The sequence below is a fragment of the Streptomyces sp. NPDC045968 genome (assembly GCF_056430475.1).
Genome location: NZ_JBWKLF010000011.1, coordinates 1 through 44,788, shown reverse-complemented (window position 1 = coordinate 44,788; position 44,788 = coordinate 1). Strand labels below are relative to the sequence as shown.

34 protein-coding genes and 1 pseudogene are annotated in these 44,788 nt (G+C 70.7%); 22 read left to right on the top strand and 13 right to left on the bottom strand.

Annotated features, from left to right (window positions below; translation table 11 throughout):
- A pseudogene (locus AC07FA_RS28525) lies at window positions 1-210 on the bottom strand (DUF2403 domain-containing lipoprotein); the annotation flags it as partial.
- Window positions 211-386: 176 nt separating this feature from the next.
- Here AC07FA_RS28525 and rimP point away from each other — a divergent pair.
- From rimP to AC07FA_RS28480, 9 genes are all read left to right on the top strand, one after another.
- Complete coding sequence (rimP, locus tag AC07FA_RS28520) at window positions 387-884, top strand: ribosome maturation factor RimP (protein ID WP_479079183.1); 498 nt, start codon at window positions 387-389, stop codon at window positions 882-884.
- A 2-nt stretch (window positions 885-886) separates the two neighbouring features.
- Window positions 887-1,927, top strand: a complete 1,041-nt coding sequence (gene nusA, locus AC07FA_RS28515) for a transcription termination factor NusA (protein WP_479079182.1) — start codon at window positions 887-889, stop codon at window positions 1,925-1,927.
- A 146-nt stretch (window positions 1,928-2,073) separates the two neighbouring features.
- A complete protein-coding gene (locus tag AC07FA_RS28510; protein ID WP_479079181.1) occupies window positions 2,074-2,361 on the top strand; it encodes a YlxR family protein in 288 nt (95 codons plus the stop codon).
- 140 nt (window positions 2,362-2,501) lie between these two features.
- The gene (gene infB / locus AC07FA_RS28505; RefSeq protein WP_479079180.1) at window positions 2,502-5,630 is read left to right on the top strand and encodes a translation initiation factor IF-2; all 3,129 of its coding nucleotides are present in this window, start codon (window positions 2,502-2,504) and stop codon (window positions 5,628-5,630) included.
- Between the two features lie 136 nt (window positions 5,631-5,766).
- Window positions 5,767-6,060: a DUF503 domain-containing protein gene (locus AC07FA_RS28500; RefSeq protein WP_328906159.1), complete on the top strand. Its 294-nt coding sequence runs from the start codon at window positions 5,767-5,769 to the stop codon at window positions 6,058-6,060.
- 38 nt (window positions 6,061-6,098) lie between these two features.
- On the top strand, window positions 6,099-6,572 hold the full coding sequence (gene rbfA, locus AC07FA_RS28495; protein ID WP_479079179.1) for a 30S ribosome-binding factor RbfA: 474 nt from the start codon (window positions 6,099-6,101) through the stop codon (window positions 6,570-6,572).
- Entirely contained in the window at window positions 6,569-7,471 is a 903-nt protein-coding gene (truB, locus tag AC07FA_RS28490) for a tRNA pseudouridine(55) synthase TruB (protein WP_479079178.1), read from the top strand. The genes rbfA and truB overlap by 4 nt, the downstream gene beginning before the upstream one ends.
- Window positions 7,472-7,678: 207 nt before the next feature.
- Window positions 7,679-11,620: a trypsin-like peptidase domain-containing protein gene (locus AC07FA_RS28485; RefSeq protein ID WP_479079177.1), complete on the top strand. Its 3,942-nt coding sequence runs from the start codon at window positions 7,679-7,681 to the stop codon at window positions 11,618-11,620.
- Window positions 11,621-11,661: 41 nt separating this feature from the next.
- Complete coding sequence (locus AC07FA_RS28480) at window positions 11,662-12,618, top strand: bifunctional riboflavin kinase/FAD synthetase (RefSeq protein WP_479079176.1); 957 nt, start codon at window positions 11,662-11,664, stop codon at window positions 12,616-12,618.
- Window positions 12,619-12,726: 108 nt separating this feature from the next.
- On the opposite strand, the gene AC07FA_RS28475 is transcribed toward AC07FA_RS28480, so the two are convergent.
- The 8 genes from AC07FA_RS28475 to eccE form a co-directional block, all read right to left on the bottom strand.
- A complete protein-coding gene (locus AC07FA_RS28475; protein ID WP_479079175.1) occupies window positions 12,727-13,704 on the bottom strand; it encodes an oligopeptide/dipeptide ABC transporter ATP-binding protein in 978 nt (325 codons plus the stop codon).
- Window positions 13,701-14,738 (bottom strand): ABC transporter ATP-binding protein, encoded by a 1,038-nt coding sequence (locus tag AC07FA_RS28470; RefSeq protein WP_479079174.1) that lies wholly within the window; start codon window positions 14,736-14,738, stop codon window positions 13,701-13,703. Before AC07FA_RS28470 ends, AC07FA_RS28475 begins: the two co-directional genes overlap by 4 nt.
- Window positions 14,735-15,655: an ABC transporter permease gene (locus tag AC07FA_RS28465; RefSeq protein WP_479079173.1), complete on the bottom strand. Its 921-nt coding sequence runs from the start codon at window positions 15,653-15,655 to the stop codon at window positions 14,735-14,737. Before AC07FA_RS28465 ends, AC07FA_RS28470 begins: the two co-directional genes overlap by 4 nt.
- Complete coding sequence (locus AC07FA_RS28460; RefSeq protein ID WP_479079172.1) at window positions 15,652-16,743, bottom strand: ABC transporter permease; 1,092 nt, start codon at window positions 16,741-16,743, stop codon at window positions 15,652-15,654. Before AC07FA_RS28460 ends, AC07FA_RS28465 begins: the two co-directional genes overlap by 4 nt.
- Window positions 16,744-16,746: 3 nt before the next feature.
- On the bottom strand, window positions 16,747-18,621 hold the full coding sequence (locus AC07FA_RS28455; RefSeq protein ID WP_479079171.1) for an ABC transporter substrate-binding protein: 1,875 nt from the start codon (window positions 18,619-18,621) through the stop codon (window positions 16,747-16,749).
- A 198-nt stretch (window positions 18,622-18,819) separates the two neighbouring features.
- Complete coding sequence (locus AC07FA_RS28450; RefSeq protein WP_479079170.1) at window positions 18,820-21,627, bottom strand: SCO5717 family growth-regulating ATPase; 2,808 nt, start codon at window positions 21,625-21,627, stop codon at window positions 18,820-18,822.
- Between the two features lie 317 nt (window positions 21,628-21,944).
- Window positions 21,945-22,667: a hypothetical protein gene (locus AC07FA_RS28445; protein ID WP_479079169.1), complete on the bottom strand. Its 723-nt coding sequence runs from the start codon at window positions 22,665-22,667 to the stop codon at window positions 21,945-21,947.
- Complete coding sequence (gene eccE / locus AC07FA_RS28440) at window positions 22,667-24,016, bottom strand: type VII secretion protein EccE (protein ID WP_479079359.1); 1,350 nt, start codon at window positions 24,014-24,016, stop codon at window positions 22,667-22,669. The genes AC07FA_RS28445 and eccE overlap by 1 nt, the downstream gene beginning before the upstream one ends.
- 226 nt (window positions 24,017-24,242) lie before the next feature.
- On the opposite strand from eccE, the gene eccB reads away from it, so the two are divergent.
- From eccB to AC07FA_RS28420, 4 genes are all read left to right on the top strand, one after another.
- Complete coding sequence (gene eccB / locus AC07FA_RS28435; RefSeq protein ID WP_479079168.1) at window positions 24,243-25,790, top strand: type VII secretion protein EccB; 1,548 nt, start codon at window positions 24,243-24,245, stop codon at window positions 25,788-25,790.
- A 45-nt stretch (window positions 25,791-25,835) separates the two neighbouring features.
- Window positions 25,836-27,077 (top strand): type VII secretion-associated serine protease mycosin, encoded by a 1,242-nt coding sequence (gene mycP, locus AC07FA_RS28430; protein ID WP_479079167.1) that lies wholly within the window; start codon window positions 25,836-25,838, stop codon window positions 27,075-27,077.
- A 244-nt stretch (window positions 27,078-27,321) separates the two neighbouring features.
- Complete coding sequence (locus tag AC07FA_RS28425) at window positions 27,322-27,672, top strand: hypothetical protein (RefSeq protein WP_328906173.1); 351 nt, start codon at window positions 27,322-27,324, stop codon at window positions 27,670-27,672.
- Between the two features lie 53 nt (window positions 27,673-27,725).
- A complete protein-coding gene (locus tag AC07FA_RS28420) occupies window positions 27,726-28,031 on the top strand; it encodes a WXG100 family type VII secretion target (protein ID WP_382739984.1) in 306 nt (101 codons plus the stop codon).
- A 79-nt stretch (window positions 28,032-28,110) separates the two neighbouring features.
- On the opposite strand, the gene AC07FA_RS28415 is transcribed toward AC07FA_RS28420, so the two are convergent.
- Window positions 28,111-28,344, bottom strand: coding sequence for a DUF397 domain-containing protein (locus AC07FA_RS28415; protein ID WP_383782638.1), 234 nt, complete (start codon window positions 28,342-28,344; stop codon window positions 28,111-28,113).
- A 116-nt stretch (window positions 28,345-28,460) separates the two neighbouring features.
- Window positions 28,461-32,423 carry a type VII secretion protein EccCa gene (eccCa, locus tag AC07FA_RS28410; protein ID WP_479079166.1) on the bottom strand — a complete coding sequence of 1,321 codons (3,963 nt, stop codon included), beginning with the start codon at window positions 32,421-32,423 and terminating at the stop codon, window positions 28,461-28,463.
- 184 nt (window positions 32,424-32,607) lie between these two features.
- Between eccCa and eccD the strand changes: the two genes are divergently transcribed.
- From eccD to AC07FA_RS28380, 6 genes are all read left to right on the top strand, one after another.
- Complete coding sequence (gene eccD / locus AC07FA_RS28405) at window positions 32,608-34,089, top strand: type VII secretion integral membrane protein EccD (RefSeq protein WP_479079165.1); 1,482 nt, start codon at window positions 32,608-32,610, stop codon at window positions 34,087-34,089.
- A 225-nt stretch (window positions 34,090-34,314) separates the two neighbouring features.
- On the top strand, window positions 34,315-34,605 hold the full coding sequence (rpsO, locus tag AC07FA_RS28400) for a 30S ribosomal protein S15 (protein WP_185298166.1): 291 nt from the start codon (window positions 34,315-34,317) through the stop codon (window positions 34,603-34,605).
- A 271-nt stretch (window positions 34,606-34,876) separates the two neighbouring features.
- A complete protein-coding gene (locus AC07FA_RS28395; protein WP_479079164.1) occupies window positions 34,877-37,090 on the top strand; it encodes a polyribonucleotide nucleotidyltransferase in 2,214 nt (737 codons plus the stop codon).
- Window positions 37,087-38,466 carry a M16 family metallopeptidase gene (locus AC07FA_RS28390; protein ID WP_479079163.1) on the top strand — a complete coding sequence of 460 codons (1,380 nt, stop codon included), beginning with the start codon at window positions 37,087-37,089 and terminating at the stop codon, window positions 38,464-38,466. Before AC07FA_RS28395 ends, AC07FA_RS28390 begins: the two co-directional genes overlap by 4 nt.
- Before the next feature lie 25 nt (window positions 38,467-38,491).
- The gene (gene dapB, locus AC07FA_RS28385) at window positions 38,492-39,244 is read left to right on the top strand and encodes a 4-hydroxy-tetrahydrodipicolinate reductase (protein WP_479079162.1); all 753 of its coding nucleotides are present in this window, start codon (window positions 38,492-38,494) and stop codon (window positions 39,242-39,244) included.
- Window positions 39,245-39,258: 14 nt separating this feature from the next.
- Window positions 39,259-39,723 (top strand): hypothetical protein, encoded by a 465-nt coding sequence (locus AC07FA_RS28380; RefSeq protein ID WP_479079161.1) that lies wholly within the window; start codon window positions 39,259-39,261, stop codon window positions 39,721-39,723.
- Window positions 39,724-39,771: 48 nt separating this feature from the next.
- Here the strand turns inward: AC07FA_RS28380 and AC07FA_RS28375 are convergent, their stop codons facing one another.
- Window positions 39,772-40,323: a hypothetical protein gene (locus tag AC07FA_RS28375; RefSeq protein ID WP_479079160.1), complete on the bottom strand. Its 552-nt coding sequence runs from the start codon at window positions 40,321-40,323 to the stop codon at window positions 39,772-39,774.
- A gap of 94 nt (window positions 40,324-40,417) precedes the next feature.
- A complete protein-coding gene (locus tag AC07FA_RS28370; RefSeq protein WP_479079159.1) occupies window positions 40,418-40,657 on the bottom strand; it encodes a hypothetical protein in 240 nt (79 codons plus the stop codon).
- Between the two features lie 175 nt (window positions 40,658-40,832).
- Here AC07FA_RS28370 and thyX point away from each other — a divergent pair, with 175 nt between their 5' ends.
- The 3 genes from thyX (at window position 40,833) to AC07FA_RS28355 (ending at window position 44,438) form a co-directional block, all read left to right on the top strand.
- Window positions 40,833-41,570 (top strand): FAD-dependent thymidylate synthase, encoded by a 738-nt coding sequence (gene thyX / locus AC07FA_RS28365; RefSeq protein ID WP_479079158.1) that lies wholly within the window; start codon window positions 40,833-40,835, stop codon window positions 41,568-41,570.
- Between the two features lie 152 nt (window positions 41,571-41,722).
- The gene (dapA, locus tag AC07FA_RS28360) at window positions 41,723-42,622 is read left to right on the top strand and encodes a 4-hydroxy-tetrahydrodipicolinate synthase (RefSeq protein WP_479079157.1); all 900 of its coding nucleotides are present in this window, start codon (window positions 41,723-41,725) and stop codon (window positions 42,620-42,622) included.
- Between the two features lie 130 nt (window positions 42,623-42,752).
- Window positions 42,753-44,438 carry a ribonuclease J gene (locus AC07FA_RS28355; RefSeq protein WP_479079156.1) on the top strand — a complete coding sequence of 562 codons (1,686 nt, stop codon included), beginning with the start codon at window positions 42,753-42,755 and terminating at the stop codon, window positions 44,436-44,438.
- The last annotated feature ends 350 nt before the right edge of the window (window positions 44,439-44,788 follow it).

Below are 44,788 nucleotides of genomic sequence, written 5' to 3'. Positions count from 1 at the left end.
ACCCACCCCCCCCCCCCCCCGCCCCCCCCCCCCCCCCCCCCCCCCCCCCCCCCTCCCCCCCCCCCCCCTCCCCCCCCCCACGCCCCGTGAACCGGCGGCGGTGTCCCCGGGCGCCTTCGGCCCGTCACCGCAGCCCGCCAGCACCGCACCCATCGAAAGTGCTCCAGTGGCCGCGAGCGCGGCCCTGCGCGTCGTCCCCGTCCGCCGCACGTGTCTCCTCCGGGTTCCGTTCGGTACTGACAGCTTCTGTCCTGAAGTGATCACCGCTGGCGAGCGTACCCGCGCCCCGGGGCAGGCGGACGGCAACACCCCTCCGGACCGGATACCCTTTGACCTGACACACGACGATCCCCACAACAGCACACGCGGCCGAGGAGTCACCCGGGATGAGCACCACCCAGAGCGAGAGGCTGCGCGAACTGCTGGAACCGCTCGTCAGCGCCGAGGAACTGGATCTCGAAGAGATCGAGGTGGCCCGAGCCGGCCGCCGTCAGGTGCTTCGCGTCATCGTGGATTCCGAACAGGGCGTCGAACTGGACGCCTGCGCCGAGCTGAGCCGCGCGATTTCCGAGAAGCTCGACGAGAGCGACGTGATGGGCGAGGGCGAGTACGTCCTCGAAGTGAGCTCTCCGGGCGCCGACCGCCCGTTGACCGAGCACCGCCACTACGTACGCGCCACCGGCCGCCTCGCGCGGCTCCAGCTGACCGACGGCGACGAGCTGGTGGCCCGCATCCTCGCGGTCGACGACGAAGGACTGGACCTCGAGGTGCCGGGCGTCAAGGGCCGCAAGCCCACGTCCCGCCGGGTCTCCTTCGACGAGATCGCCAAGGCGCGCGTGGAGATCGAATTCAACCGCAAGGACAAGAAGGAAGAGGAGGCGTAGCCGTGGACATCGATGTGAAGCTGCTGAAGGGCTTGGCGCAGGACAAGGAGATCCCCTTCGACGTGCTCGTCGGGGCGATCGAGTCGGCCCTCCTCATCGCGTACCACCGCACCGACGGCAGCCACCGCCGGGCGCGGGTCGAGCTGAACGAGCGCGGCCACGTGACGGTGTGGGCCAAGGAGGACCCGGCCGACCTCGAAGAGGGCCAGGAGCCCAAGGAGTTCGACGACACCCCGTCCGGCTTCGGCCGGATCGCGGCGACCACCGCCAAGCAGGTCATCCTGCAGCGGCTGCGCGACGCCGAGGACGACAGGACGTTCGGCGAGTACGCCGGCCACGAGGGCGATGTCGTCACCGGTCTGGTCCAGCAGGGCAAGGACCCGAAGAACGTCCTGGTCGACATCGGCAAGATGGAAGCCATCCTGCCCGTCCAGGAGCAGGTGCCGGGCGAGGAGTACACGCACGGCCTCCGGCTGCGTTCGTACGTCGTACGGGTCGCCAAGGGCGTCCGTGGACCGTCCGTGACGCTGTCGCGCACCCACCCCAACCTCGTGAAGAAGCTCTTCGCGCTGGAGGTCCCGGAGATCGCGGACGGCTCGGTCGTCATCGAGGCGATCGCCCGCGAGGCCGGTCACCGCAGCAAGATCGCGGTGCGCTCCACCCGCGCCGGCCTGAACCCCAAGGGTGCCTGCATCGGCCCGATGGGCAGCCGTGTGCGCAATGTCATGGCCGAGCTGCACGGCGAGAAGATCGACATCGTGGACTGGTCGGACGACCCGGCCGAGATGGTCGCCAACGCGCTCTCGCCCGCACGGGTGAGCAAGGTCGAGGTCGTGGACCTCGGTGCCCGGTCCGCCCGGGTCACCGTCCCCGACTACCAGCTGTCGCTGGCGATCGGCAAGGAGGGGCAGAACGCCCGTCTGGCCGCCCGCCTCACCGGCTGGCGCATCGACATCCGGCCGGACACGGAGACGGACGAGGAGCGGGACATCGCGGACCGTCAGCGCGCCGAGCGTGCCAGGGACCGGTCGGAGCGGGGCTGATTCCCAGCCCGTCCGGTAGCGGGGCGGGCCGTTCCGAGGCCCGCCCGAAGGAATAGATCTGGGCGCCACGACGCTGAGATCACGACAACATCCGTTCGATTTTTGCCCCAAAGGGGTGAGGTCGGTGCGGGGAGGTAGACTTAAACGTGTCTGGCCGGACGCTAGCCCGCGCTTGCCCCGAACGAACCTGTGTCGGATGCCGGGAGCGGGCGGCCAAGACCGAGTTGCTGCGCATCGTGGCGGACGAGGGTGAATGCGTACCCGATCCGCGCGGTACGCTGCCCGGCCGGGGTGCGTATCTGCACCCCGCCTCTGCCTGTCTCGACCTGGCGGTCCGCCGCCGGGCATTCCCCCGGGCCTTCAAGGCCAAGGGGCCGTTCGGTTCCGCGGCACTCCAGCGGTTCGTCGAGCGGGTGGCAACGCAAGAAAAGTGAACGGCACGGGACCCCGTGCGGTCAGGTACCTCGCGAGTTGGAAGTAGGTCGAGATTGCGATGAGCACTCGATGAGTACGCGATGAGTACGCCCATGAAGTAGCGACGGTCCGGCGGTAACCCGGACCTAAAAGGAGCGAAGTGGCTAAGGTCCGGGTATACGAACTCGCCAAGGAGTTCGGGGTTGAGAGCAAGGTCGTCATGGCCAAGCTCCAAGAACTCGGTGAATTCGTACGTTCGGCGTCCTCGACGATCGAGGCGCCGGTTGTACGCAAGTTGACTGACGCACTGCAGGGGCCCGGCGGCAACGCCGGCAAGTCCGCTGCGAAGCCCGGCGCGCCCCGCAAGGCCGCGCCCTCGAAGCCCGCAGCGCCCTCCCCGGCCGCTGCGGCACGTCCCGCTGCTCCGAAGCCCGGCGCCCCGGCCCCCAAGCCGGCCGCAGCCGAGGCCCCGGAGAGCAGCGCCCCCGCCGCACCTTCCGCGCCGTCCGCGGGCCCGCGTCCGGGCCCCAAGCCCGCGCCGAAGCCCGCACCGGTCACTCCGGTGCCCGCGGCTGAATTCTCCGCTCCGGCCCCGGCTCAGCCGGCCCAGCCGCAGCAGCAGCAGGCCCCGCGTCCCGCGGGTGCCACCCCCGGCCCCCGCCCCGCCACCCGTCCGGCTCCGGCCGGCGGTCAGCGCGACGGTGGTCAGCGTGACGGTGGCCGTGGTGGCGAGCGTGGCGGCGAACGCCCCGCGCGTCCCGCAGGCCAGGGAGCGCCGCGACCTGCCGGTGCTCGTCCGGCGGGTCCCCGTCCGGGCAACAACCCCTTCACCTCCGGTGGCTCCACCGGCATGGCGCGCCCCCAGGCCCCCCGGCCCGGCGGCGCCCCGCGTCCCGGTGGCGGTCAGGACCGTCCGGAGCGCCCCGGCGCCCCGCGTCCGCAGGGCGGCCCCGGCGGCGCCCCGCGCCCGCAGGGTCAGGGCGGTGCCCGTCCGAGTCCGGGCGGCATGCCCCGTCCGCAGGCTCCCCGTCCGGGCGGTGCCCCGGCCGGTAACAGGCCGAACCCGGGCATGATGCCGCAGCGTCCCGCTGCGGGTCCGCGTCCCGGTGGTGGCCCCGGTGGCGGTGGCCGTGGTCCCGGTGGCGGCGGCGGTCGTCCCGGCGGCGGTGGCGGCGCAGGCCGTCCCGGTGGCGGCGGCTTCGCAGGCCGTCCGGCCGGTCCCGGTGGCGGTGGCGGCGGTTTCGCCGGTCGTCCCGGTGGTCCGGGTGGCGGCGGCGGTGCTGGTCGTCCGGGCGGCGGCGGCGGCTTCGGCGGTCGTCCCGGCTTCGGTGGACGTCCCGGCGGCCCGGGTGCCCGTGGTGGCACACAGGGTGCGTTCGGCCGTCCCGGTGGTCCCGCGCGTCGTGGTCGCAAGTCGAAGCGTCAGAGGCGCCAGGAGTACGAGGCCATGCAGGCCCCGTCGGTGGGCGGCGTCATGCTGCCTCGCGGCAACGGGCAGGCTGTCCGGCTGTCGCGCGGTGCGTCCCTCACGGACTTCGCGGAGAAGATCAACGCGAACCCGGCGTCGCTCGTCGGCGTGATGATGAACCTCGGCGAGATGGTCACTGCCACGCAGTCCGTCTCCGACGAGACGCTGAAGATGCTCGCGGACGAGATGAACTTCGTCCTCGAGATCGTCAGCCCCGAGGAGGAGGACCGCGAGCTGCTCGAGTCCTTCGACATCGAGTTCGGCGAGGACGAGGGCGGCGAAGAGGCCCTGGTCTCCCGTCCGCCGGTCGTGACCGTCATGGGTCACGTCGACCACGGTAAGACCCGACTGCTGGACGCGATCCGCAAGACGAACGTCGTTGCGGGCGAGGCCGGCGGTATCACGCAGCACATCGGTGCGTACCAGGTCTCCTCCGAGGTCAACGGCGAGGACCGCCGGATCACCTTCATCGACACCCCGGGTCACGAGGCGTTCACCGCCATGCGTGCACGTGGTGCGAAGTCCACCGACATCGCGATCCTCGTGGTGGCGGCGAACGACGGTGTGATGCCCCAGACGATCGAGGCGCTGAACCACGCCAAGGCGGCCGACGTGCCGATCGTGGTCGCGGTCAACAAGATCGACGTCGAGGGTGCCGACCCGACCAAGGTGCGCGGTCAGCTCACCGAGTTCGGTCTGGTGGCCGAGGAGTACGGCGGCGACACGATGTTCGTCGACATCTCCGCCAAGCAGGGCCTCAACATCGAGGCTCTTCTAGAGGCCGTCGTCCTCACCGCCGACGCCTCGCTCGACCTGCGGGCCAACCCGGAGCAGGACGCGCAGGGTATTGCGATCGAGTCCCACCTCGACCGCGGCCGCGGTGCCGTCTCGACCGTCCTCGTCCAGCGCGGCACGCTGCGCATCGGCGACACGATGGTCGTCGGCGACGCGTACGGCCGAGTCCGGGCGATGCTCGACGACAACGGCAACAACGTCCAGGAAGCGGGTCCCTCGACCCCCGTCCTGGTCCTGGGTCTCACCAACGTCCCGGGTGCCGGCGACAACTTCCTGGTCGTCGACGAGGACCGTACGGCCCGTCAGATCGCCGAGAAGCGTGCCGCCCGTGAGCGCAACGCCAACTTCGCCCGCAAGGGTGTCCGGTTCTCCCTGGAGAACCTGGACGAGGCGCTCAAGGCCGGTCTGGTCCAGGAACTCAACCTCATCATCAAGGGCGACGCGTCCGGTTCGGTGGAGGCTCTCGAGTCCTCGCTGCTCCAGCTCGACGTCGGCGAAGAGGTCGACATCCGGGTCCTGCACCGCGGTGTGGGTGCGGTCACCGAGTCGGACATCAACCTGGCGACCGGCTCCGACGCCATCGTGATCGGCTTCAACGTGCGCGCCGCAGGGCGTGCCGAGCAGATGGCCGAGCGCGAAGGCGTGGACGTCCGGTACTACTCGGTCATCTACCAGGCGATCGAAGAGATCGAAGCGGCCCTCAAGGGCATGCTCAAGCCGGAGTACGAAGAGGTCGAGCTCGGTACGGCGGAGATCCGCGAGGTCTTCCGCTCGTCCAAGCTGGGCAACATCGCCGGTGTGCTGGTCCGGTCCGGCGAGGTCAAGCGCAACACCAAGGCGCGCCTGCTTCGCGACGGCAAGGTCATCGCGGAGAGCCTCAACATCTCCGGTCTGCGCCGCTTCAAGGACGACGTCACCGAGATCCGCGAAGGCTTCGAGGGCGGTATCAACCTCGGAAACTTCAACGACATCAAGATCGACGACGTCATCGCGACGTACGAGATGCGCGAGAAGCCCCGCGGCTGATCCGTACCTCAACAGTCGGGGCCGATCGACGGGTCTTATTCCGTCGATCGGCCCCGGCCGTTCCGTGTACGGTTCTTGTGTCCCTGCCAAGCGCTGGCAGGGCACGAACCCGAACCGGCGGGACATCCGGACACACATGTATGTGGGGACACTGTCCTTCGATCTGCTCCTCGGCGACGTACGGTCGTTGAAGGAGAAACGCTCCATCGTCCGGCCGATCGTCGCCGAACTTCAGCGCAAGTACGCGGTGAGCGTGGCGGAGACGGGTGAACAGGATCTCCATCGCAGGGCCGAGATCGGTCTCGCGGTGGTCTCCGGGGACACCGGGCACCTCACAGACGTACTGGACCGGTGCGAGCGGCTGGTGGCCGCCCGCCCCGAGGTGGAGCTGTTGTCGGTTCGACGGCGGCTGCACAGCGACGAAGACTGAACAAGCACAGCAAACCCAGAAGGAAGAGTGACGGACCGGTGACCGACAACGCGCGGGCCCGCAAACTGGCCGATCGCATCCAGGTCGTGGTCGCGGAGACCCTGGACCGGCGAATCAAGGACCCGAGGCTCGGGTTCGTGACGATCACGGACGCCCGTGTCACCGGCGACCTGCGGGAGGCCACGGTCTTCTACACGGTCTACGGGGACGACGAGGAGCGCGCGGCTTCGGCCGCCGCGCTGGAGAGCGCCAAGGGCGTCCTCCGCTCCGAGGTCGGCAAGCAGATCGGGGTCCGGTTCACGCCGACCCTGGCCTTCGTGCCGGACGCCCTCCCGGACAACGCCCGCACCATCGAGGACCTCCTCGACAAGGCGCGTGCCAAGGACGCGGCGGTGCGCGAGGTGTCGACCGGCGCGACCTATGCGGCCGGGGCCGACCCGTACCGCAAGCCGGAGGACGAGGACGACGAGGCCGACGGGTCCGACGAGAACGAGGGCCCGACCTCCGCATGACACAGCAGAACCAGAAGACGCCGGACGGCCTTGTCATCGTCGACAAGCCGTCCGGCTTCACTTCGCATGACGTCGTCGCCAAGATGCGCGGCATCGCCCGCACCCGACGCGTCGGTCACGCCGGCACTCTGGACCCGATGGCCACGGGCGTGCTCGTGCTCGGCGTGGAGAAGGCCACCAAGCTGCTCGGCCACCTCGCGCTGACCGAGAAGGAGTACCTCGGCACGATCCGGCTCGGCCAGGACACCGTGACGGACGACGCGGAGGGCGAGATCATCTCGTCCACCGACGCGTCGGCCGTGACGCGCGAGGGCATCGACGCGGGCGTCGCGGCCCTGACCGGCGCGATCATGCAGGTGCCGTCCAAGGTCAGCGCCATCAAGATCGACGGCAAGCGGTCCTACGCGCGGGTGCGCGGCGGCGAGGAGTTCGAGATCCCGGCCCGGCCGGTGACCATCTCGTCCTTCACCGTCTACGACGTGCGCGAGGCCGTGGCGGAGGACGGGACCCCGGTCGTCGACCTGGTCGTCTCCGTCGTCTGCTCCTCCGGTACGTACATCCGTGCCATCGCCCGCGACCTCGGTGCGGGGCTCGGCGTCGGCGGACATCTGACGGCGCTGCGCCGCACGCGGGTGGGTCCGTACGGACTGGACGCGGCCAAGACGCTCGACCAGCACCAGCAGGAGCTGACCGTGATGCACGTCGCGGAGGCCGCCTCCTCGGCGTTCCCCCGCTGGGACGTCGACGAGAAGCGGGCCAGGCTGCTGCTCAACGGGGTCCGTCTGGACATGCCCTCCTATCCGCAGGGGCCCGTGGCGGTCTTCGGCCCCGACGGGCAGTTCCTGGTCCTCGTCGAGGAGCAGCACGGCAAGGCCAAGAGCCTCGCCGTCTTCGCCTGATCCGCATCACCTCTCCGGCGGCGCCGTGGAGCGGGCAGTGCCCCCTGTGCCCGCTCCACGTTCCCCCTCCCCCTGGAGAGCTCTGTCCACTGAGCGCAGTGAATTCACCCCAATGGACGGGCGCTCGGAGTGAATAAGGGGTGCACAAGGGGGCGCTTTTATGCGGTCCGCTACTCGTGCTGATCCACGCCGACCTACGGTCGGACCATGGGCAGCGGGGACCGGCCGGAGCTGGTAAGAATCTGCGATCACGCCGGCCGGCCGCGGGGGACGGGATTCGTCGCGGACGACCGCGGCACGGTCGTCACCAGCCATGAGGCCGTCGCCGCTTCCGTACCCCTGACGCTCCACGGACGCGAGGGCCGCCAGTGCGCCGTCCGGCCGCAGGACATCACGCGGCTGCCGGAGCTGGGTCTCGCCCTGGTGCGCACCGCCGGCCCCGACGCACTGGGCGCGCGGCCGCTGCCGGTGGCCGTCAGGGAGCGGATCGGGACCGGCACGTACGTCTGCATCGCCGCCCACGGGTGGCGTGAGGCGCGCGTCCTCGGGGAGGCCCCGGCGACGTACACCGTGGGGGGACTGAGCCACCGGATCGACGAGGCGATGGTCCTGGCCCTCGGTACGGACGGGCGGGACGCGCTGCGGTCGGGCGGGACGGCCGTGGGCGGGCCCGTGCTGGACCCGGAGACCGGTGCGGTCCTCGGGGTGCTGTCGACGGCTGTGAGCGCCGGACACGAGTCGGCGGGGCTCGCGGTGCCGCTCACCGGGCGGACGTCGGCACCGGGCCGCGAGCTCCTCCGGGAACTGGTCCTGCGGAACGCGGCGACGGTGCCGGGCTACGGGCGCGACCTCAACCTCGCGGGCGCCCACCAGCTGACCGCCACGTCGGTCGGCTCGCTGGGCGGTCCGGGCAACCGCACCGAGCCGGTCCACCGGCCGGACACCGCCGCGGTGCTCGCCGCCTTCGAAGCGGGTACGGGGCAGGTGCTGGGCCTCGTCGGTGCGCCCGGCACCGGCCGCACCACCGAGCTCGCCGCCCTGGCCGCCCGCCGCGCGCAGGGCTCCGTGCCCGCCCTGACGCTGTGGCTGCGCGGCGCCGACCTGCTGGCCGACGACACGTCGGTCGCCGACGCGATGGCCCGGACCCTTCAGAGGTCGGGGCGGATCATCGCCGCCGCCGGCGCCGGGGGAGACATGGCGGCGGCCACCCCCGAGCGGGTGGCCGCGCTCGCCGTCACGGCCGCGAGCCCCCTGCTCGTCGTGCTCGACGGCCCCGAGGAGATGCCGCCGCTGCTGGCCCACCGGCTCGCGGAGTGGACCACGGGGACGGCCCGCTGGCTGAGCGCCCACGGGGTACGGATGGTCGTCGCCTGCCGCCCCGAGCACTGGGAGACCGCCGGGGCGCTCTACCCGGCCGGCGCCCTGCACCGCCCCGAGCGCCCCGCGAGGCGGCTGCCGCCCGCCGTCCGCCTCGGGGACCTCACCGCGAGCCAGGCCGAACAGGCCCGCGAGCGTTACGGCATCCCCGCCGGTGCCATCACCCCGGGCCACGACCGGCATCCGCTCACGCTGCGCCTGCTCGCCGAGGTACGCGAAGCACTGCCCCCGGACGTGCCCGGCCGACCCGGCACGGAGGACGTCTTCGGCGCCCACCTGGACCTCATGTGCGTGCGCATCGCCGTCCGGATCGCGGCCGGGGACGAGCCACGGCTCCGGGGCACGGCGGTACGCCGCCTGGCGGCGAAGGTGGCGGGCCAGGTCCACGAGGCGGCCCGGCGCTGTCTCGGCCCGGGCCAGGGCGAGCTGGACCGGGCCGCGTTCGAGGAGCTCTTCCCGTGGCGCACGGGCTGGGCGTCGGCAGTCCTCACCGAGGGCCTCCTGACCCCGGCGGGCGCGGGCTACCGGTTCGCCCACGAGGAACTGGGCGACTGGGTCCAGGGCGCCCACCTGGACCTGGACGCGGCACTGCGCGCCCTGGTCCACCGCTGGCACGAGCCGCCCGCACCGGCCGGCCGGGGCGCCGGTGGGGCGCGGTGGCCCGGGCCGGCCGCCCCGCCACCGCGGGAGGAACCCCGCACGCTGCCCGTGCCACGCCATCGGATCGGCCCGGTGATCCAGGCGATGCTGTTGCTGGGACGGCGCCAGGGGACGTCCGCGCTCGCCCACCGCATGGCGGACCTGATCGAGGCGATCGACCGGTTGTCGGTGCGGCCCACGGGGGACGGCGCCGGTGACCTGACGGGCGCCGCCGTCAAGGGGCCCGCGCCCGGCGGGGCGGCGTCGCGCGTCGGGCGGGACGGGGCCGGGGCCACGGGACCCGGCACTGGCGAGGTCCATGCGGCCGTGGCGGAGGGGGAAGCGGTTCTGCCCGGCCGCGCGAGCGTCGCCACGGCGTCCGGGGCGTGCTCGGGCGGGTGCGACGTGGTTCGGGCCCCGGGCCCCGTGAACGGCGCGACGGCCGGCCCGTGCTCGGGCGGGTGCGACGTGGCCGTGAGGTCCACGGCCCCAGGGCACGGTGTTCCCGTCCCCGGCACATCTGACCGGACGGCCGGGGAGGCGGCTCCCGCCCTCGCGTCCCCTGCTGGGACGAGCGATGCCGTCTGGTGGGCTGCTCACCTGCTGGGGGAGAGTCTGCTCCGGGTGCCCGACGCGCGGCCGTATCTGGGTGTCCTCCGCGTGCTCGCCGGGCGCATCACCCGGCGGTCCGTCGCCGGCGGCGGACCCTCGCGGCTGGGGGCGTACGCGGAGTTCGGGCCGTGGTTCTGGCAGCGGCTGCGGCTGCCCGAGGAGGAGCGGATCGATCTGCTGCGGCGGCTCCTGCCCGCCGACGGGGCCCCGCGCACCGACGGAGACGCGCGGTTCCTCGACGCCGTGGCCCGGCGGCTCACCGCCGCCCCGCGCACCGTGCAGGCGCTGCTCTGCCAGTGGTTCACCGACGAGCGCGCCCTCCACTCGGACGCGGGTCTGCCGATGCGCCCCACCGTGGCCGCCGCCGCGCAGGCCCTGCTCTACGCCCGCCGCGACCTGGACGTCGACGCGCTGACCGACGCGCTCGTCGGGGCCCCGCACCCACGCGCCGGGGAACTGCTGGGCATCCTCGTCGAGGACGAGCCCTCCGCGCTCTGCCGGGCCGTCGAGCGCTGGGCACGCGACGAGGACAGGCCCGTACGGCGGGCCGCCGCCGCGGCGTACGCCCCGGTCCTCCTCGCCCACGCCGCCTCGGACGCCGACCGCGCCCTGCTGCGCGGTGCAGCCCTCCACCTGCTCGCGCGCCCCGCCGACTCCGCACTGCACGGAGCGGCGCTCACCGTCCTCGTACACGATCCGGGGACCAGGGACCGCTACCTGCCGCAGGCCCTGCGGGTGTTCGCCGCCGGTGACCCGCAGCCTCCGGTGGCGCTGCTCGCCGAGGTGTTCCCGGCCCACCCCGGGCCCGTCCTCGCCGCACTGCGGGCGCGGCTGGCGCGTCCGGACGACGGCTCGGGGGACGTACTCCTGGCCCTGGCCGCGCTGGACGCCCCCGCCCTTGCGCTGCACGCCGCCGATCTCGTACGCACGTACATCCACGCCCATCCCGGGGACGGAGCGCGCGTCTCCGCGTACGTCGACGTCCGGCTGGAACACGGCCCCGCAGCCCGCGCCCTGCTGCTGCCCCTGGTCACCGGGCTGCTCCGGGACCGGCCCGCGCCGCCGCCCGTCCGCGGAGCCCTCGCGCGGGTGCTGGCCGCGCCCGGGAGCAGTGCCTCGCGCCCGTTGCGGGCCGAGCTGCTGGAGGCGCTGCTGGAGTTCGAGCAGGACACCGGCAGGGACCCCGAGGTGCTCGACGCGCTCCTGCAGGCCGCCGCCACCGGCTCGGGGGCGCGCTCACCGGTGCGGACGAGGGCGCTGGTGCACCGCACCGGCATGCTCCTGGTACGGACCCCGGAAGGCGCCGCGCGCTTCGACCGCCGGCTGGTCGAACTCGCCCGCGACGTACCCGGCTTCGCGGGCCTGGTCACCGGCTGGCTGGCCGACGCCCCGCAGGAGTGGGCCGCCGTCGTCGGGCCCAGTGCCCGGCGGACGCTGGAGGCCCTGGAGACGTCACAGCCTGCGATGACGGTGCCGATGCAGGCCGTGGGACGTGAGCATGGCAGTCTTAGACCTGCGTAATGGACAGAGACGTACACGGGTTCGGGCGAGGAGCGGTCACAGTGCAGCGCTGGCGTGGCTTGGAGGACATCCCCCAGGACTGGGGACGCAGCGTCGTCACCATCGGCTCCTACGACGGTGTGCACCGCGGACACCAGCTGATCATCGGCCGGGCCGTGGACCGGGCCCGCGAACTGGGCATTCCCTCCGTGGTCGTCACCTTCGATCCGCACCCCAGCGAGGTCGTCCGCCCCGGCAGCCACCCGCCGCTGCTCGCCCCGCACCACCGGCGCGCGGAGCTGATGGCGGAGCTGGGCGTGGACGCGGTGCTGATCCTGCCGTTCACGACCGAGTTCTCGAAGCTGTCGCCGACCGACTTCATCGTGAAGGTGCTGGTCGACAAGTTGCACGCGCAGGCCGTCATCGAGGGCCCGAACTTCCGGTTCGGACACCGGGCGGCGGGGAACGTACAGCTGCTCACCGAGCTCGGCGGGACGTACGACTACACGGTCGAGGTCATCGACCTCTTCGTGAGCGGTGAGGCGGGCGGCGGTGAGCCGTTCTCCTCGACCCTCACCCGCCGACTGATCGCCGAGGGCGATGTGACGGGCGCGGCGGAGATCCTGGGCCGGCCGCACCGCGTCGAGGGCATCGTCGTCCGTGGCGCGCAGCGCGGCCGCGAGCTGGGCTTCCCGACGGCGAACGTCGAGACCCTGCCGCACACCGCGATCCCCGCCGACGGGGTGTACGCGGGATGGCTGCACGTGAACGGCGAGGCCATGCCCGCCGCGATCTCCGTCGGCACGAACCCGCAGTTCAACGGCACCGAGCGCACCGTGGAGGCGTACGCGATCGACCGCGTGGGCCTCGACCTCTACGGGCTGCACGTGGCGGTGGACTTCCTCGCCTACGTACGCGGCATGATGAAGTTCGACTCGATCGACGAGCTGCTCGTGGCGATGGCCGCCGATGTGAAGCGCTCCAGCGAGCTGATCGCCGCCCACGACAACCGCGCCTGAGCGACAGACAGACTTACCTGGCCACACGCCACACGCCACACGCCACACGCCACACGGCCTCGGACCGAACCGGTCCGAGGCCGTGTGCGTAGCTGCGCGGCCGGCGTACTACACCGTCCCCGCCCAGTGGCACGCGACCTGCGTCGTCCCGCCGCCCGCGAGCACCGGCAGATCCTTCGTACGGCACGCGTCGGCCACTCCCGCCCGCTCGGCCTCGCCCGAGGCCAGGATCTGGCAGCGCGCGTGGAACCGGCAGCCGGACGGCACCTTCGAGGGGTCCGGCGGCTCCCCGGACAGGATCACCGGTTCACCCTGCGCCTCCGGCAGCACGGACAACAGGGCCTGGGTGTACGGGTGCTGGGGAGCCGTCAGGATCTGCTCCACGTCACCCGTCTCCACGATCCGGCCGAGATACATCACCGCCACCCGGTCCGCGATGTTCCACGCCAGACCCAGGTCGTGCGTGACGACCAGCGCGGACAGGCCCAGCTCGTCGCGCAGCCGCAGCAGCAACGCCAGGATCTCGCCGCGCACCGACGCGTCCAGCGAGGCCACCGGCTCGTCGGCCACGATCAGTTCCGGCTCCAGGACGAGCGCACCGGCGATCACGACCCGCTGACGCTGTCCGCCGGACAGCTCGTGCGGATAGCGCAGGAAGAACCGCTCCGGGGGCCGCAGACCCGCCCGCGACAGCGCCTGGGCCACGGCCGCCCGCTCGTCACCCGGGTATCCGTGGATGCGCAGGCCCTCCGCCACCGCGTCGTACACCGTGTGCCGGGGATTGAGCGAGCCGCTGGGGTCCTGGAGCACCAGCTGGACCCGCTTGCGGTACGCCTTGAGCGCGCGGCCGGAGTAGTCCAGCGGCTCGCCGCCGAAGGTGACCCGGCCGGCGGACGGCGGGACCAGGCCCAGCAGCGAGCGGGCCAGGGTCGTCTTGCCGCAACCCGACTCGCCGACCAGGGCGACGATCTCGCCGGGCCGGATGTCGAGGTCGACCCCGTCGACGGCGCGGGCCGGGTCGGCGCCGCGCCGGCCGGGGAAGGTGACCTTCAGGGCCTCCGCGCTGAGCAGGGGAGTGATGGTCATGGCGTGCTCCTTGCTTCCTCGGCGGCCGGTTCGACGGCCGGCCCGGGGCCGGGCCCGACGAGCACACAGGCCGCCCGGCGTCCGTCCCCGGCGTTCCGCAGCTGCTGGTCCTCGGTGGCGCACGTGCCCAGCGCGGCCGGACAGCGGGGATGGAACGTACAGCCGGACGGCAGCGCCGAGGGGTCGGGCGGGTCGCCCGGCAGACCGCGCGGGGCGTGCCGGGAGGAGAGGTCGCCGATCCTCGGGAAGGCGGCGGAGAGCGCGTTGCCGTAGGGGTGCGCGGCGTTCTCGTACACCTGCTTGGCCGGGCCCTCCTCGACGACCCGGCCCGCGTACATCACGGCGAGCCGGTCGCAGGTGTCCGAGAGCACCGCCAGGTCGTGGCTGATCATGATGAGGCCGAGGTCCTGGTCGGCGACGAGCTGTTCGATCAGCCGCAGGATCTGCGCCTGGATCATCACGTCGAGCGCCGTGGTCGGCTCGTCGGCGATGACGAGCCGGGGATCGCAGGCCAGCGCCATCGCGATCATCACACGCTGGCGCTGACCGCCGGAGAGCTCATGCGGATACGCGTCGGCACGCGCCGCCGGAAGTCCGACCTGCTCCAGCAGTTCCCCCGCCCGCTTCCTCGCGGCGGCCGGGGTCGCCTTCTTGTGGAGCAGGATCGGTTCGGCGATCTGGTCCCCGATGCGGTGCACGGCGTTGAGCGAGTGCATCGCGCCCTGGAAGACGATCGACGCCCCGGCCCAGCGGACCGCCCGCAGCCGGCCCCACTTCATGGCGAGGATGTCCTCGCCGTCGAGCAGGATCTCGCCCGACAGCGTCGCGGAAGCAGGAAGCAGCCGCAGCAGCGCGAGCGCCAGCGTCGACTTCCCGCAGCCGGACTCCCCGGCGATGCCGAGCTTCTGGCCCGCGTCGACCCGCAGATCGATGCCGCGTACGGCGGGGACGGCGGAGGCCCCCGAACCGTAGGTGACGTGGAGGTTTCTGACGTCGAGCAATGGCTGCCCGGTCGTCGGCTCAGGTGTGGTCAACGGGTCACCCCCAGCTTGGGGTTGAGCACGGACTCGATCGTGCGGCCGCACAGCGTGAACGCGAGCGCGACGACGGCGATGGCGAGTCCGGGCGGAGCGAGGTACCACCAGTTCCCGGAGCTGACCGCACCCGCCTCGCGGGCGTCCTGGAGCAGTCCGCCCCAGGAGACGATCGTGGGATCGCCGAGCCCGAGGAAGGCCAGGGTCGCCTCGGTGAGAATGGCGGTGGAGATCACCAGCGTGGTCTGCGAGAGCACCAGTGGCATCACGTTGGGCAGGACGTGGCGGGACATGATGTGGCCGTGACCGCCGCCGAGCGCCTTGGACCGCTCGATGTACGGGCGTGACTCGACGGACAGGGTCTGTGCCCGGACCAGCCGCGCGGTCGTCGGCCAGGTCGTCACACCGATCGCGAGGATCGTCGTCCAGACGGACCGGGAGAGCACGGTGGCCAGCGCGATGGCGAGCACCAGGGTCGGCATCACGAGGAACCAGTCGGTGATCCGCATGATCACGGTCCCGTACCAGCCCTTGAAGTGCCCCGCGGTGATGCCGACCAGCGTGCCGATCGCCACCGAGAGGAACGCCGCGAGCAGGCCGACGGTCAGCGAGACCCTCGTACCCCACAGCAGCAGGGCCAGCAGACTGCGGCCGAACTGGTCCGTTCCGAGGGGGAAAGCGGCGCTGGGCGACTCCAGGGGCCCGCCCGTGGCCTCGGTGACGCTCTGGGACTCCTCGCCCGCCAGCACGGGAGCGGCCACCGCGAGCAGGGCGATCACGCCGAGTACGGCGAGCCCGGCGAGACCCGCCCGGTGGGTGCGGTACTGGCGCCAGAAGCGGGCCACGGCCTGGCGGCGGCGGGCCCAGGTGAGGGCGCGCGGGCTGCTGTTCTGCACGGCGTCGGTCGGGACAGTCATCGGCCCACCCGGGGATCGAGCAGCGGATAGATCACATCGGCGAGCGTGTTCATCAGGATCACCGCGGCGGCGAAGACGAAGAACAGCGCCTGCACCAGCGGCAGGTCGGGCACGCTCAGCGCCTGGTAGAAGAGCCCGCCCAGGCCGGGCCAGGAGAACACCGTCTCCACGAGGATGGCGCCCGCCACCGTGTTGCCCAGGTTCACGAAGAGCAGCGTCACGGTCGGCAGCATCGCGTTCGGCACGGCGTGGCGGCGGCGTACGAGGTCGTCGCGCAGCCCCTTCGCACGGGCCGTCGTCAGATAGTCGCTGCCCATCTCGTCGAGCAGTGAGGAGCGCATCACCAGGAGGGTGCGGGCGTACTCGACGGCGACGAGGGTGACGACCGGCAGCACCAGGTGGTGGGCGACGTCGAGGACGTAACCGAAGCCGCTCTCGTTGCCGGACTCCATGCCGCCGGTCGGGAACATCCCGGGGATCGGGCCGATACCCACCGACAGCGTGATGATCAGCAGCAGCCCGAGCCAGAAGGACGGCACCGAGTACAGCGTCAGCGCGAAGGCGGTGTTGAAGCGGTCCCCGAAGGAACCGTTGCGCCAGGCGGACCTGGCACCCAGCCAGATACCGATCACCGTGTAGATCACGAACGCGGTGCCGGTGAGCAGCAGCGTCGCGGGCAGCGCCTCGGAGATCTTGTCCATGACCGGGGCGCGGAACTGGTACGACGTACCGAAGTCCCCGGTGAGCGCCTTGCCGCAGTACTCGGTGAACTGCTGCCACAGCGGCAGGTCCAGGCCGAACTCGCGGCGCATCGCGGCGATCTGTTCCGTGGACACCTGCCGGCCACCGGTCATCTGCTTCACCGGGTCGCCGGGGATCAGCCGGAAGAGGAAGAAGCTGGTGACGAGTACGGCGAACAGGGAGATGGCCGCACCGGCCAGTTTGCCCGCCACATAGCGGAGATAGGCGGTCGTGCTGCGGGATCGCGGACCGCGGGCCGACGGCCCGGCCGGAGCCGGGCCGTCGGTCTGCGCACTGTCCACGCCCGTCGCGCTCTTCAGCAGCGCGGGTGTGCTGTCTGTGCTCATGGACTATTCACGGTCTTCCGCGGTGGAACGACGACGCATGGCGAACAGCAGCCCGCCACCGGCGAGGACGACGACGGCGACACCGATCCCGATGAGGACGCCGGTGGAGCTGCCACCGTCGTCGGAGGAGCTGCCCGACGCCCCGGCGGCCGGAACCGCCGACCACCAGCTCCAGTACCCGTCCTGACCGAAGATGTTGCCCGCGGCGGACGGCATCGTCGTGATCGACTTGATCTGGTCGGTACGGTACGCCTCGACGGCGTTCGGATAGGCCATGACATTCATGTACCCGGTGTCGTACAGCCGCGATTCCATCTGCTTCACCAGATCGGCGCGTTTGGCGGGGTCGTACTCCGCCAGCTGCTTCTTGTACAGCTCGTCGTACTGCTTGTCGCAGATGAAGTTGTCCGTCGCGGCGGACTCCTTCGGCTTGGCCGGCAGGGCGGCGCAGGTGTGGATCGACATCACGAAGTCGGGGTCCGGGTTGACGGACCAGCCGTCGAAGGCGAGGTCGTACTCACCGGCGTACCAGGGGTCGGAGACGTTGTCGATGCAGTCGACCTTCAGCCCGATGCCGAGGTCGCCCCACCACTCCTGGAGGTACTTGCCGATCGCCTTGTCGTTCGGGTCCGTGGCGTGGCACAGGATGCGGAAGTCGAGCGGTTTGCCGTCCTTGCCGACGCGCTTGCCCTCGCCGTTCTTCTTGTAGCCGGCCTCGTCGAGCATGGCGGCGGCCTTCGCCGGGTCGTAGCTGAGCTTCTGGTCGGCGGACGGCTGCCAGAAGTACTCAGGGAAGCGCGGCGGGATGTAGCCCTCGCCCTCGACGGCGTGGCCCTGGAAGACCTTGTCGATGACGGTCTTGCGGTCGACGGCCATGAAGAGCGCCTGACGGACCTTCTGGTCGAGCAGCGCCGGATGTCCGTCGCCGAACTTGGTGCCGTCCTTGGTGCGGGCGCCCGGGTTGATCGCCAGTGCGTAGAAGCGCCGGCCGGGGGCGTCATTGACCTTGATGTTCTTCGCGGTCTTCAGCGAGGCGGCCTGAGCGGGCGTCAGGCTGGGACTGCCCGCGACGAAGGAGACCTCGCCCTTGCGCAGGGCGGCGACGGCCGCGTCCTGGTCCTTGTAGTAGCGGAAGACGATCTCGTCGAACTTGGGCGAGCCGCGCCAGAAGTCCTTGTTCGCCTTGAGCTTCACATAGCTGTCGACCTTGTAGTCCGTCAGGATGAACGGACCGTTCCCCACGATCGGGAACGTGGTGTCGTTGTTGAACTTGGAGAAGTCACCGACCTTCTCCCAGACGTGCTTCGGCACGATCGGTACGTCGAGCGCGGCCATCGTGGCCTGCGGCTCCTTCAGCTCGATGACGAGCTGCTCCGGCGTCGGAGCGGTCACCTTCTTGAAGTTGCCGACGAAGCTGCCGTTCGAGGTGGCCGCCGCCTCGTCGGTCATCATCTTGTTGAAGGTCCACGCGGCGTCCTCGGCGGTGGCCTTCTGCCCGTCCGACCACTTCGAGTCGGAGCGGATGGTGTACGTCCAGGTCAACTTGTCCGCCGACGGCTTCCACTTGGTGGCGAGCCCGGGGATCGCGTGGTTGTCCTTGGCGTCGTAGTTGGTCAGGTAGTCGTACATGAGCCGGTGGATGCTCGTGCTGAGCAGGCGCTGCGCGAGGAACGGGCTCAGGGAGTCGACGCTCTGTGCGACCGCGACCGTCAGGGTCGACTTGCCGCTGTCGGCCTGCGCCTCCTGCGGCGCGGGCGCGAGTGGGTTGCCCGGTACGACCGAACCGGCGGCGAGCGCCAGTGCGGCGGCGCCGGAGGCCAGGAGGAGACGCACGCTGCGGCGTGGGCGGGGGGAGCGGGGTGGAACTCTTGTGACCATGGGACGTTGACCTCGCGTCATGACTCGCATGGAGAAGGCGGGCAGATCTCTGGTTCGCCAGCTGGTGAAGCGAAGGTTTATCAGCGGTGGTCGAGCCGCGTCAACGGTGTGCCAAACGGCGTGTGGGCTGCGGGAATGCAAGAAGGGCTCGCATCGTGTGAACGATGCGAGCCCTCATTGGTTTAGACCTCTACTGCCCTACTGCTGAGGCGCTGGTGGGGACTGCGGAGGCTGCTGCTGCCAGCCGTTCTGCTGCTGCGCCCCGGGACCGGGCTGCGGCGGGTACGGCTGTTGCGGGGGCAGCTGTCCGCCGTACGGCTGCTGCGGATACGGCTGTTGGGGGTGCTGCTGCGGCTGCTGCGGCGGATACGGCTGGTAGGGCTGCCCGGCCTGCGGCTGCCCCGGCTGCTGCTGCGGGACGTACGCCTGCTGGCCCGGCGCCTGCTGACCGGGCGTCTGGTGTCCGGGCATCGGCGGGGCGAACTGCGGCGGCTGGCTGCTGCCGTCCGAGGTCCACAGCCCCTGCTGCTGCTGGGCACGCGCGAAGTCCTCGGCGACCATGGCCGAGAGGTTGAAGTACGCCTCGCGGGTCTTCGGCCGCATCATGTCGAGGTCGACCTCGGCGCCCGCCGAGAGGTGCTCGTCGAACGGCACCACGACGACACCGCGGCAGCGGGTCTCGAAGTGCTGCACGATGTCGTCGACCTTGATCATCTTTCCGGTCTCGCGGACTCCGGAGATGACCGTGATGGAACGCTGCACCAGGTCCGCGTACCCATGGGCGGACAGCCAGTCCAGCGTGGTCGACGCACTGGACGCACCGTCGACCGAGGGCGTCGAGATGATGATCAGCTGGTCCGCGAGGTCCAGGACCCCGCGCATCGCGCTGTACAGCAGACCCGTGCCCGAGTCCGTCAGGATGATCGGGTACTGCTTGCCGAGCACCTCGATCGCGCGCCGGTAGTCCTCGTCGTTGAAGGTCGTCGAGACGGCCGGGTCCACGTCGTTGGCGATGATCTCCAGACCGGAGGGCGCCTGCGAGGTGAAGCGGCGGATGTCCATGTACGAGTTGAGGTACGGGATCGCCTGGACCAGGTCTCGGATGGTGGCCCCGGTCTCGCGGCGCACCCGGCGGCCGAGCGTGCCGGCGTCCGGGTTGGCGTCGATGGCGAGGATCTTGTCCTGTCGCTCGGTGGCCAGGGTCGAGCCGAGCGCGGTCGTCGTCGTGGTCTTGCCGACGCCGCCCTTGAGGCTGATGACGGCGATCCGGTAGCAGGACAGCACCGGCGTACGGATGAGGTCCAGCTTGCGCTGCCGTTCGACCTCCTCCTTCTTGCCGCCCAGCTTGAAGCGGGCGGCGGCGGAGGGGTTGCGGCTGCTCTTGGCCTTCTGCTTGCCCCGGACCAGGCGGTCCGACGAGAGCTCCACGGCGGCCGTGTACCCCAGCGGCGCGCCCGGTACGGAGCGCTCGCGCTGGTCGTGGGTGACCGGGGTCGGCCAGGCGTTCCCGGTGCGGGGGTCCACGGGGGGGCCCTGCGGTGCCTGGTGCTGGGGGTGCTGGGGGTGCTGAGCGGGCTGCTGATGCGGAGCCTGGTAGAGCTCAGGCTGCTGCTGGGCGGGAGCGAGAGGGGCGGGCAGGTTGGGCGTTCCCTGGACCGGCTGCTGCGGATTCTGTGGTGGCAGGGGTGCGCTCTGCGCGGGGAAGAGCGGCGGCTGGGGCGCCTGAGGCGGTTGCGGGAAGCCGTAACCACCCTGGCCCTGGACCTGGCCGGGGAACTGCGGCGGCTGGGGCTGCTGCGGAGCCTGCGGCTGCTGTTGCTGAGGCGCCGGGAGCGCCGGTGCCTGGGGTGCCTGGATCTGCGGTGCCTGGGCCTGCGGCGCCTGCGGGAATCCGTAACCGCCTTGCGGAGCAGGGAGGTTGGGCTGCACCGCAGGGACCGGTCCCTGCGGCGGCTGTGCCGCGTGCGGGAACCCGTAGCCGCCGGGCGCCTCGTTCGTGGGCGCCGGTGCGGGCCACTGCGGCGCCGCCTGGGGCGCGGAGGGCTGCGGAGCGGCCGGCTGGAAGGTGGGCGGCAGCGGCGGAAGGGCGCCCTGCGCGGGCTGCGCGGGGGACCACGGTGCCGGTGCGTGGGACGGCGCGGCGTCCTGGGGCGCCGCGTCCGCGCGGGCGTCCGAGGGCTCGTCGGCCGGTACCGCGGGCGCGGCGGCCGCTTCGGCGGGCTCGGCGTCCCCCGGCGCGTCGGCCGTGACGTCCGCGGCAGCCGGGACGGAGTCCTCCACGGAGGTGTCGGGAGCATCCGGCTCGCCCGTGGATCCGTCCTCGGACGCGCCAGCGGTCTCGTCCGTCACCGGGGTGGCGGCGAGAGCGACCGGATCCTGACCGTCGGAAGAGCCCGGACCGGAAGAGCCCGGAGCGGCGTCCGTACCCGCCTCCGCGCCCGCGTCGGGCGTCGGCTGCGATCCCGAGATCGCGGCCTCGGCACCGGCCGCCGCTTCCCGTTCCGCGATCTCCCGCTTCAGGGCCGCGGGCGAGAACCGCATGGTGGCGCCGCTCTCCACGTCGCCACCCCCGAACGGCTCCGACGCCGCACCGGAACCGACAGGCTCGGACGAGGCGGACGACACCGACGGAGTGGCCGGCCCGGGCGCGGCCGAAGGCTCACCGTCCCCGAATCCGTCCGCAGGCCCGCCCGTGGCTCCGTCCGCAGACCCGCCCGCAGGCGTGCCCCCAGCCGCCGCCGGTTCGGAGCGCGGTGCCCAGTCGGGTTCGAAGCCGCTGCCCGCCGGCAGCCCCGGCACGGAGACCGGCGCCCCGTTGGGCGGCGGAGGCGGCGCGAGATGCGAACCGGCGCCGCCCGACGAGTCCCCCGCAGCGTTCTGCGTGTACCAGGCGGGAGGGGTGTAGTCGATGGTGAACTCACCCGTCATCTCGGCGGGATCCGCGTCGGACGACTCGTCGACGGGCGTGTTCCATCCCCCGCGGATCTCGTCCCGATCGCCGTTCACTTTGCCTCCTGGTGTGGTCGAGCACCCTTGTGCCGTGGTGGGTGGGGGCGACCGTTCCCGTTGTCCGATCCGCCCGGCTCTCCCCCTTGCGACGCGCATGTCCTGTCCACAGGTTCATTTGCCGCGCCCTCACCCACCCTAATCGCCATCGGGCTCACTACGGCAGGCCGTACCGGGTCGCAAGAAGCGTCCCAGTTGGTCACACACCGCGTCCAAGTGAGCCCCGAGCGGCTGAGGGTGAGGACAGAAGCGGTCGAAATCGGATATCTGCCTACGGAACGCGGAGCGTTCGTACGCATTGATCCGCCCGGGACCGCTCAGTCCATCCGCCGCGCGCTGCCCAACCATCCGGTCTCGGCGTCGGTCGCCTGGGTCATCACGAACTGCCGGTCACGGTCCGAGCACCACAGGGTGACGCCGTCGGCCAGGGTGGACAGTGCCTGCGACTCGGAGGACGACAGATGCAGGATGCGCCCGATCTGCGCGGCCTCGTCCGGTGAGACCCGCTGGATGCCGACGAGCGCCGACTTCTCCATCAGGCGAGGGGCCACCGGGCTCAGATACGGCAGCAGTGTCACCACGGACTGCCAGGGCCCCGCCACCACACGTCCGCGCGGTGGCCGCATCCCGCAGTCCCGCACCACGACGACCGGCGAACCGGCGGAAGCGCCCTGCGGCGGTACCCGCCCCACGTCGTGCAGCGAGACGCACGGCTGTCCTCCGCCCGCCGCCTGGGCCAGCCCCGTCCAGGCGGCTGCCCGGCCGGTCTCCACAGCGATCCGGGCGCCCGTGGCCGCGGCGCGCAGCGCCAGCACCTGCGCGGTCCACAGTCCGCCGATCAGCGTGACCTCGTACGGAGTGGGCCGGTTGATGCCCAGCACGGCGGGGCGTCCCTCGGCGTCCACGCCGATCACCGTGCCGTCGTCGCCGACCGGCAGGGCCAGCGACGCCAGCTCGTCGAAGGAGACCGCGTGCCGGCTGCGTCGCGGCCCGATCAGGCCGAAGCCCAGGCGGGCCCGGGTGCTCGGAGGTGTGGACATCAGCGGGTACCCCCGAGCGGCAGCGTGGCGAGCACGCCGGGCAGCTGCTCGCGGTCCAGTCGCACCAGCGACGTCTTCACGCCGCGCGCGGTGCGCTCCAACTCATGGCGTGCGGCGACCAGTTCCTCGTCGCTGCGGCCGGTGATCCGGACGTGCCCGGTGACCGAGACCTCCGAGCGGTCGCCGTGGCCCAGCGTCAGGCTGAACGTCGTCGCGAGCGCGGGAATCGAGGTGAGCAACGCGACCAGCTGCGGCATCGAGGCACCGCCGCCGCCCAACTGCGGCCAGCGGCCGACCCAGTACGTCGTATGCCGCCGGTCGTCGCAGCGCCAGGTGCGCGAGGTCTCCTCCGTGCGGCGGCCGGGCGTCTCCGACCGGCTGGCCTGTGCCATCGCCAGCGGACTGACACAGGCCGACGTCGCGATCGCGGAGGTCAGCTCCTGCTCGGTCAGCACCGTCGCGCGGAACCCGGCCCCGGTCAGCCGGCTGGCCAGCTGGTCGGCGGCCCGCACCACGCACTTCTGCGCGCCGACAATGCCGCCGCCGCGCGCCTGCACCGCCTCCGGGCACAGCTCCGGGTCCACCTTGAGCGCGATCCAGGTGATGCGCAGCGCGGGCGAACCCGTCTGGGCCTGCAGAGGCGCGTAGTTCCGTGCGGCGACCGACTGCGACGGCAGGTGCGGAGCGGGCGCCGGCTGGGTGTGCTGCACGATCTGTGCGGATTCCAGGCGGATTCCGTCGACGTCGAGCACATCGCGTACGAGGGTCAGCGGCAGCGGCCGTGCCGAGCGGTCCGGCCGCAGCGCCGTGGAGTCCGACTCGACCTGGACGACCGCCGTGAGGAACGTACCGTCGCCGATCATGCCGACGGGGCGCCGGTCGCGGTCGCTGAAGGAGTACGTGCGCAGTGCCGGTTCGCACTCGACGGCGGGCGCGAGCCCCGGCTCCGTACCGGCGGGCAGGACCAGGGAGGCCGCCCTGCGGCTCCGGGCCCGCAGGGCGAAGACCGTGCTCAGCCACTCGGGCAGCGAACGGCGGTGCCTGCGGACGACGGCGAGCAGCACCAGGATCGCGGCGGCCACTCCGGCCGGAACCAGCAGCAGCGGTTCCACGGCCCAGGCGGCGACCAGCAGCGCGGCCGCGATTTCGATCAGTACGAGTTGTTGCAATCGGAACGAACCGAACTGTCCGGCCCGTCCGTTCAGCCGCGGTGAGGTCGCTCCACCGGAGCCGGGGGCGCCAGCGGAGGACGTGCGTGAACCTCGGCGGGAGGCCCGTGGGCCGCCGGAGCCGGGGGCCCCGGACGCCTGCGTGTTCCCGGCCGGACGTGTCCGCGTTGCGGAAGCCATCATTCCGGCATTCCCCCGTTCATAAGGCCCAACTCCACCCGATCGCCCCTGCCCCGCCGGGGCTTCGGCGGCTGGATCACCCTACCCGGCCCACGGGCACCCACGATCAGCAGGCATAGTAGGGGGCCGGTCCGGCACCAGGGTCCGGCATCCGGGGTCCGGCACAGGGGGCGGGGATGCGTCCGCTCCTGGGCCGCGCGGGGAGACACGGGAGACACACAGACTCATGGCATCACGGCGGGATGAGCTCAACGCGTACACCTTTGCGAAGAAGCGCACGGTGGCGGCATTCCTCCAACCGTCGCCCACCGGCACCGAGGAGGGGGCGCCCCGCCCCCTGCGGGCCGTCGTCCCGAGCCTGATCGTCGGTGCGCTGATCCTCGCCGGGTTCGGCGCCTGGGGCATGTTCAAGCCCACCGCTCCCAAGGACTGGGACAAGCCCGGCACCAAGGTGATCGTCGGCAAGAAGTCCACCACCCGTTACGTGGTGCTCCAGACGGGCAAGGGCAAGGACAGGAAGACGCTGCTCCACCCCGTACTGAACCTCGCGTCGGCCCGGCTGCTGCTCACCCCGCAGCAGTTCGCCGTGGTTCAGGTCGGCGACGACATCCTGGACGCGGGCAAGCCCCCGCGCGGACCGATCCTCGGAATCCCCTACGCCCCCGACCGCCTCCCCGAGCCGACGGACGCGGGCACGGCCAAGCGGTGGGCGGTCTGCGAACAGCCCGGCGGCAAGGGCAACACCGTGCAGAAGGCGGCGTTCGTCTTCGCCGAGCGGGACCTGAAGCTGACCGAGGGCAGGAAGAAGCTCAGCGGCGGCCAGGTGCTCTACGTCCAGGGCCAGGACAGGACCCGCTACCTCGTCGACGCGAGCGGCACCAAGTACCGCGTCAACGAGATCGCCACCGACAACGGCCATCTGACCAACGCCCTGGTCGGCAGCAGTCTGCCGCAGCCCGTCACCGACGACTGGCTCGCCACCCTCCACGACGGCAGCCCGGTCGCCTTCCCGCAGATCCCCGGCACGGTCGGCGCACCCGCGCACATCCAGGGCCAGCTCTCCGCCGAGGAGAACAAGGTCGGCATGGTGCTCAGGACCGAGACCGGCAACGGCACCCAGCACTACGTGGTGCTCGAAGGCAGGGTCCAGCCGATCTCCGAGTTCACCGCCTGGCTCCTGATCAACTCCCCGCAGACCGCCCCCCTCAACCTGGACAGCGAGGCGCGCGCCGTCGGACTCCAGGACTTCGTCCCCGACGGCGAGACCTTCGCGGGCCAGGGCGCCCGCTGGCCCGCCCACAAGGCCGAGCAGGTCAACTCGGTGTCCGGGGGCGGCAGCCGGGACACCGTCTGCAGCGTGCTGCGCAAGGTGGACGACAAGGGCCGAACGACGCTGAGCGTCTGGGCCGGCACGGAGTACCCGGCCGCGATCAACGCCGGTGGCACCAGCACCTACGTCACCCCCGGCAGCGGCCTGCTCTACACCCAGGTCCAGGGCCGGCAGACCAGCCCCGACGGCTCGCTCTTCCTGGTCACCGACACCGGACTGCGGTACGCGGTCCAGGCGAACGGCGACAGTGACGCCCGGCGTTCCGACATCGGGACCGGCGACCAGCAGGGCCAGAGCGACGGCCGCCCCGAGCCGAGCCAGGCCCAGATCCGGCTCGGTTACGAGAAGGTCGTCCCCTCCCTCGTACCGATCGCGTGGTCGGAGTTCCTGTCCAAGGGCCCCCGGCTCGACACCAACAGCGCCCGTCAGCCCCAGGGCTCGTAACCGCCTCGTTCGCGGTGGGACCACGGACTCGGGGGAGAGGAACAGATGTTGTACCGGAAGACCGCGCTGCTGACGGCGGCCACGGCCGCACTGGCCGCGCTCGCGGCGCCGCAGGCCGCGTACGCGGACACGCGAGCCGAGGAACCGGGCGGCCTCGGGATCAACGGCAGCGGTGAGTGCACCTTCCCGATGAAGAAGCAGTTCGAGGGCCGGCCCTGGTCGCTCCAGCGCGTCCTGCTCGACGAACTCTGGCAGGACTCCAAGGGCAAGGGCGTCCGCGTCGCGGTCATCGACACCGGGGTGGACAACGCCAACCCGCAGCTGAAGACGGCCGTCGACACCTCGGCCGGCCGTGATCTCCTCGACGGCAAGGGCGACGGCACCGCCGACGAGGTCGGTCACGGCACCAAGGTCGCCGGCATCATCGCCGCCCGCCCCCGCAAGGGCACCGGGTTCGTCGGACTGGCCCCCGAGGCCACGGTCATCCCCATCCGGCAGAACGACGAGAAGAACAGCGGCAAGGACACCACGATGGCCACCGCGATCGACCACGCGATCGCCAAGGGCGCCGACGTCATCAACATCTCGCAGGACACCACCAAGCCGCTCGCCGCGACCTCCGACCTCGGCAGAGCCGTGGCCAGGGCGCTCGCCAAGGACATCGTCGTCGTCGCCTCCGCGGGCAACGACGGCATGGACGGCAAACGGAAGACGACCTTCCCGGCGGCCTTCGACGGCGTACTCGCCGTCGCCGCCTCCGACCGCAACAACGAACGCGCCGCGTTCTCGCAGGCCGGAGCGTTCGTCGGAGTGGCCGCCCCCGGCGTGGACATCGTCTCCACCGTCCCCGGCAACGGCCAGTGCGCCGACAACGGCACCAGCTTCTCCGCGCCGTACGTCGCCGGGGTCGCCGCCCTCCTCAAGGCCAAGTACCCCACCTGGACGGCCGCCCAGATCGTCGCCCGCATCGAGCAGACCGCCGAGCGGTCCATCACCGGCCACGACGACTTCGTCGGCTGGGGCGTCGTCGACCCGGTCCGCGCGCTGGCCGGCGACAAGGACGACGTACCGCTGGACGCCGCCCACCCCGACGCCCCGCCGCCCAGGGCACAGGCCCCGGAGCCCGCACATCTGGCGATGTCCGAGACGTCGCAGGAACGCAGCGAGCGCTACGCCACCTACGCGCTGGCCCTGGCGGCCGTTCTGGTCTCCGTCGTGGCCGGGACCGCGACCGTGGTCCGTGATGTCCGGCGGCGGCGCGGTTTGCGGGAGACCTCTGCCCAGTGAAGTACCTCTCTCGCGGGAAACCCCAGTTGGGACGAGATGATGAAGTGACTAGGGTGGTAGCAGACTTCACGTGTGTGACGGGGGAACGAGAAGTGGTCGAGTCCGACGCAGGCGGCTGGGTACGCCGTCGCGCGCTCCGAGGACCCCGCGCTCACCCGACTCCGCATCCGGAGCACACGGGGGCAGGAAGAAGCCTGACCGCGACCTGCGGGCAGGCCCGGGAACTGAGAGATAGGACCTCCGGATGACCAACCCCGCAGGTGGTTTCGGACTTGCCGACGATCCGATCGTCCAGGCGAAGAACAAGATCATCGACACCGCCGAGGCGGTGTCCAAGCAGGCCAGGGAGCTGGCAGACATCCTCGCCACGGTGAGCGCGGGCTGGACCGGTGTGGGCGCCTCGGGATTCTCGTCCGCGCAGATCGTGATCAACGAGGACCACGACGAGATCCGCCGGCTGCTCAACGTGCTCCTCAACGCCGTGAGCCAGACCAAGAACCTCAGCAACGCCAACGACGACGAGGTCCGCGCGGCCTTCAACGCCGTGAAGGCGCCGGCGTCCTCGGGCAACACGTCCGGGCTGAACGGCGTCTGAGCGCGCGCCGCAGCACCCTTCCACGTACACGCTGAGCACAGAGGAGAAGACTGATGGCTGGGGACCCGAACACCAAGGTCAGGTACGAGAGCGTCCAGGAGATGGCGAACCGCATCCGTGTGGTGTCGCGCAACATCATCAAGGACCTCGCGGAGATGGACGCCGCCCTCAAGGTCGTCACCGACACCTGGGACGGTGACGCCCACGCGGAGTACATCACGCTCCAGGGCAAGTACAAGGGCAAGGCCGACCACATGAAGGACCGGCTGGAGCAGGTCGCGAAGATCATCGAGACCGGCAAGGACAGCTACCGCTCCACGGACGTCAAGGCCTCGCGCCTGTTCACCGAGTCGTACTGACCCACCCGTTCGTACACATACGAGAGGGGCGCGCTCGGCGGAGCACGCCCCTCTTCGTCGTTCCTCGGCGGGAACCGCCCTACTTCAGGTCGAACTCGCCGTCACGCGCGCCCAGTACGAAGGCGGTCCACTCGGCCTCGGTGTACCGCAGCACGGTCTCCGGGTCCAGCGAGGACCGCATCGCCACGGCCCCGCCCGGCAGATGAGCGATCTCGACGCGCTCCTCGGCCTCCTCGGTGCCGGGAGCACCCAGCCACTCCACCCCCGAGATGTCGAGTGCGTACAGCTCGTCCTTCTCCTGCTGACTGCCCATCGGACGCCTTTCCTCTCCCGCGATACATGTACGTGGCCCGCACCCCGATTATCCCGGTCGGGCCCCGTCTTGTCCCCGATCGCCGGACGGGCTTGACTTTCGGGCCGGACGCGGCATCAGCGCTGCTCGGGCAGCCGCCCGATCTGCACCAGCGGAGTCCCGCGCCTGCGCGAGGCGAAGTAGCCACGCCCCGGCGGCATCGCGTGACCGCGTACCGAACCGATCAGATCGCCCTCGGACGGATCACCGGACAGGACGACACCCTGTGCGCCCAGCTCCTTGATGCGCTGCATGAACCCCTCGTACATCGACCTCGACGCCCCCGCCGAGTTGCGCGCGATGATGAACCGGACCCCCGTGTCCCGGGCGAACGGCAGATACTCCGCCAGCGGAGCCAGCGGGTTGCCCGCGTTCGTCGCCACCAGGTCGTAGTCGTCGACGATGATGAAGATCTGCGGACCGCTCCACCAACTGCGGTCCCGCAGCTGCTGCGGAGTCACGTCCGTCGGCGGCTGCCGCCGGGAGAACACCCCCGCCAGCGCCTCCATGTGCATCTGCATGGAACTCGCCATCGGCGCGTACTCCAGCAGGTGGGACTCCGGCAGCGCACCGAGCAGGGCCCGCCGGTAGTCCCCGACGACGAGCTTCGCCTCGTCGGGGGAGTAGCGCTCCGCGATCTGCTTGGCGATCAGCCGGAGCAGATTCGTCTTGCCGGACTCGCTCTCACCGAAGATCAGGAAGAACGGGTCCGTCTCGAAGTCGACGAACACCGGCTCCAGCGCGGTCTCGTCGATGCCGATCGCGATGCCGCGCTCCGGGAACTCGAAGCCCTTCGGCAGCTGGTCCGCGGCCAGCTTGCGCGGCAGCAGCCGCACGGCCGGCGCGGAGGGACCCGACCAGTTCGCCCGCACCGCGGCGACGAAGGCGGCCGTGCCCTCGGAGAGATCCGCTCCGCTGCTGACGGAGTCGATACGCGGCAGAGCACCCATGAAGTGCAGCTTCTCCGGCACCTGCCCACGGCCCGGTACGCCCGGCGGCACGTTCACCGCGACCTTGCGGTCGAACTCCGAGTCCATGACATCACCGAGCCGCAGTTCGAGCCGGCCCAGGATCTGGTCCTTCAGCGCCGCCCGGACCTCCATGTAACGGGCTGCCGTGAGAACCACGTGGATGCCGTAACCGAGACCGCGCGAGGCGATGTCCGTGACGGTCTGCTCCAGCATCTCGTACTCCGCGCGGAAGCCGCCCCAGCCGTCGATGACCAGGAACACATCGCCCCACGCCTCACCGGGCAGCTCGCCCAGGGCACGCTTGCGCCGGTAGGTGGCGATGGAGTCGATGGAGTGCGCCCGGAAGAACTCCTCGCGCCGGTTGAGCACCCCGGCGACCTCGGCGACCGTACGGCGCACCCGCTCGGGGTCGAGCCGCGAGGCCATCCCGCCGACGTGCGGCAGCTCCGCCAGCGAGACGAGACCGCCACCACCGAAGTCCAGCCCGTAGAACTGCACCTCGTGCGGGGTGTGCGTGAGCGCGAACGACGAGATCAGCGCCCGCATCATCGTGGACTTGCCGGACTGCGGACCGCCGACGACCATCATGTGGCCCGCCGCGCCCGAGAAGTCCCGGTACAGGACCTCACGCCGCTGCTCGAAGGGCTTGTCGATCAGGCCGATCGGGACGGTCAGCCCGCCGGGCCGGGTGTACTCCGTCGCCGTGAACCCGCGGTCCGCGGTCGGCGCGAGCCCCGGCAGCAACTGGTCCAGCGTCGGCGCCCGGTCCAGCGGCGGCAGCCACACCTGGTGCGCCGGCACCCCCTGGCCCTCCAGGCGCCGCACGATCACGTCGAGCACCGTGTCGGCGAGCGCGTCCTCGTCCGCCTCCGACCGGGCCGCCGCGGCCAGCTGCGCCGGGTCCGGAGCCGCGTACACCACCGGCACCGGAGCGGCACTGAACACCGCGGGCCGCCGCTCGACCGGCAGCTGCCCCACCGAAAGGTCGGGACCACCCGTGCGGTACGTCCCCGACACGTACGCCGCCTTGAAGCGGGTCATCTCGTCCGTACCGAACTTCAGATAGCCGGACCCGGGCACCGAGGGCAGGTGGTAGGCGTCCGGCACACCCAGCGCCGTGCGCGACTCCGCCGCCGAGAAGGTCCGCAGACCGATCCGGTACGAGAGATAGGTGTCCAGACCGCGCAGCTTGCCCTCCTCCAGCCGCTGCGAGGCCAGCAGCAGATGCACACCCAGGGAGCGGCCGATGCGGCCGATCTGGATGAACATGTCGATGAAGTCCGGCTTGGCCGTGAGGAGTTCGGAGAACTCGTCGATGACGAGGACCAGCGAGGCCAGCGGTTCGAGCGCGGCGCCCGCGGCCCGCGCCTTCTCGTAGTCGTGGATGTTGGCGTAGTTGCCGGCCGACCGCAGCAGCTCCTGGCGCCGCTGCAGCTCACCGCGGATCGCGTCACCCATGCGGTCGACCAGCGTCAGGTCGTCCGCCAGGTTGGTGATGACCGCGGCCACGTGCGGCATGTGCGACATCCCCGCGAACGTCGCACCGCCCTTGAAGTCCGCGAGCACGAAGTTGAGCGTCTCCGAGGAGTGCGTGACCGCGAGCCCCAGCACCAGCGTCCGCAGCAGCTCCGACTTCCCGGAACCCGTGGCACCGACACACAGCCCGTGCGGACCCATGCCCTCCTGCGCGGCCTCCTTGAGGTCCAGCATCACCGGCTGGCCGTCCTCGCCGACACCGATCGGCACCCGGAGCCGCTCCGAGACCGACCGGGGCCGCCAGGTCCGCGCCACATCGACCGACGCCGCATCGCCGAGATTCAGCAGATCCGTGAAGTCCAGGTTGGCGAGCAGGGGTTCGTCGTCGTCGCCCCCGCCCATCATGAGCGGCGCGAGCTGCCGGGCCAGCGCCTCGGCGGCCGGCAGCGAGATCCCGTCCGGCACCCCCTCGTACGCGAGTCCGGCACCGGACTCCAGCCGCAGCAGACCCGGACGCACCACGACGGAGAGACCACCGCGCGGCTCGTCCAGCTCGCCCGGCACCACCTCGACGATCGTCACGCCCTGAAGGCCCTCGGCCGCCGCGAACAGCGAGTCGGGCGGCACCATCCCACCGTCCAGGACCACCACGATGTGCGGCTGGTCCAGCACCGGCTGGCTCTCCCGCCCGAAGCGCGGCCGGCCCTCAAGACGGCTCGCCAGCAACTGCTCCAGCTCGCCCAGATCGTCACCGAACAGCCGCTTGGTGCCGGCCCCGTCGACCTGCCCGGGCACCTGCGCGTGCGGCAGCCACTTCGTCCAGTCCCAGCGCGCCACGGCACCCGGCGCGGCCACCACGGCGACCAGCAGGTCCTCGGGGGAGTGCAGCGTCACCAGCTGCGCCACCAGCGACCGGGCGGTGGACTGCGCCGCCTCCGGCTGCCCGGACACCGTCACGTGGTAGAAGGCCCGCATCGAGACGGCCATCGGCAGCCCGTCCAACGACCCGTGCACCGCAAGGAACTGCTGCATGGCGCCCGCGCACATCGGCTCCAGCTCGTCCACCGGAGCGGTCTCGGGAGCGATCAGCGGAGTGGCCAGCTGCTGCGCGCCGAGCCCGACCCGCACATGGGCGAAGTCCTTGTCGCCCACCCGCCGTTCCCAGACCCGGCTGCCCTCGGCGACCACCGACCACAACTGCTCGGGCGCGGGGTGCAGATACAGCTGTACGTCACGCTGCGCCCGGGCGGTCCTGCGGACCGTCCGCCGGGTCTGCGCAAGGTATTTGAGGTAGTCGCGCCGCACATCCGCCATTTGCCCCTGCGTACCGCGACGGTGGCGGACCAGCTGGGCGACCACCATTCCGACGGTCGACACGAGCATCAGGACGCCCATGATCCGCATGAACGGAGGCGCCTGCGGCGAGAAGAAGAACACCACCGACGAACCCATGCCGAGCACCGGCAGGATCTGCATCAGCATGCCCTCCTGCTGCCCGCGCGGCAGTTCGGGAGGGGCCTCCAACGTCAACTCGTCCGCTGGTACTTCCGGCGGCAGAGACCGCGGAGGTCGTTTCACGACGATCTGGCTCACCGGAACATCAATCCCTCAATACGGACGGGCGGAAGGCCGGTCTGGTCCGCACCGACGCCCCCGTGGCTGCGTGTCCGCGGACTTCCCTCCGCGCGACGGTGATCCTACTTGCAGATCACCTGGCCCCCTCCCGGTAGGGTGGCGCGCGCACTGTGCGCAACCGCGAATCAGGGGGACCAGACACGTGAGTACGACCGCAGCGACGGGTTTCTGCCGCGTCACTGTCGTGGCGCCCGACAGCCGGATCGATGTCGCCCTTCCGGAAGACATCGCCGTCGCCGACGTCTACCCGGAGATCCTGCGCCTCACGGGCCAGACCCAGGCGGCCGGGACACCCACCGGCTATCACCTCGTACGCCGCGACGGAACCGTCCTCGACGGCGCCCGCACGCTCGCGGCCCAGCAGGTACTCGACGGCGAACTCCTCAGCCTGCGCCCCTTCGCCCAGTCGCTGCCGCCCGCCGTCTTCGACGACGTGTCGGACGCCGTCGCCTCGGCCGTCACCCGCGACCGTCATCTGTGGAGCGACGAACTGCTGCGCGGCGCCGGTCTGCTCGGCGGCGTCCTCCTCCTCGTACTCATGGGCTTCGTGCTCTGGTTCGCGGACCCCCTGCGCCACGACATGCACAGCCTGCCCGGCATCATCGCCGGTGCGGCCGGCCTGCTGCTGACCGCCTTCGCGGGCGTACGCGCCCGGGTTTACGCCGACCGCGCCACCGCCGTCGCCCTCGGCCTCGGCGCACTCCCGCTCGTCCTCATCGCCGGCTCGGGCATCATCGGCCCGGACGCCGGCCAGGGCCCCGGCCGCCTGCAGTTCCTGCTCGGCTGCGTCGCCGTGCTCGTCGCGTCCGTCGCCCTGGTCGCGCTGACACCCAGCGGGGACGCGCCGTTCGTCGCGGCCACCTTCCTCGCCACCGTCGGGACCCTCGCCACCTTCGTCGCGATCCTCACCGAGGCATCCGCCACACAGACCGCCGCCGTCTGCGCCCCGGTGGCCCTCGGCCTCGTCGCCTTCCTCCCCGGTCTCTCCGCCCGCTTCGCCCGGCTCCCCATCGGATACGCCTCCCCGCGCACCGCGCCGGCCGGCTACGACGACAACTTCACCGACGCGAACAGTGGACCCAAGGCCGACGGCGAGCCCGTCGACGCCGAGCGCATCGCGGCCCAGGCCCGCAGGGGCCACGAGATGCTCCTCGGCCTGGTCGGCGGCTGCGCGGCCGTGGCCGTCGGCTCGGCAGCCGTGCTCGGCTTCTCCGACAACATCTGGGGCCAGATCCTCGCCCTCGCCTCCGGCCTCGCGATGCTGCTGCGCGCCCGCCTCTTCCGCTACACCTCACAGGTGGCGTGCGTCCTGGTGGCGGGCATCGGCGCGATCGCCCTGCTGGTCCTCGGCCTCTCCCTGAACCCGCCGACCGACCTGCTGTACGAGCTCGCCCGGTACGGCGACCGGGGCTCCCTCGACATCCGTACGATCTGGCTCTCCGCGGCGGTGGCGGCGGGCGCCGCCCTGCTCACCGCGATCGGCCTGATCATTCCGCGCAAGGGGCTCTCCCCCTTCTGGGGCCGCCTCCTCGACCTCACCGAGAGCGCCCTGCTCCTCTCCCTCGTCCCGCTCTGCCTGGCCGTCCTGGACATCTTCAGCAGGGCCCGCGCGATGACGAGCTAGCACCACGGACCGGTCGAGGACGAAGCGGCGGCACGGGCACCCCGGGCACCCCGTCCGGGCCGCCCCGCGAGGGCTGGTACTCTGACTGGTGGCCGTTTGTGTACGCGTTCCCGGTTCGTTCTGGGGACTGCGCTCATCGGACCTTCGCTCCCGAGTCACAGAAGCTCCCCTGAGAACGAGACCAGGGGCACTCGTGAGCGCATCGAATACCAAGAGGAGTACCGCGTGCCGCTCGACGCCGTTACCAAGAAGCAGATCATGACCGAGTTCGCGCAGAAGGAGGGCGACACCGGTTCCCCCGAGGTTCAGGTCGCCATGCTTTCCCGCCGGATCTCGGACCTGACCGAGCACCTCAAGCTGCACAAGCACGACCACCACTCCCGTCGTGGTCTGCTGATCCTGGTCGGCCAGCGCCGCCGTCTTCTGCAGTACCTCGCCAAGAAGGACATCCAGCGCTTCCGTGCCCTCGTCGACCGCCTCGGCATCCGCCGTGGTGCGGCCGGCGGCGCCAAGTAAGGACGCTGTGAGAGGGAGCGGTTCCCCCTTCTAGGGGGCCGCTCCCTTTGCTGTACGTGCGGGACCGGGTTCAAGCTCAGTAACCTGGACGTGCGACACCAGAACGAGGAGGAGCGCCCTCCAGCCTCCGCCGGTCCTCGGTAGTGGCCCCCGGGACAACGCCCGGGTGCTTCGATCGAAGACCGGCCCGCATTCAAGGAGCGCTTCTCCGTACCGTCCCCCCGCCACACGGGCGGAAGGACGAAAGACGACGAGTATGGAGAAATCACTAGTGGAGAACGAGACCCACTACGCCGAGGCCGTTATCGACAACGGAACCTTCGGCACCCGCACCATCCGCTTCGAGACGGGCCGCCTGGCCAAGCAGGCCGCCGGCTCCGCCGTCGCGTACCTGGACGACGACACCATGGTGCTGTCGGCCACCACCGCCTCCAAGAGGCCCAAGGACCAGCTCGACTTCTTCCCCCTCACGGTGGACGTCGAGGAGCGGCAGTACGCGGCCGGCAAGATCCCCGGCTCCTTCTTCCGCCGTGAGGGCCGGCCCTCCGAGGACGCGATCCTCACCTGCCGCCTGATCGACCGCCCGCTGCGCCCCTCCTTCAAGAAGGGCCTGCGCAACGAGATCCAGATCGTCGAGACGATCATGGCGCTCAACCCCGACCACCTGTACGACGTGGTCGCGATCAACGCCGCCTCCGCTTCCACGATCCTGGCGGGCCTGCCTTTCTCCGGCCCCATCGGCGCCACCCGCGTCGCCCTGATCAAGGGCCAGTGGGTCGCCTTCCCGACGCACACCGAGCTCGAGGACGCGGTCTTCGACATGGTGGTCGCCGGTCGCGTCCTGGAGGACGGCGACGTCGCGATCATGATGGTCGAGGCCGAGGCCACCGAGAAGACCATCCAGCTCGTCCAGGACGGTGCCGAGGCCCCGACCGAAGAGGTCGTCGCCGCCGGTCTCGAGGCCTCGAAGCCCTTCATCAAGGCGCTCTGCAAGGCCCAGTCCGACCTCGCCTCCAAGGCTGCCAAGCCCACCGGCGAGTTCCCGGTCTTCCTCGACTACCAGGACGACGTCCTGGAGGCGCTCACCGCCGCCGTCAGCACCGAGCTCGCCAAGGCGCTCACCATCGCCGGCAAGCAGGAGCGCGAGGCGGAGCTGGACCGCATCAAGGAGATCGCCGGCGAGAAGCTCCTCCCGGCCTTCGAGGGCCGCGAGAAGGAGATCTCCGGTGCCTACCGCGCGCTGACCAAGAAGCTGGTCCGCGAGCGCGTCATCAAGGACAAGGTCCGCATCGACGGCCGCGGCGTCACGGACATCCGTACGCTGGCCGCCGAGGTCGAGGCCATCCCGCGCGTGCACGGCTCGGCGCTGTTCGAGCGTGGCGAGACCCAGATCCTGGGCGTCACCACCCTCAACATGCTCCGGATGGAGCAGCAGCTGGACACCCTCTCCCCGGTGACCCGCAAGCGCTACATGCACAACTACAACTTCCCGCCGTACTCCGTCGGCGAGACCGGCCGCGTGGGCTCGCCCAAGCGCCGCGAGATCGGCCACGGTGCGCTCGCCGAGCGCGCCATCGTGCCGGTGCTGCCGTCGCGCGAGGACTTCCCGTACGCGATCCGCCAGGTCTCCGAGGCGCTGGGCTCCAACGGCTCGACGTCCATGGGCTCGGTCTGCGCCTCCACCATGTCCCTGCTGAACGCCGGTGTGCCCCTCAAGGCCGCCGTCGCCGGTATCGCCATGGGTCTGATCTCCGAGGAGATCGACGGCAAGACGCACTACGTCGCCCTCACCGACATCCTCGGTGCGGAGGACGCCTTCGGCGACATGGACTTCAAGGTCGCCGGTACGAAGCAGTTCGTGACCGCGCTCCAGCTCGACACCAAGCTCGACGGCATCCCCGCCTCGGTCCTGGCCGCCGCGCTGAAGCAGGCCCGTGACGCGCGTCTGCACATCCTGGACGTCATGAACGAGGCCATCGACGTCCCGGACGAGATGTCCCCGAACGCCCCGCGGATCATCACGGTCAAGATCCCGGTGGACAAGATCGGTGAGGTCATCGGCCCCAAGGGCAAGATGATCAACCAGATCCAGGAGGACACCGGCGCCGACATCACGATCGAGGACGACGGCACCATCTACATCGGTGCCCAGCAGGGCTCGCAGGCCGAGGCCGCGCGCGCCACGATCAACGCGATCGCCAACCCGACCATGCCGGAGGTCGGCGAGCGTTACCTGGGTACGGTCGTCAAGACCACCACCTTCGGTGCCTTCGTCTCCCTCATGCCCGGCAAGGACGGCCTGCTGCACATCTCGCAGATCCGCAAGCTCGCCGGTGGCAAGCGCGTGGAGAACGTCGAGGACGTGCTCGCGGTCGGCTCCAAGGTCCAGGTCGAGATCGCGGAGATCGACTCCCGCGGCAAGCTCTCCCTCATCCCCGTGATCGAGGGCGAAGAGGCCGACGAGAAGGACGACACCGACAAGTGACGTCCCGTAGTTCCGTGACGACGGCCCGCACCTCCTCGGAGGCGCGGGCCGTCGCCCGTACCCAAACGCTTCTCAAGGGCGCCAACGGCATCGGCACAGTACGCCGTACGGTCCTCCCCGGCGGTCTCCGGATCGTCACCGAGACCCTGCCCTCCGTACGCTCCGCCACCTTCGGTATCTGGGCGAACGTCGGATCACGCGACGAGACGCCCGCGCTGAACGGCGCGACCCACTACCTCGAACACCTCCTCTTCAAGGGCACCGCCAAGCGCAGCGCCCTCGACATCTCGTCCGCGATCGACGCGGTCGGCGGCGAGATGAACGCCTTCACGGCGAAGGAGTACACCTGCTACTACGCGCGGGTCCTCGACACGGACCTGCCGCTGGCCATCGATGTCGTCTGCGACATGCTGACCGGCTCGCTGATCACGTCCGAGGACGTCGACGCCGAGCGCGGCGTCATCCTCGAAGAGATCGCGATGACCGAGGACGACCCGGGCGACTGCGTGCACGACCTGTTCGCGCACACCATGCTCGGCGACACCCCCCTCGGCCGCCCGGTCCTCGGCACCGTCGACACGGTCAACGGACTGAGCCGCGGCCAGATCGCCCGCTTCTACAAGAAGCACTACGACCCCACGCGCCTCGTCGTCGCCGCCGCGGGCAACGTCGACCACGCCACGGTCGTACGCCAGGTCCGCAGGGCCTTCGAGCGCGCCGGCGCCCTGTCCCGCACCGACGCCGTCCCGATGGCGCCGCGCGAGGGCTCCCGCACGCTGCGCACCGCGGGCCGCGTGGAGCACCTGAACCGCAAGACGGAGCAGGCACACGTCGTCCTCGGCATGCCGGGCCTCGCCCGCACCGACGAGCGCCGCTGGGCCCTGGGCGTCCTGAACACCGCCCTGGGCGGCGGAATGTCCTCCCGCCTCTTCCAGGAGGTACGGGAGAAGCGCGGCCTGGCCTACAGCGTGTACTCGTACACCTCGGGCTTCGCCGACTGCGGGCTCTTCGGTGTGTACGCGGGCTGCCGGCCCAGCCAGGTCCACGACGTCCTCAAGATCTGCCGCGACGAGCTCGACCGCGTCGCGGCCGACGGACTCGACGACGAGGAGATCGGCCGTGCCATCGGTCAGCTCTCCGGTTCCACCGTCCTCGGCCTGGAGGACACCGGCGCGTTGATGAACCGCATCGGCAAGAGTGAGCTGTGCTGGGGCGAGCAGATGTCGGTCGACGACATGCTGGCGCGGATCGCGGCGGTCACGCCCGACGACGTCCGCGCGGTGGCGGCCGAGGTCCTGGGCCGGCGTCCTTCGCTCTCCGTCATCGGTCCGCTCAAGGACAAGCAGGCCGACCGCCTGCACGAAGCGGTCTCCTAACCCTCCTCGTAAGGAAGCAGAGCACATGAGCAAGCTGCGCGTGGCCGTTCTCGGCGCCAAGGGACGCATCGGGTCCGAGGCGGTCCGAGCCGTCGAGGCCGCCGACGACATGGAGCTGGTGGCCGCACTGGGCCGCGGCGACAAGCTGGAGACCCTCGCGGACACCGGCGTCCAGGCGGTCGTCGAGCTCACCACCCCCGCATCGGTGATGGGCAACCTCGACTTCTGTATCCGGCACGGCATCCACGCCGTCGTCGGTACGACCGGCTGGACCGACGAACGGCTCGCGCAGCTCACCACCTGGCTCGACGGCTCGCCGGAGACCGGGGTGCTCATCGCGCCGAACTTCTCCATCGGCGCGGTCCTCACGATGAAGTTCGCGGAGCAGGCGGCCCGCTACTTCGAGTCCGTCGAGGTCATCGAGTTGCACCATCCGCACAAGGTCGACGCGCCCTCGGGGACGGCCACCCGCACCGCCCAGCTCATCGGGGCGGCCCGCGAGCGCGCCGGCATGGCGGCTCAGCCGGACGCCACCACGACGGCCCTGGACGGCGCCCGCGGCGCGAACGTCGCCGGTGTCCCCGTCCACGCCATCCGGCTCCGGGGCCTCCTGGCCCACCAGGAGGTCCTGCTCGGTGGCGAGGGCGAGACGCTCACCATCCGCCACGACTCCCTGCACCACAGCAGCTTCATGCCGGGCATCCTGCTCGGTACGCGCCGTGTGGTGACCACTCCCGGCCTCACGTTCGGCCTGGAACACTTCCTCGACCTGAACTGACTGAGCCGACACCCATGCGCGCAAAGATCACTTACGTCGTCACCGCTGCCGTCCTGGTCTTCTACTTCGCCCTGGTCGGCAGCCGTGGCCTCCTGCTCATACGCCACGGCACACTGCTCACGATCACCTTCGGCGTAGCGGTCCTGATCCTGCCGGTGATCGGTATCTGGTTCCTCTGGAAGAACACGCAGTTCGTCCGCAGGGCCAACGCACTGGCCGCCGAGCTGGAGGCCGAGGGCGGCCTCCCGGTCGACGAACTGCTCCGCACCCCGTCCGGCCGCATCGACCGGGACTCGGCGGACGCGGTGTTCGCCCGTCGCCGCGAGGAAACGGAAGACACCCCCGACGACTGGCGCTGCTGGTTCCGCCTGGCAGTCGCCTACCAGGACGCCAGAGACACCCCACGAGCCCGCAAGGCCATGCAACGGGCGATCGCCCTGCACAGGGCCACCGGCACGGTCAAGCCCACCCCGGCATAACGAGCCCGTCCGGCGATCGAGGACGAGCCTCAGCCGGACGGGCCCGCTCTAGCCTCGCTGGTACTCGTCGCCCCAGGCCTCGATCGCGTCCGTGGCCCGCTCGAACGCCTCAGCCCGTGCCAGGAAATCCGCGTTGTGGTCCGTCACCAGCGGCGGCAACGACTCACCACCCTGACGCACCACGATCAGCGCCTGGCCCTGCACGGTCCGCGGCAGCCCGAGCCACTTCACGGGCTGCTGAACCGTACGCACGGCGGCCGTCTGCCCCCACCGCACCGTCGTCGTGCGGAAGAACCCCACCCGGCGCACTCCGTGCCGGCTGACCCACGCACCGACACGGAGCAGCCGCAAGGCACCGGCGATCACCACGCCGGCGAGTACGAGACACACGGTGGCCCCGGAAAGCCCTCCGGCCGCGGCGGTGATCACTCCCGCGAGCAGGACGAACGAGGCAAGCAGCAGCAGGGTGGCCGCTGCTGCGACCCGCCACGGACCCGGGCGGTACGGCCGCCGCCAGCTGTCGTGGTCGTCGAACGGCAGCGCGATGTCCTCTGCGCCCGCGTCAAATGCGCGGTCGGCCGTCAGAAAGGGCAGGGGCACGACTGATCCTCACTCACAAGCACGCTCGATTGCTGTGCCCGGTGAGGCTACCGAGGAGGCCACCGACCCGACCACCCCAGGGGGTCCGTACGAGTCAGCGGCCCCGGGCCGCCTCGGATTTCTGGCTGTGCGAGGGACTCTGGCCGGTGTCGAGGGCGGGAAGGCCGAACAGAAGCGATCCGGCCAGACCGGTGACCACGACCAGCCCGACGAGGGAACGGCCGACGAGCTGCGAGACGCTGGCCCGCTCGCGCGGCGGCGGAGTGACATTGCTGCGGAATCGGTCGGCCTCGGCAACGAACGAGAACGGGACGGATTCACGCCGGCGGAACATGAGGAAGCTCTCCTTGAACTATGGGGCGGGTGCTGCTAATGAGTCAGACGTACGGCGAGCCCGATCGGTGCCCCGAATCGCCGAATCATTCGAAGAATTCCTGCGTACGGAGGCCCTCGTCGGGGCCCGTAGAGTGGACGCCGCCCGAGCGACGCCATTGGAAGGACCCCCGCCGGTGACCGACACCCCCGAGCCCACGAAGGCCCACTTCCGCAGCGATGTCACCGTTGACCTGGTGAAATCAGCGGCCAGCGACTCCGACGTGCTGTTCGCAGCGCGTGTGTCCACGGCCGGGGAACAGTCCCTGGAAGAGGTCACCAAGGACCCCGAGCGCTCCAAGGGACTCATCAACTATCTGATGCGGGACCGGCACGGCAGCCCGTTCGAGCACAACTCGATGACCTTCTTCATCAGCGCCCCGATCTTCGTGTTCCGCGAGTTCATGCGGCACCGCGTGGGCTGGTCGTACAACGAGGAATCGGGCCGCTACAGGGAGCTGGAGCCGGTCTTCTACGTCCCGGGGGAGTCCCGCAAGCTCATCCAGCAGGGCCGCCCCGGCAAGTACGAGTTCGTCGAGGGAACGCCGGAGCAGCACGAGCTCACGAGCCGCTCCATGGAGGCCTCGTACCGCCAGGCGTACGACGCCTATCAGGAGATGCTCGCCGCCGGGATCGCCCGTGAGGTCGCCCGCGCGGTGCTCCCCGTCGGCTTGTTCTCCACGATGTACGCCACCTGCAACGCCCGCTCGCTGATGCACTTCCTCGGCCTGCGCACCCAGCACGAACTGGCCAAGGTGCCGTCCTTCCCGCAGCGCGAGATCGAGATGGTCGGCGAGCAGATGGAAGCCCAGTGGGCGCAGCTCATGCCGCTCACTCATGCGGCCTTCAACAAAAACGGACGGGTCGCCCCGTAAGCGGTGTCCGTATTGCGGCGTTTCGAGAAGTTCATCTAGGCTGATCAAACGGACCCGGCACTGCTTGAACCCCCGAGCAGGCAGTGCCGGGCTCCTCTTCCTCGTCCCCCCGAGGGGACACGGCGCTCCGAGCAACGAGTAGCGTGTTACCCATGGCTCCGATCTCCACTCCGCAGACCCCCTTCGGGCGGGTCCTCACCGCTATGGTCACGCCGTTCACGGCGGACGGCGCACTCGACCTCGACGGCGCCCAGCGGCTCGCCGCCCATCTGGTGGACGCAGGCAACGACGGCCTGGTCATCAACGGCACCACCGGTGAGTCCCCGACCACCAGCGACGCGGAGAAAGACCAGCTCGTACGGGCTGTACTCGAAGCGGTAGGAGACCGGGCACACGTCGTCGCCGGCATCGGCACCAACGACACCCGCCACAGCATCGAGCTCGCCCGCACCGCGGAACGCGCCGGTGCCCACGGCCTCCTCGCCGTCACGCCGTACTACAACAAGCCGCCGCAGGAAGGCCTCCTGCGCCACTTCACCGCCATCGCGGACGCCACCGGGCTCCCCGTGATGCTGTACGACATTCCGGGCCGCAGCGGTGTGCCGATCGACACAGAGACGCTCGTACGGCTCGCGGAGCACCCCCGGATCGTCGCCAACAAGGACGCCAAGGGAGACCTGGGCCGCGCCAGCTGGGCCATCGCCCAGTCCGGCCTCGCCTGGTACTCCGGCGACGACATGCTGAACCTCCCGCTGCTCTCGGTCGGCGCCATCGGTTTCGTCTCGGTCGTCGGCCACGTCGTCACCCCCGACCTGCGGGCGCTCATCGAGGCCCACCTCGGCGGCGACGTCCAGAAGGCCACGGAGATCCACCAGAAGCTGCTTCCGGTCTTCACCGGGATGTTCCGTACCCAGGGCGTGATCACCACCAAGGCCGCGCTCACCCTGCGGGGCCTGCCGGCCGGTCCGCTGCGTCTGCCGCTGGTGGAACTCACCAACCAGGAGACGGCGCAGCTCAAGATCGATCTGGCTGCCGGCGGGGTACAGCTGTAACCACGGACTTCACAACTGAATAAGCGAGCAACGCTCGCGAGAGCACCATCCCAGACAACAGCAAGTGCACGAATGACATGCGCGCCACGTGCCCTCAGCGGTACGTGGCGTGCGTGGTAAGGAGAGTCTTTTGAGTCATCCGCATCCTGAACTCGGTACCCCGCCGAAGCTCCCGAAGGGCGGTCTGCGCGTAACCCCGCTCGGCGGCCTGGGGGAGATCGGCCGCAATATGACGGTCTTCGAGTACGGCGGACGCCTGCTCATCGTCGACTGCGGCGTCCTCTTCCCCGAGGAGGAGCAGCCGGGCATCGACCTGATCCTGCCGGACTTCACCATCCTCCGGGACCGTCTGGACGACATCGAGGGCATCGTCCTCACGCACGGACACGAGGACCACATCGGTGGTGTCCCGTATCTGCTGCGCCTGAAGCCGGACATCCCGCTCATCGGCTCCAAGCTGACCCTCGCGCTGATCGAGGCGAAGCTCCAGGAGCACCGGATCCGTCCGTACACCCTTGAGGTCACCGAGGGCCAGCGCGAGCGCATCGGCGTGTTCGACTGCGAGTTCATCGCGGTCAACCACTCCATCCCGGACGCCCTCGCGGTCGCCATCCGCACCCCCGCCGGCCTGGTCGTCGCCACCGGCGACTTCAAGATGGACCAGCTCCCGCTGGACGGCCGCCTCACCGACCTGCACGCTTTCGCGAGGCTGAGCGAGGAAGGCATCGACCTTCTCCTCTCGGACTCGACGAACGCGGAGGTCCCCGGCTTCGTGCCGCCCGAGCGGGACATCTCCAACGTCCTGCGCACGGTCTTCGCGAACGCCCAGAAGCGGATCATCGTGGCGAGCTTCGCCAGCCACGTGCACCGCATTCAGCAGATCCTGGACGCGGCCCACGAGTACGGCCGCAGGGTCGCCTTCGTCGGCCGCTCGATGGTCCGCAACATGGGCATCGCCCGTGACCTCGGCTATCTCAAGGTCCCCGCGGGCCTCGTCGTGGACGTGAAGACCCTCGACGACCTGCCGGACGACGAGGTCGTGCTGGTCTGCACGGGTTCCCAGGGCGAGCCGATGGCGGCCCTGTCCCGCATGGCCAACCGTGACCACCAGATCCGCATCGTCCCGGGCGACACGGTCATCCTGGCGTCGTCGCTCATCCCGGGTAACGAGAACGCGGTCTACCGCGTGATCAACGGCCTGACCCGCTGGGGCGCCAACGTCGTCCACAAGGGCAACGCCAAGGTCCACGTCTCGGGTCACGCCTCGGCCGGCGAGCTGCTGTACTTCTACAACATCTGCAAGCCGAAGAACCTGATGCCGGTCCACGGCGAATGGCGCCACCTCAGGGCCAACGCCGAACTGGGTGCCCTCACCGGCGTGCCCAAGGACCACATCGTCATCGCCGAGGACGGCGTCGTCGTCGACCTCGTCGACGGCAAGGCCAAGATCGTCGGCAAGGTCCAGGCGGGATACGTGTACGTCGACGGCCTCTCGGTCGGCGATGTCACGGAGACCTCCCTCAAGGACCGCCGCATCCTCGGCGACGAGGGCATCATCTCGGTCTTCATCGTCGTCGACAGTTCCTCCGGCAAGATCGTGGGCGGCCCCCACATCCAGGCCCGAGGCTCCGGCATCGACGACTCGGCGTTCAGCGCCGTCGTCCCGAAGGTCCAGGACGCAATCAACAAGTCCGCTCAGGACGGCGTGATGGAGCCGCACCAGCTCCAGCAGCTGGTCCGCCGCACGGTGGGCAAGTGGGTCTCCGACACCTACCGTCGGCGCCCGATGATCCTCCCGGTCGTGGTCGAGGTCTGACCCCGACCAGCACCAACACGGAGCGGGGCACCTCGATTTGCATCGGGGCGCCCCGCTCCAGTACGTTTACGTCTCCGCCTGAACGGGAAGCACCGCGCGCACTCGTGCGCAGGGAGCACTCGAACGGGGCGGGGAATTCCGACTCAGAATCTCTGATAAAGTCGGTTCCGCCGAAAGGCAAAAGGCCCTCCAACAGGCCGCCGGAAACAAATTCGGACCGGAAACGGAACGGAATGAGTCTGGTAAGGTTGGAACCGCCGGAAAGGGAAACGCGAAAGCGAAGAACTGGAAAGCGAAACCCGCTTCGACCGGGAATCGGACACGAAAGAGTCTGATAGAGTCGGAAACGC

Bases quoted from the DNA above. Each gene is read 5' to 3' on its own strand.
- rimP (WP_479079183.1), top strand. From the start codon at position 387: ATGAGCACCACCCAGAGCGAGAGGCTGCGCGAACTGCTGGAACCGCTC.
- AC07FA_RS28500 (WP_328906159.1), top strand. From the start codon at position 5,767: ATGTATGTGGGGACACTGTCCTTCGATCTGCTCCTCGGCGACGTACGG.
- truB (WP_479079178.1), top strand. From the start codon at position 6,569: ATGACACAGCAGAACCAGAAGACGCCGGACGGCCTTGTCATCGTCGAC.
- AC07FA_RS28485 (WP_479079177.1), top strand. From the start codon at position 7,679: ATGGGCAGCGGGGACCGGCCGGAGCTGGTAAGAATCTGCGATCACGCC.
- AC07FA_RS28475 (WP_479079175.1), bottom strand. From the start codon at position 13,704: ATGACCATCACTCCCCTGCTCAGCGCGGAGGCCCTGAAGGTCACCTTC.
- AC07FA_RS28465 (WP_479079173.1), bottom strand. From the start codon at position 15,655: ATGACTGTCCCGACCGACGCCGTGCAGAACAGCAGCCCGCGCGCCCTC.
- AC07FA_RS28460 (WP_479079172.1), bottom strand. From the start codon at position 16,743: ATGAGCACAGACAGCACACCCGCGCTGCTGAAGAGCGCGACGGGCGTG.
- AC07FA_RS28455 (WP_479079171.1), bottom strand. From the start codon at position 18,621: ATGGTCACAAGAGTTCCACCCCGCTCCCCCCGCCCACGCCGCAGCGTG.
- AC07FA_RS28445 (WP_479079169.1), bottom strand. From the start codon at position 22,667: ATGTCCACACCTCCGAGCACCCGGGCCCGCCTGGGCTTCGGCCTGATC.
- eccE (WP_479079359.1), bottom strand. From the start codon at position 24,016: ATGGCTTCCGCAACGCGGACACGTCCGGCCGGGAACACGCAGGCGTCC.
- eccB (WP_479079168.1), top strand. From the start codon at position 24,243: ATGGCATCACGGCGGGATGAGCTCAACGCGTACACCTTTGCGAAGAAG.
- mycP (WP_479079167.1), top strand. From the start codon at position 25,836: ATGTTGTACCGGAAGACCGCGCTGCTGACGGCGGCCACGGCCGCACTG.
- AC07FA_RS28425 (WP_328906173.1), top strand. From the start codon at position 27,322: ATGACCAACCCCGCAGGTGGTTTCGGACTTGCCGACGATCCGATCGTC.
- AC07FA_RS28420 (WP_382739984.1), top strand. From the start codon at position 27,726: ATGGCTGGGGACCCGAACACCAAGGTCAGGTACGAGAGCGTCCAGGAG.
- AC07FA_RS28415 (WP_383782638.1), bottom strand. From the start codon at position 28,344: ATGGGCAGTCAGCAGGAGAAGGACGAGCTGTACGCACTCGACATCTCG.
- dapB (WP_479079162.1), top strand. From the start codon at position 38,492: ATGAGCAAGCTGCGCGTGGCCGTTCTCGGCGCCAAGGGACGCATCGGG.
- AC07FA_RS28380 (WP_479079161.1), top strand. From the start codon at position 39,259: ATGCGCGCAAAGATCACTTACGTCGTCACCGCTGCCGTCCTGGTCTTC.
- AC07FA_RS28370 (WP_479079159.1), bottom strand. From the start codon at position 40,657: ATGTTCCGCCGGCGTGAATCCGTCCCGTTCTCGTTCGTTGCCGAGGCC.
- dapA (WP_479079157.1), top strand. From the start codon at position 41,723: ATGGCTCCGATCTCCACTCCGCAGACCCCCTTCGGGCGGGTCCTCACC.